We start from the raw sequence: 57,394 nt of genomic DNA on the forward strand, positions 1-57,394 counted from the left end.
CGGCAGCGTCAGATGTGTATAAGAGACAGGACGTAGGCGAGGCCGGTGGAGATGTCATCTTTGCGCTGCGCCAAGCCATTCACGAACTGGGACAGCTTGTCCAGACCGTCGGAGAACTCTCGGTCGCGGACGGCAAACGTGTGCAACACGGTATTCAAGTTCGTGATGAGCTGGGTGATGAGCTCGCTGCGCCCGGCCAAAGTCGAAGTCAGCATTGAGGTCTGGGCCAGTACCGAAGCGACGGTTCCGCCTTGACCCTGAAATATGCGAAGCAATTGGCCGGACAGAGCGTTGACCTGATCGGGGTCCAACGCCCGAAACAACGGCCGGAACCCGCCGATCAGCGCATCGATGTCCAGCGCTGGGGACGTCCGCGTCAACGGGATCGTCGCACCCGGCGGCAGCCGGCGCGCGCCCGGCCCTTCTTCCAGGGCCAGGTAACGATCGCCGATCAGGTTCTCGTAGCGCACAGCGACTTTGGTCCCCTCGGTGAGGCGCACGCCTTTGTCCACCGAGAAACCGATGGTGACGGTGCCGTCGCGCTGCAAGTGCAGGTCACCGACCTTGCCGACCTCAACCCCCGCGATGCGCACGAAGTTGCCGGACTTCAGGCCGGAGATGTTCGTGAAGACCGCCTGGTAGCCGGTGCGGTCCTCGAATCGAAACTGGCCGAAGACGGCGACCAGCGTGAACGTGAACACCGCACACACCGCGGTGAAAGCCGCGATGCGCACGATGATGGCGGACAACTTTCGTCTTTTCACGGCGGCGGTTGTCCCCCACGGTAGAAGTAGCGCGGCGCTTCCGGTGGGTTCTTGGTGGTCGGGAACCAGTTCGCCCACCACGGATTACCGGTGGCCATGTTGGTACGGATCTCGTTCGGGGCGGCGCCCCAGCCGGTGTCGGTCACCAGCGCACGCACCGGGAAGTTCGCACTCGGGTCGGGCAGCGACCCACAGCTCGGCTTGCCCCCCGGGCCGCCGGTGGCATTGGTTTTCGGCAGGTGTTTGGGGTACCGGTACGGATCGTCACCGAACAGCAGCCCGGCGTCCAAGATCACCGAATAGCCGTTGCCGCCCAACGCGTCTCGACCCCCGTGGTCCACGTACCACTGCGAGCCCTGGAACAAGCAGGTGAACGTCGGCGAGTATTTGTTCAGCAGCGCCGTGGTCGGGTCGAGCAGGTTGATCGACCGGACGATGTTGGATTCGTTCCTGCCGATGACGTTGATGCCGGTCTGGCTCAAACCGACCGCCGACAACAACAGCGTGTCAAGCGACCGTTGGTTTTCGGTCAGGGTGTTGCTGGTCGTCGCCGCCGAGTCCAGGATCGACAAAATATTCTGGGCGGCGTCGGAATAGATCGCCGTCGTCTTGCCGAACAGCCTCCAGTCCTTGTCGATGGTGTCCATGCGGGGATTGACGGTCAGCAACACGTCGTTCGCCCCGCTGATTGCCTGGCCGAGCCGTTCGCCCTTGCCGCGCAACGCTTCCGAGAAGGCGGACAAAATCGCGTTCAGCTTCGCCGGGTCGATCGCATGGACCACCGACTGGAGATTCTCGAAAACGGTGTTGACCTCGACCGTCACGTTGCGGGAGTGCAACACCGCGCCGGGCTTGAGCGGGGTCGCGCTGGGGTGTTCGGGCACGATCAGGTCGACGTATTTCGACCCGAACGCCGTGGTGGATTTGATTTCGGCCTCGAGGTTGCTCGGCAGGTATTTGAACGGGCCGGGCTGCATCTTCAGCTGTAGCTCAGCCGCTTTCACATTGGTGCCGATCGACGCCACCTGGCCGACCTGCACCCCGCGCAGCTTGACCTTGGCGCCCTGCTCCATCACGAGCCCGGCGCGGTCTGACACGAGCGTCAGCGGGATCGACTCCTGGAATTTTCCCGAGAACGCCCCCGCGGTCAATGCGATGATCGCCGCCACAAGGATGAACAGAGTAGGCGCCCACCAGATCGGGTCGATTCTGCTGCGGCGGACCCTGTTGCTTTGCCCCGGTCCACTCTCCCTGTGATTGCTCATGCCGTCATCCCGACAGGTTGAAGTTGCCGGACTGTCCGTAGACGGACAGCGAAATCGCCAGGCAGACAAAGGCCGTGACGATCATCGATGACCGCACCGAACGCCCGACAGCCTCCCCCACCCCGGCGGGACCACCTGTCGCGGTGAAACCGTAATACGTGTGGACCACCATCACGCCCGTCGCCATGGTCAGAGCCGCCAGAAACGACCAGAACAAGTCGGTGGGACGCAAAAACGTGGAGAAGTAGTGCTCGTACACCCCGCGCGACTGGCCATAGGTGTAAATCGTCAGGAACTTGGCCGCGATGAACGACATCAGCACCGCGACGGCGTATAGCGGGATGACGACCAGGATCCCGGCGATGATCCGTGTCGATGACAGATACGTGATCGCGCGGATGCCCATCACCTCCAACGCGTCGATCTCCTCGTTGATCCTCATGGCCCCCAGTTGGGCCGTCGCGCCGGCACCGATCGTGGCTGCCAGTGCCAGGCCGGCGGTGCACGGCGCGATCATCCGAACATTCAAAAAGGCCGACAGAAATCCGGTCAGCGCCTCGACCCCGACGTTGGACAGCGTGTCGTAACCCTGGACCGCGACCAGGGCGCCGGTGGTCAGGGTCAGGAAGCCGATGATGCCTACGGTCCCCCCTATCACCGCCAAAGCGCCTGTGCCCATTCCCATCTCGGCGATCAGCCGAAGCAGCTCGTTCGGATAGCGGCGCACCGCATCGGCGATGTTGACCAGGGATTGCCCGTAAAACGCCGTCTGTTCACCGAGCTTGCGGGCGTAATCGGTCACCCGCGGGCCAAGGCTGATGATCCACGACGGTTCCCCCGCTGCGTCGGTCACTTCGCGGTGACCTTCACGCCGAGCGCGGTGAGCACGATGTTGATGAAAAAGAGTGCCATGAAAGAAAAGACCACGGTCTCGTTGACGGCATTACCGACACCGGTGGGACCGCCGCCCACCGACAGGCCCTTGTAGCAAGCGATCAGGCCCGCCGACAACCCGAACAGCGTGGCCTTGATCAGCGACGTCACTACCTGCGGAAGCCCCGTAACAAGGGTCATTCCTGCGACGAAAGCGCCGGGGGTGACGTGCTGAACGAAGACCACGAAAACGTAGCTTCCCGTCAGCCCGGTGACCGCAACCACCGAGTACAGCAGGACCGCGACGAAAGTGGCGGCGATGATGCGCGGAACCACCAGGGCCTGAATCGGATCGACGCCGATCACCTTCATCGCGTCGATTTCCTCCCGGATGGTGCGGGCGCCCAGGTCTGCGCACATCGCGGTCGACCCGGCACCGGAGACGACCATCGCGGTGACGACGGGGCCGACCTGCGTCACCGACGCCAGACCCGCGCCCGCACCGGACAGATCACCGGCGCCGATCTCGACCAACAGGATGTTCAGGACAAACACGATGAGGACCGTGTACGGGATCGACAACATGATCGTCGGAACGATGGACACCCGTGCGACGAACCAGATCTGCTCCAGCAACTCCCGCCACGCCCACGGACCCCGCACCGCGGCGATCAGCGCTCGGGCGCTGAGTAGGAAGAACTCGCCCAGAGCATTCATGGGCTTCGCGATGGTGGAGCCGTTCACAAGGCTCGCTCCGCCCGACCGCCGTTCATATGGCCCAATCCCGTGTTCCATTCTCGTAATGCAATTAATGCGCCGGTAATTAACCGGCGCAAAAGCCGCGGATGTTTTTACACGCCGACTGCGATGTCAGTTTGCCGCGCATAGACCACGCCAGGAATTTACGGGCACGGCTATGCGCGCGTAAGAGTTGCAATCAACACGAAGAAATATGGCCAGCACCGAGTGAGGCTTGGCGGGAGTTCATGCCGTCGTCGATCATCACGGCATGCCATGACGTGAATAACCCCTGGTTAGGGCCCGATCCTGCGGCCGCACGGCGACCGGGGCCAGAGCGCGGGGTGGTTCGCGGGAGGGGCACGAAGGCGGCCGGACCAGCATGCGGCCAATGTCACATGCGTCGGCGAGCCCTCAGCTGGCGGGGTCGAAGAATGGCGACTCGTCGCTTGCCGAGTTTTCCATCGCAAACCTGGATGAGCGTTCACGGCCACCGTCCCGTTCGGCTATCGCCGCCACCGACACAGTCGGCGAGGGCCGGTATTCGAAGCAAGGGTTACGGTCAGGGTGAGCCTAAAAGGACCACCTGCGAGAGCATTTCCACCCGGATACGCTTGCGAGGTGACTGATCGCCCGTCCTCGTATCTGGTGCTGGCATCCCAACGCAGCGGCAGCACGCTGTTGGTCGAATCGCTGCGCGCGACCGGCGTCGCCGGCGAGCCGCAGGAGTTCTTTCAATACCTGCCGGCCACCAGCCAGGCCCCACAGCCGCGCGAATGGTTCGCCGGGGTGGAGGACGAATCGATCCTGAGCCTGCTCGACCCGCTTGATGCCGGGACGCCTGACCTCGCGCCGCCGGAGATTTGGCGGGACTACATCCGCACGGTCGGGAGGACACCGAACGGCATTTGGGGCGGCAAGCTGATGTGGAACCAGACTCCGCTGTTGCTTGATCGCGCAAAGAATCTGCCGAATCAAAGCGGTGACGGTCTGCGGGCCGCGATCCGCGACGTGGTGGGCGAGGAACCGCTCTTCATCTATGTCCACCGGCCCGACGTGATCTCGCAGGCGGTCTCGTTCTGGCGAGCGGTGCAGACGCGGGTGTGGCGCGGCCGGCCGGACCCGGTCCGCGACGCGCGCGCCACCTATCACGCCGGCGCCATCGCCCACGTCGTCACCATGTTGCGCGCCCAGGACGAGGCCTGGCGGAATTGGTTCGCCGAAGAGGACGTCAAGCCGATGGACATCCCCTATCCGGTCTTGTGGCGCAACCTGACTCAGGTGGTGGCCGCCATCCTGGAGGCCTTGGGACTCGACCCGCAACTGGCTCCCGAGCCGGTGCTCGAACGCCAAGCGGACCAGCGCTCCGATGACTGGGTGGGCCGGTACCGTGCGGATGCCGAAAAGCACGGCCTGCCAACCTGACCGCGACCGCGCGCCTAAATTCAGGGCGAGCCAATCACTTGGTGGCCGCGCCCCGAGACACCATCATTCGCAAAGGATGTGGCGCCCATGGCCGCCGCAGAGGACTGAGGAGCAAGCAGCATGGGTGACGCGAGTGATGGACACGATGAAAGGCCGCAATCACCGGGCTGGCCGGCGCGGCTCGGTTCGATATCGGTGGACTGGTGGGCGACCGCGGTGGCCGGCGTGATCGTCGCGCTGGCCGTGGCCAACCTGCTTCCGAAGATCCCGTGGTGACCGCATGAGCACCGTTCGCGTCGAACCCGACGAAACGTCGACCGAGGCCACATTCACCAGCGCACGTCCGCTCGACTATGTGCCGGGCATCCTGCTGTTGATCGGCGTCGGGGTGCTGGGCAAGTACGCCCAGATCTGGTGGAACACGCTGGCCAAGCACCACCACTGGACGGTGCCCGACATCGAATACGTGTTGTGGGCCATCGTGATTGGGTTGCTCATCACCAACACCGTCGGCCTGCACCCGATATTCCGGCCCGGCGTGCAGACCTACGAATTCTGGCTCAAGGTCGGGATCGTTGCGCTCGGTTCGCGGTTCGTCCTCGGTGACATCGCGAAACTCGGCGGCATCAGCCTGGTGCAGATCCTGGTCGACATGACGATCGCGGGGACGATCATCATCGTCGCGGCGCGCGCGTTCGGGTTGTCGGGCAAGCTCGGCTCGCTGCTGGCGATCGGGACGTCCATCTGCGGGGTGTCGGCCATTGTGGCGGCCAAGGGCGCGATCCGGGCCCGCAACGCCGATGTCAGCTACGCGATCGCGGCGATCCTGGCGCTGGGCGCGGTCTCGCTGTTCGCGTTGCCGCCGTTAGGACACGCGATCGGGCTCACCGATCACGAATTCGGCTTGTGGGCCGGGCTTTCGGTGGACAACACGGCCGAAACCACGGCCACCGGCTACCTGTATTCCGACCACGCCGGCAAGATCGCGGTGCTGGTGAAGTCGACCCGTAACGCGCTGATCGGGTTCGTCGTCCTGGGCTTCGCCCTCTATTGGGCCGCGCGTGGGCAGGCCGACGAGATCGCGCCCGGGGCCAAGGCCAAGGCCGCGTTCGTCTGGCAGAAGTTTCCGAAGTTCGTGCTCGGCTTCCTCGTGGTCTCCGCGATCGCGACCGCGGGCTGGCTGACCAAGGGCCAAACCGCCAACCTCGCCAACGTGTCGAAATGGGCGTTCCTACTGACTTTTGCCGGTGTGGGACTCAACACCGACATCCGCCAGATCGCGCGCTCCGGATGGCGACCGCTGGTGGTCGCCATCATCGGGCTCACGGTCGTCGCCGCGGTCTCGCTGGGCATCGTGTTGCTGACGTCGCGCGTGCTGGGTTGGTACACGGGCACTTAGCCGCGGGCCTGGGCCGTCAGCCGACGTTGGTGCCACCCTCGGCGATCCGGCGCACCGCCGCGAGGAAGACGTCGATCTCCTCGAACGTGTTGTAGAAAGCGAACGACGGGCGAACCGTGGCCTCCAACCCCAGTCGCCGCAGCGCGGGCTGCGCGCAGTGATGGCCGGCGCGCACCGCGATGCCCTCGGCGTTGAGCGCCTTGCCCACTTCGAGCGGATCGTGCCCGGCCAGCACGAAGGACAGCACACTGGCCTTCTCGGTTGCGGTACCCACCAACCGGACACCCGCGATGTCGGCCAGGCGCGGCGTTGCGTACTCCAGCAACGCGTGCTCGTAGGCCGCAATCCGTTCGATCCCCAATCGCTGCACGTACCGCAGCGCCTCGGTGAGCCCGACGGCGTCGGCGATGTTGCCGGTGCCGGCCTCGAACTTGGTGGGCGGCCCCTGATACAGCGAGCGTTCGATCGTCACGTCGGCGATCATGTGGCCGCCGCCCTGCCACGGCGGCGTTTCGGTCAGCGCCTCCTCGGTGCCGTAGAGCGCCCCGATACCGGTCGGACCGTAGATCTTGTGCCCGGAGAACACCAGGAAGTCGGCGCCGAGCTCGGAAACATCAACCGGCACATGCTGAATCGACTGAGCCGCGTCGATGAGCACCCGCGCGCCATAGCGATGCCCGAGCTCCACGATCTTGTCCACCGGGACCACCGTGCCCAACGCGTTGGACACCTGGCTGGCGGCCACCAGCTTCGTCCTGGGGCCGAGCAGTTCCTCGAATTCGCTCAGCAGCAGGTTGCCCGCGTCGTCGATCGGCGCAACCTTCAGGATCGCGCCCGTTTTCTGCGAAATGAGTTGCCAGGGAACGATGTTGGCGTGGTGCTCCAGGTGGGTGATGACGATCTCGTCGCCGGGTTGCAGATGCTTGCCGCCCCACGCATGCGCCACCAGGTTGATCGCCTCGGTGGTGCCCCGCACGAAGACAATGTTCTCGGAACTTGGCGCGCCGATGAATTCGGCCACGGTGTCACGGGCTTCCTCGTAGGCGTCGGTAGCCCTGGCCGCCAATTCGTGTGCGGCGCGGTGAATGTTGGAGTTCTCGTGCGCGTAAAAGTGTGACAGCCGGTCGATCACCACCTGCGGCTTCTGGGTGGTCGCCGCGTTGTCGAACCAGATCAGCGGCTTTCCGTTGACGACCTCCTTGAGGATCGGGAAGTCCGCCCGGATCGCGTTGACGTCGAACACCTCGTGCTCGTCGGGCAGCCGCGGCACCGCGTCGGCAACGCTGAGGAACGAGTAATTGTGTTCGTCGCCGGTCGGTGCGGGCGGCGCGGCGGGCACGGCGAGCTCCGACCAGCGAAGGTCGGGCACCGGCGGCGCCTGTGATCCCCAGGTCGGCACCGCGTACGGCGGGGCGGCGGGCACCCCGAGTCCGCCGAAGTCGCCCGACGCGGCGGTCGTGTCCGGCACACCACCCCGAGGCGCGACCGGAACGGTCTGCGGCGGGGCGTCGGGCTCCGGTGACGCAGGACCCGGCAGGTAGATGTCGGTGACACCCAGCGCCGGTATCGGGGCCGAATACACGTCGACCGCCGCGACGGCCGCCCGTCCGGCCGACGTCGCCGCCGTGGCGTCCGGCACGCCGCCGCGCGGGGCGACGGGCACCCCCTGCGGCGGCGTTTCGGGCTCGGGCGATGTCGGGGCCGGAACGTACACGTCGGTCAAACCCAGCGCCGGAATCGGCGCCGGATACACGTCGGCGGTGCCGGCGACCGCCTGCCCGGCCGACGTCGCGGCCGTGGCGTCGGGCACGCTGCCGCGCGGGGCCGGCGGCGCCGACTGCGGTGGGCCGTCGGGACCCGGCCGGATGCTGGCCGCGTACAGCTGGGTGGCCAACGCGGCGAGTTCCGCGGCGCTGATGGGCAGGTCGCTTTCGGCGTCTACCGCGCGGTACTCACTTGTACTCATGGAACTGGTCCACGGCGACGTCGTCGAGCACGGCGAGCGCGTCGTCGGTGAGCACGGCCAGGGACGAGTAGAGGGTGACCAAGTAGGTCGCGATCGCCGACTGGTTGATGCCGGTGAACCGCACCGACAGCCCCGGCGCCTGCTCGCCGACCAGGCCCGGCTGGAACAGGCCGACCACGCCCTGGCGCTCCTCGCCGGTTCGCACCAGGATGAACTTGGTCTTGCCGTCTTCCACCGGCACCTTGTCCGACGGGATGAGCGGGATGCCGCGCCAGGTGATGAACTGCGCACCGAACAGGCTGACCACCGGCGGCGGCACGCCGCGGTAGGTGGCCTCGCGGCCGAACGCGGCGATTCCCAGCGGATGGGTCAAAAAGAAGCTGGGCGTCTTCCACACCTTGGTGATCAGCGCGTCCAGGTCGTCGGGCGCCGGAGCGCCGGCCAGCGTCTGGATGGTCTGCTCCGGAGTCGCCTGGGCCAGCAGCCCGTACTCGGGGCTGTTGACCAACTCGAACTCCTGGCGCTCCTTGATGGTCTCGATGGTCAGCCGCAGCTGCTGGGCGATCTGGTCATGGGGACTCGAATACAGGTCGGAGACCCGAGTGTGGATGTCGACAAGGGTCGAGATGCTGCGCAGCGTGTATTCGCGTGGGCTGGTCTCGTAGTCGACGTAGGTCTCCGGCAGCGGCTCTTCGGTGCCCGCGCCCGCTTCGGCCTTGATCGCGACCCCTTCTGGGTTGACCACCCGGTTCACCCGGTACAGGCCCGCTTCCACCGGCACCCAGCTGAGCAGGTGCAGCAACCAGCGGGGCGTGATCGTGGAAAGCTGCGGGACGGTCTTCGTCGCGTTGGCCAGCTGTCTAGCTGCGAGATCGCCGAGTGCCTGAGACTCGCTTTGAGCCGACGTCATCGTGGTCCTTCCGTGCTCGATCGAATGCTGCAGCGTAGTGCGGCAGGTCCATGATCACCCGCCGTGACCGGCTTCGCGCGCCGAGCCTAGGAGACTCTCGGGGCGGCGCAAAGCATTACTCCCGTGCTGAGTTAAAGGGCCGTAAAGCGCCCGCAATCTGACAGTGATCTTTGTCTGGGCCTATAGTGGGGCCCATGCAACAGGCCGTTCAGCCGCGCTTCGTTCCTTCGCGCATTGCCGCCTGCTGTTGTTGTCGCTGTTGTTGATTTCCTGACGCTTTTTTGACGCAGTAGAAATCCCGCGCTCTCCCGCCGGTGGATGGGCCTTCCCACCCCGCGGTCGCCAGGCGCGCGTTCGCCAACCGGAAACTTTGTAGGAAGAACGACCAGCCATGACAGTGATGTCCCTATCCACCCGCGCCTCCGCGGCGGTTCAGACCCGTCACCGGGTCCTCGTCCGGCCCGCGACGGAAGTCGCGCGGATGACGCGCTACCGCGGCGGCACGTACTCCCACACCGTGGACACGATCGTGTTCGCCGACGGTAGCTCCGCCCGAACCGACCTCATCAGGGTCAATCCCAACCTGCACGCGTATTCATTGGACTTCTTCGGCATCGCCCCACATGAGCCGTCCCGGTACCGCCTGGACAGCTGGTCGGCGCTGCCCCACCTGCGCAGCCGCGACCACGAAGCCGAGGTCGATTGGATCCTGCGCAACTCCTTCCCGATGCGCACGACCGCCGAACTGAGCGAAAGCCTGCGCGCCGCGGGCAACCCGCTGGGCCGGGCCCATATCGGCGAACACGAGGCGATTGCCGCCACCCAGGCCGCGATTTGGCATTTCACCAACGGTTTGGCCCTGGACACCCGGCCGCTGAACGTTCCCGTCAAGGTGCGCCGAGCGGGCGGACGCGTGATCACCTTCGAATTCGACGGCGAACCGCAACTGGGCGGGTACTCGGTATGGGTGGCGTCGGACGCCGCCGTCGGACTGAAACTGCAGAAGTCCGCCGACGGCATTGCCTGGCAAGACATTTCGCGTTCCCAGCTGACGGTGGACGCGGGCAAGGGTCGCCACCGGCGCACGCTCGGGGTGGGTAGCACCGTTTCGGCCAGCAGCCACGGCAGCGGGGGTCGTGGGTATCGCCATTACCGATTGATCGCGACGACCGACGCGACCAATCCGACCATCGACCATGTTCGCTTCTGGCTGACCGGTGCCCGCCACTACCGCAATGCCGATCGAATTGTGCACCTCTACAATTATCTGATCACTGGGGCGCGCAAAGCCTTGCGCGATACGGTGGAACCACAACTAGTCGATACCGACGCAACCGCCAATTCGGAGCTCATAGGACCGTTTCAAGTGCCAATCCCGTTGACGCTCAATGTTGGTGACGGACACACACTCGTCGACTCCGACGGTGAGACGGTCGTCGGCGCTGTGCAGGCGGGCACGGACTTTTACCTGCGGCCCGCACCGGGTACGTCCACCACGACAGTCACCGCGACAACACCGGACAGCCTCACCGGGCGGGTGCTGACCGGAGTCGCAGTGGAGGGAGCGGCACATCGATTCACCCCCATCGCGCTGACCGTACCCACAGCCGTGGCCATCGAATACGACATCAGCTGGCCGACCGACGAGTCATGTACCGACATCGCCTGAGGAAGACAGATGAGCATCGCAGATAACGTCACACAACTGATCGGGAACACGCCGCTGGTGCGGCTGAACCGGGTCACCGAGGGGGCGGTCGCCGACGTCGTCGCCAAGCTGGAGTTCTTCAACCCCGCGAACAGCGTGAAGGACCGCATCGGGGTCGCCATGCTGGACGCGGCCGAGCAGGCGGGCCTGATCAAGCCCGACACGATCATCCTGGAACCGACGAGCGGAAACACCGGCATCGCGCTGGCGATGGTGTGCGCCGCCCGCGGCTATCACTGCGTGCTGACCATGCCGGACACGATGAGTAAAGAACGCCGAATGTTGTTGCGCGCGTTCGGCGCCGAGATCGTGCTGACGCCGGGCGCCGAAGGCATGGCCGGGGCCATCGCGAAGGCCGAAGAGCTCGCCAAGAGCGACCAACGGTATTTCATCCCGCAACAGTTCGAGAACCCGGCGAACCCCGCGATCCACCGCAAAACCACCGCCGAGGAGGTGTGGCGGGACACCGACGGCAAGATCGACTTCTTCGTCTCCGGGGTGGGGACCGGAGGGACGCTCACCGGCGTCGCCCAGGTCATCAAGGAACGCAAGCCGTCGGCGCGTTTTGTGGCCGTGGAGCCCGCCGCGTCACCGGTCCTGTCCGGCGGTCAGAAGGGTCCGCACCCGATTCAGGGCATCGGCGCCGGATTCGTCCCGCCGGTGCTCGAGATGGACCTGGTAGACGAGGTCATCACGGTCGGCAACGAGGAATCGCTCGACATGGCCCGTCGGTTGGCCCGGGAGGAGGGGCTGCTGGTCGGCATCTCCTCGGGCGCGGCCGTCGTCGCGGCGCTGCAGGTGGCCCGCCGTCCCGAGAACGCCGGCAAGCTCGTCGTGGTGGTGCTGCCCAGCTTCGGTGAGCGCTATCTGAGCACGCCGCTCTTCGCCGACCTGGCGGATTAGTCATGCTCGCCGCCATCCGACGTGACATCCGGGCCGCCAGGGAGCGCGACCCGGCCCGACCGACCACGCTGCAGGTGATCTTCGCGTATCCGGGCGTGCACGCCATCTGGGGCCACCGAATCAACCACTGGCTCTGGAATCGCGGCGCCAGGCTGGCCGCGCGGACGTTCGCCGAGCTGCTCCGCATCCTGACCGGAGTCGAGATCCACCCGGGCGCGGTATTGGGCCCCGGCCTGTTCATCGACCACGCGACCGGCGTGGTCATCGGCGAGACGGCCGAAGTGGGCGAGGACGTGACCATCTACCACGGGGTCACCCTCGGCGGCAGCGGCAGCGAAACCGGCAAACGCCACCCGACGATCGGCGACCGGGTGATCATCGGCGCCGGCGCCAAGGTGCTTGGCGCGATCAAGATCGGCGACGACAGCCGGATCGGCGCCAACGCCGTCGTCGTCAAAGAGGTTCCGTCAAGCGCCGTCGTCATCGGGGTGCCCGGACAGGTCATCAGCCGCCACGGGCGAAGCAGCCCCGACGACTCGATGATGCCCGACCTGGTGGGCGTCAGCCTCCAGTCGCTCCTCACCCGGGTGGCCAGGCTGGAGGCGGCTAACGACGGACAAGAGTCCGAAAGTGTCATCCGGCCACCGGAAGCCGGGGTATGGCACGGCGAAGACTTCTCCATCTGAGGTCCACGTGAGCACCCTTGTCATCGCCGGAACGGCGCTATTCGCGGCGCTGGGTGCCGCCACAGCTGCGGGCGCGATATTCAATCGACGCTCCGGGGTGTTGCGCGAGACCAATTCCGATTCCCAACAGGACACGTCGGACCTGGGGTTGGCGCAGACGGGGCCAACCGTGGTGCACTTCAGCGCCGCCTGGTGTGGCCCATGCGCGTCGGTGCGCCGCGTGGTCGACCAAGTCTGCGCCGATCTGCCCGACGTGTCGCACGTGGAGATCGACATCGACGCCAACCCCGTGGCCGCCAAGCGGCTGTCGGTGTTGTCGCTGCCGACGACGCTGATCTTCGACGCTCAGGGCCGTCAGCGGTACCGGACCGCCGGGGTGCCGAAGGTCGGCGACCTGCGCGCCGCGTTGCAGCCGCTGTTGGCCTAGCCTCGAATCATCAAGGTCTCGAACGACTTTCCACCCGCCAACTCGGCGAAGTATTACTCACGGTGAGCTTAATGCGGTAATGGAATGCGTTGTCGCCTCGGGCGTTGCACAGTGGGTTAGCAACGAATCGGAAGGCGCGCGATGACCGAGCTGCACCTGGCCGTTGGGCTGGACGGCTACGGCTGGCATCCGCACGCGTGGCGATACGCGTTCGCACACGGTGCGGCCGTGGGCGAACACCTCGGCGGCCGGTACTGGGCCGCCCTGGCCGCCGTCGCGGAGCGGGGCCTGCTCGACTTCCTGACCATCGACGACTCATTCGACGTTCAGCCGGGCCGGCGACCCGAGATATCGCCGCGGCGGCTGGCGGGCCGCGCGGACGCCGTGCTGGTGGCCGCGCGCATCGCGCCGGTCACCACTCACATCGGCCTGGTGCCGGTCGCGACGGTGACCCACACCGAACCCTTCCACGTGTCGAAAGCGATTGCGACACTGGACCACATCTCGCACGGTCGGGCGGGCTGGCAGGTGCGGATCAGCGCGACCGCGCACGAGGCCGCGCTCGTCGGTCGGCGGTCCGGCATGCAGACCGAGGAGCTCTTCGACGAGGCCGCCGACGCCGTGGAGGTCGCGCGGCGGCTCTGGGACAGCTGGGAGGACGACGCGGTCATCCGTGACGCGGCCACCGGGCGCTACATCGACCGGGACAAGTTGCACTACATCGACTTCGCCGGCGAACACTTCTCGGTCAGGGGCCCGTCAATCACCCCGCGGCCACCGCAGGGCCAGCCGGTGGTGCTGGCGCTGGCGCACGCGCCGCGGGTCTATGAGTTCGCCGCCACCAGTGCCGACATCGTCGCGGTCACCCCGCGCGACCGCGACTCCCTGCGCGCGATCCTGCGTGACGTCACCGAAGCGCAACGCGCCGCCGGCCGGACGCTGAAGGTGTACGCCGACCTGGTCGTCTCGCTGGTCGAGCACCCCCTGACACCCCCGGCGGCCATCTCCTCCGACGCACACGTGTTCGCCGGCAGCGCAAGCGATTTAGCCGAACTGTTGCTTGCCTGGCACGACGCGGGAGTCGACGGGATAAGGCTACGGCCCGCAGTCAACGCGATCGACCTGCCCGCGATCGCCGACGAACTCGTGCCATTGCTGCAGCGCGCCGGGGTGTTCCGCACCGGCTACCGCGACGGCGAAACGCTGCGCGAGCGCCTCGAATTGGCTCCCGCGCCCAACCGCTATGCGGCGGTGGCGCGATGACCGTCACCCCGCTCTCCATCCTCGACCTGTCCCCGATCAGCGCCGGGTGCGACGCGGCGACGGCGCTGCGGAACACCATCGACCTCGCGCAGCACGCCGAACGATGGGGTTACCAGCGCTACTGGCTCGCCGAGCATCACTTCGTCGCGGTGGCCAGCTCGGCGCCGGCCGTGCTGATCGGCCAGATCGCAGCCGCCACCGACCGCATCCGGGTGGGGTCCGCGGCGGTGCAGATCGGCCACACCACGCCGATCGCCGTGGTCGAAAGCTTCGGCGTGCTCGACGCGCTCTATCCCGGCCGCATCGACATGGGCCTGGGCCGATCCGGGCAGCGGCGCAGGGAGGCCGTCGCATCGCCGGAGCCGACAACCTCGTCTGCGCCCCCGCCGTGGCGAGACGTCGACGGCATCGTCATCCCCGCGCCGTTCGACCCGACTGCGCTGATGAAGAGCGACCGGATGCGGGCACAGGCCTCGGTGCTCGCCCAGCCCTGCGCGCAAGCCGCCGACTTCGCCGAGCAGATCGACGCCATCGAAGCGCTACTCGACGGCACCTACACCGTCGACGGCCACGAATTGCACGCCGTCCCAGGCGAACACGGGCAACTGACGCCGTGGATCTTCGGCAGCACCCGCGGGCAGAGCGCGGAGGTCGCCGGCGCGCGCGGGCTGCCGTTCGTGGCGAGCTACCACATCACCCCGGGCACCGCGCTCGGCGCGATCGCCGCCTACCGCGACGCGTTCCGGCCGTCCGCCCGGCTGGCCGAGCCGTACGTGGTGGTCTCCGCCGACGTCGTCGTCGCCGAGGACAGCGCCACCGCGCGTCACCTCGCGTCAAGCTATGGGCACTGGGTCTACTCCATCCGAAGCGGGCAGGGCGCCATCCCCTACCCCGATCCCGACCTCTGCGAACCCCTCACCAACGACGAACTCGGACTGGTGGCCGACCGCACCGCAACGCAATTCGTCGGCAATCCGGACGAGGTCGCCGATCGGCTGGAGCTGCTGCGTAGGGTGACCGGCGCCGACGAACTCGTGATCACGTCGGTCACGCACCGGCACACCGACCGGCTGCGCTCACACGAGCTGATCGCCAAGCGCTGGGGGCTGACCGGATGAGCGCACGAACAGTCAAGCGCCGCAAGCAGATAATTCTCGGCGCGCACTTCCCCGGGGTCAACAACACCACCGTGTGGTCCGACCCCGACGCCGGCAGCCAGATCGCGTTCGAATCGTTCGTACACCTCGCCCGGACCGCGGAGCGAGGGCTGTTCGACTTCTTCTTCCTGGCCGAGGGCCTGCGGCTGCGCGAACATCGCGGCAGGATTCACGACCTCGACGTGGTGGGCAGGCCCGACACGTTCACGGTCCTGGCCGCGCTCGCCGCGGTCACCGAACGGCTGGGCCTGGCCGGAACCATCAACACCACGTTCAACGAACCTTACGAAGTGGCAAGGCAATTCGCCACGCTGGACCACCTCTCCGACGGCCGGGCGGCCTGGAACATGGTCACCTCGTCCGACGCATTCACCGGAGAGAACTTCCGGCGCGGCGGGTTCCTCGACCACGCCGATCGGTACAAGCGGGCCGAGGAATTCATCACCGTCGCACGGAGATTCTGGGACGGCTGGGCACCCGATGCCGTGCTCGCCGACGTCGACGCGGGCGTCTATGCCGATCCCGCCCGGATCCACACCGTCGAACACCGCGGCGCGCAGTTCGACATCCGCGGCGTGGCGTCGCTGCCCGCCGGCCCTCAGGGCCATCCGCTGCTGCTGCAGGCCGGCGATTCCAGCGATGGCCGCGATTTCGGCGCCCGGCATGCCGATGCCCTGTTCACGTTGCACGGATCGCTCGAGGCCGGACAGCGCTATTACGCCGACGTGAAGAGCCGCGCCGCCGCCCATGGGCGCGACCCCGACCAACTCAAGGTCCTGCCGGGTGCGACGTTCGCGCTCGGCGACACCCCGCAAGAGGCGGAGGACCACGCCCGTCACATCCGCGAGCAACAGGTGAGCGGCCCGACCGCGATCGCGTTCCTGGAGCAGGTCTGGGGCGTCGACCTGTCCGGCTACGATCCCGACGGGCCGCTGCCCGACACCGACCCCGTCGAGAATCCGCACATCACCCGGGGCCGCGTCCGCCACGGCGACCCGAAGGCGGTCGCCGCCGCGTGGCGCGCCCGCGCGCAGGCCGAGAACATGTCGATCCGCCAGCTGATCATCGAGGTGACGAGCCGTCAGCAGTTCGTCGGGACGCCGGCGCAAGTCGCCGACGAGATCGATCGGCATGTGCAGGAGGATGCCTGCGACGGGTTCATCTTGGTGCCGCACCTGACGCCACGCGGCCTCGACGAGTTCGTCGACAAAGTGGTGCCGCTGTTGCAGGAACGCGGCAGCTTCCGCACCGAATACCACGGCGCGACGCTGCGGGAACACCTGGGTTTGTCGCCGGTTCCCGGGTGGTCGGGCCGAAGCACGGGTGTCGCTGTCGGCGACTGACGACCCGGCCCGACTTCCGACCTTCTTCGAGATGCGGTCACCGCGATCGACGCTACGGTTGGCCTAACGCGCCACGCCACGGACGGAGATTGTCGATGAGCGACGCCCACGCACCACGGATTCCGCCCGCACTGGCCGCGCCGAGCCTGAACCGGGGGGTGGGCTTCACGCACGAGCAGCGGCGGCGGCTGGGGTTGACCGGGCGACTGCCGTCCGCGGTGCTCACGCTCGACCAACAGGCCGACCGGGTTTGGCGGCAATTGCAAAGCCTGGCAACCGATCTGGGCCGCAACCTGCTGCTGGAGCAGCTGCATTACCGCCATGAGCTGCTGTACTACAAGGTGCTGGAAGACCATCTGCCCGAACTGATGCCGGTGGTCTACACGCCCACGGTCGGCGAGGCCATTCAGCGGTTCTCCGACGAATACCGCGGACAGCGGGGGCTCTTCCTGAGCATCGACGAGCCCGACGAAATCGAGCCGGCCTTCGCGACTTTCGGGCTGGAACCCGACGACGTCGACCTGATCGTGTGCACCGACGCGGAAGCGATCCTGGGCATCGGCGACTGGGGCGTGGGCGGCATCCAGATCGCGGTGGGCAAGCTGGCGCTCTACACCGCCGGCGGCGGCATCGACCCGCGCCGCTGCATCGCGGTCTCCCTCGACGTCGGGACCAATAACGAACAGCTGCTTCAGGATCCGTTCTACCTGGGCAACCGGCACGCCCGTCGCACCGGCCAGGAATACGACGACTTCGTCAACCGGTACATCGAGACCGCGCACCGGCTGTTTCCGCAAGCGATCCTGCACTTCGAGGACTTCGGCCCGCTCAACGCGCGCCGGCTCCTGCACGCCTACGGCGAGAAGTACTGCGTGTTCAACGACGACATCCAGGGCACCGGCGCGGTGGTCGTCGCGGCGGTGTACGGCGGCTGCCATCTCACCGGTGTGCCGATGCGCGACCAACGGGTGGTTGTCTTCGGGGCAGGGACCGCCGGGATCGGGGTGGCCGACCAGATTCGCGACGCGATGGTGTCCGACGGCGCCACCCCCGAGCAGGCCAGCGCGCAGATCTGGCCGATCGACCGGCAGGGCCTGCTATTCGACGACATGGCGGACCTGCGCGATTTCCAGGCGCCCTACGCGAAGAACCGCAGCCGGTTGGGCATCGGCGCCGGGGACCGGGTGGGATTGGTCGACACCATCAAGCTGGCTTCCCCCACCGTCCTGCTGGGCGCTTCGACCGCGTTCGGCGCCTTCACCGAGAAGGTCGTGCAGGCCATGACCGCGTCCTGTGTGCGCCCGATGATCTTCCCGCTGTCCAATCCGACCTCGCGCATGGAGGCCATGCCGGCCGACCTGCTGCAATGGTCCGACGGCAAGGCGCTGATCACCACCGGCACCCCGGTCGCGCCGGTCGAATTCGACGGCATCGCCTACACGATCGGCCAGGCCAACAACGTGCTGGTTTTCCCGGGAATCGGGCTGGGCATCATCGTCGCGGGGGCGCGGCTGCTGACCAAGGGCATGTTGCAGGCGGCGGCCAAAGCCGTTGTGCGACAAGCTAATCCGTCGGCCCCCGGGGATTCCCTGCTGCCGGACGTCAAGGATCTGCGGGCCATCTCGACCGCGGTCGCCGAGGCCGTGTATCACGCGGCCGTGGCCGACGGGGTGGCCACCCGCACGCACGCCGACGCCCGCCAGGCCGTCCTGGACGCTGTATGGACTCCGGTCTACGACTAGCGGCTCGTCGAGGCTGTAATACCGGCTCGGTGCCGAGAACTTGCTCCCCCGCCTGGACTCGAACCAGGAACCTATCGGTTAACAGCCGAACGCTCTGCCAATTGAGCTACAGGGGATCAACACAATCGCGGGACGACTCTAGCGTACTGGCATTACCGCACCCAACTGGACGGGAGGCGCCTCTGGCCGCTGATCTAAGCCGATCGGACGCGCACGCACCCGGCCGGGTGAGGCAGGATGGAACGGTCGCTAGTCGGGAGGAACGTTTTGATCCGGTATGTCGTGGTGCTTGGACTGGGGTACGTGCTGGGCTCGAAGGCCGGGCGTCGCCGATACGAGCAGCTCGTCGGCACGTATCGCGCGCTGACCAGCAGCCCGGTGGCCAAGTCGGTGATCGAAGGGGGCCGCCGCAAGATCGCGAACCGGATCTCCCCGGACGCCGGGTTCGTCACCGTCGCCGAGCTCGACGACCAAACGGCCATCTTGGAGCGCGACGCCCAGCGACCGGCCGACGAGGCCCTCACATCGTCAGATCGTCGCCGCTAGCCTGCTCGAGCAGGCTGCGCCGGTAGGCCTCCATCGCGACCAGGTCACCGAATAGCGCGTGGTACTCGTCGCCCTGGTCGATCGGCGACATGCGCTGCAGCTTGGACTTCACCTCGGCGATCTGGCGGCCCATCCACACCTCCTGCAGGCGGGCCAGCACGCCCGCGATGTAGCGCGGCAGCTTTTCGTCGTCGACCGCGACGGCCTCCACCCCGAGCTCGCTGATCAGCCCCGCGGTCAGCTCCGAGGTGGCCCGCTGGCGCACCGCGTCGATCCACTGCGCCCCGGTGACGCCGCTCGACGTGCCGCCCGCGGCCTCGATCGCCCCGCGCACGGCGGCGTAACCGGGGTGGGTGAAGCTTTCGACCGTCAGCGTGTCGAACACCGGCCCGGCCAGGGCCGGGTACTGCAGCGCCGACTTGAGCGCCTCGCGCTGCGGCCACAGGGTCGGGTCCCGCGGGTCCGGGCGCGTCGCGGCGGGTTGGGCCGCGGCCGCGGGCCCAGAAACCCGCCCACCCCCGCGGAGGTCCGCCGAGACTCGGGGTTTCTTGGCCTCCTCGCGCACTCGCCCGATGACCTGGGCCACGTCGTCCCAGCCGACCCAGCCGGCGAGCTGGCGGGCGTACTCGTCGCGCAGCGTTGGGTCTTTGATCTGGCCGACCATCGGCACGCAGCGGCGCAGCGCCGCGACCCGGCCCTCGGCGCTGTCCAGGTCCATCTCGGCGATCGCGGTGCGTATCGCGAACTCGAACAACGGCGTGCGCCGGGCCACCAGGTCGCGCAGCGCGCCGTCGCCGGATTTCAGCCGCAGGTCGCAGGGGTCCATGCCGTCCGGTGCCACCGCGACGAACGACTGCCCCGCCAGGTTCTGCTCGCCGCCGAAGGCCTTGAGCGCGGCCGCGCGCCCGGCCGCATCACCGTCGAACACGTAGATCAGCTCGCCGCGAAAGAAGCTGTCGTCCATCATCAGCCGGCGCAGCATGCCCAGATGCTCGTCGCCGAACGCGGTGCCGCACGACGCCACGGCGGTGGTGACCCCGGCCAGATGCATCGCCATCACGTCGGTGTAGCCCTCGACCACGACCGCCTGATGGCCCTTGGCGATGTCGCGTTTGGCCAGATCGATGCCGAACATCACCGACGACTTCTTGTACAGCAGCGTCTCGGGCGTGTTGATGTACTTGGCTTCCATCGGGTCGTCGTCGAACAGCCGGCGGGCGCCGAACCCGATGACCTCGCCGGCCGCAGTGCGGATGGGCCACAGCAGCCGCCGGTGAAAGCGGTCGATCGGGCCGCGCCGCCCCTGCCGCGACAACCCGGCCGCTTCCAGCTCCTTGAACTCAAAACCCTTGCGTACCAAGTGTTTCGTCAGCGAGTCCCATCCGGACGGTGCGAAGCCGCAGCCGAAACGGCGGGCCGCCTCGGCGTCGAAGTTGCGTTCCGTCAGGTATTGCCGGGCCGGCGCGGCCTCGCCGGATTCCAGGGCCGCGGCGTAGAACTCCGCGGCGGCCGCGTTGGCCGCGACGAGCCGGCTGCGGCTCCCGCGATCGCGTTGCACGCTGGTCGCCGGGCCGGTGTAGCTGATGGTGTGGCCGATCCGGTCGGCGAGCAGCTCGACGGCCTCCACGAAGCTGACGTGCTCGATCTTCTGGATGAACGCGTAGACGTCGCCGCCTTCGCCGCAGCCGAAGCAATGGAAGTGGCCATGGTTGGGGCGGACGTGAAACGACGGCGACTTCTCGTCGTGAAACGGGCACAGGCCCTTGAGCGAATCGGCGCCGGCGCGCCGCAATTGGACGTAATCGCCCACCACTTCCTCGATGCGGACCCGCTCGCGGATGGCGGCGATGTCCCGATCGGGGATCCGGCCCCGGCCCCTGGGCCGGGCGTCGTCATCCGCGCGCGGGGCGCGCCCCCACGAACCTGCCGGGCTGGACATCGGCTCAGTCTAGAGCGCCGACCGGGCCGGCTAACCGGTTCCGATGACCCCGCATGCCACCCGTTCCATCGCGTGGTCGGTGTTCTCGGCGCCGTGCAGCATCAGGGCCGTCTTGTTGCCGCCCAGCAACTCGTCCCGATTGAACGCGTCGGTGGTGGTGACCAGGTAGGCCGAACCGTCCGACCGCACCTCCAGCGAGGTCAGGTCGCCGCTTTCCGGCTTGCCGGTGTGCCCGGGGGCCTGGTAGTGACCGCCGGCGGACAGGAAGTTTCCGGGCGGGCCGCCGGTCGGGGCGACCGAATTGGGCTCGCACTTGCCGATCTCGTGGACGTGCAGGCCGTGGAATCCGGGCGTCAGGATGCCACCGGCGACCGTCTTGACGGTGACGGTGACGTACCCTCCGGTGAAGTCGAACGTCGCCGTGGCGGCGGTCCGCCCGTCCGGCGTCTTCAGTTGGGCACTGAGCGATTCGCCGTTGGGCGCGGGTGTCGTCGTCTCGCCCGACGACGACGGTGCGGCGCTCTTCACCGGAGGGGTGGTGCCGGGCTGGTTGCTCGCGTGCTGAGGTGAGCTACAGGCGGTGATGGCGACGACGGGAAGCCCCACCGCGAGGGTGGCGATACCGCGGAATTTGGTCATGCCGGGCAGCCTATCCCGCGACGGCGACGACACCGTCGCGGGATGACGCGCCGCTAACCGGCCGCTTGGCCCGCGTCGATTCGTTCCAGCCGACCCTCGGTGTAGGAGGCGATCTGGTCGACGATGACCCGCAGCCGGGCGCGGTCGTCGGCCGCGGTGATGAACGCCGCGGCGAAGACGGGATCGAGCGTCCGTGGCGCCCCCGAGTACAGCGACCGCGCCACCCGGTGGATCCGTTCGCGCTGCCTGGCTTGGGTGTCGAGGTGCCGCGGATCGGACATGATGAATTGCAGCGCAAGGATTTTCAGCAGGGCGACCTCCGCGCGCACCAGGTCGGGCACCAGCAGGTCGGCCCGGTAGCGCACCAGCGGACCGGGACCGGCCGCCGCGCGGGTGGTGGCGATGGCGGCCGAGGCGAATCTGCCCACCAGTTCGCTCGTGAGTCGCTTCAACGCCACCGACGCCGCCAGCGTCGCGTCGTACTTGCCGACCGCGGCCACCACCGGCAGGGCCGAGAGCCGCTCCGCCGCCGCCATGAAGTCGTCGGCGCTGACCCGGGAGAATTCGCTCTCGCCCAACTTGGCCAGCGCGGCCGCCTCGTCCTTGTCGGCGAGCACGCGCAGATCGATGCGCTGCGAGACGACGCCGTCCTCGACGTCGTGAACCGAATAGGCGATATCGTCGGCCCAGTCCATCACCTGCGCTTCCAGGCACATCCGCCCCCCCGGCGCGCGCGCGCGAACCCAGGCCGCCGGCTCGCGGTCCTCGTCGTAGAACCCGAACTTGCGTCGCCCATCACCTCTCGGCCACGGATACTTGGTGACCGCGTCCAGGGACGCGCGGGTCAGGTTCAGCCCGGCGCTATTGCCTTGCCCGTCAAGCACTTTGGGCTCGAGACTGGTCAGGATGCGGAAGTTTTGCGCGTTTCCCTCGAAGCCGCCGTAGTCGGCGGCGAACTCGTCCAGGGCGCGCTCGCCGTTGTGCCCGTAGGGCGGATGGCCGATGTCGTGGGCCAGGCCGGCCAGCTCGACCAGGTCGAGGTCGCAGCCCAACCCGACCGCCATCCCCCGCCCGATCTGCGCGACCTCCAGCGAGTGCGTCAGCCGGGTGCGCGGGGTGTCGCCTTCCCGGGGACCCACGACCTGGGTCTTGTCGGCCAGCCGGCGCAGCGCGGCGCTATGCAACACGCGGGCCCGGTCCCGGGCGAAGTCGGTGCGATGTTGGCCTTCGGTACCCGGCAGACCCGCAGTCTTCGGCGCCTCGCCTACCCGCCGTTGCCGGTCGAAGTCGTCGTAAGGGTCTTGCCGATTCGTGGTCACCGACGCACAGTCTGCCAGGGAATGCCGGGCGGGGGATCGCTGCGCCGCACGGCTATTTGCCCGTATCCCCGCCGGGCTAAATTGGCGTCATGCGCACTGCCCGCCCGCTGAGCGTGGTCGCGACGATCCTCGCGATCGCGTTAGGCGGGGGGCTGCTGGTCGCGCCCGCGGCCGGCGCGCAGCCCCCGTTCCGGCTGGCCGACTACGTCACCGACAACGCGGGCGTGCTCTCGGACTCCGGCCGCTCGGCGGTGACGTCGGCCGTCGGCAGGCTGTATACGGATCGGCACGTCCGGCTGTGGGTGGTCTACATCGACACGTTTTCCGGCCAGGACCCGGTGAGCTGGGCGCAGGCCACGATGCGCTCGAGCGATCTGGGCGACTACGACGCCCTGCTGGCCGTCGCCACCACCAGCCGGGCATACGCCTTCCTGGTGCCGACCACCGTCAAGAGCGTCAGCGCCCGCCAGGTCGATGACTTGCGACGCAACAAGATCGAACCGGCCTTGCACAACGGCGACTGGAGCGGCGCCGCGGTTGCCGCGGCCAACGGGCTCAACAGGTCGCCGGGCTCGTCGGGCCGGGTGGTCCTGCTGGTGACGCTGGCGCTCATTGTCGGCCCGCTGGCGGCCCTGCTGTTGGTGATGCGCTATCGCCGCCGGCGGCGACGCGCGGCCGCCCTGGCCGCGGCCCGACGGGTCGACCCCACCGACTCCCAAGCGCTGGCGGGCGTGCCGCTGGAGGCCCTTGACGATCTGTCCCGCGCGCTGGTGGTGGACGTCGACAATGCCGTGCGAACCAGCTCGAACGAGCTCGACCTGGCCGTCGCCGAGTTCGGTGAGGAGCGAACCCAACCGTTCACCCAGGCCCTGGGCAACGCCAAAGCCGCTCTGTCCCAAGCGTTCACGGTGCGACAACAGCTGGACGACAGCACGCCCGAGACACCCGGGCAGCGTCGCGAATTGCTCACCCGGGTGGTCGTGTCGGCGGCGCGCGCCGACCGCGAACTGGAATCGCAGACCGAGGCGTTCGAGAACCTGCGCGACCTGGTGATCAACGCCGGATCGCGGCTCGACGGGCTCACGCAGGCCTACGTGGAGCTCACCACCCGCATCGGCCCGTCAGAACAGCGGCTGGCCGAGTTGCACGGCCAATTCGACGCGGCCGCACTGACTTCGGTGTCCGGCAATGTGACGGCCGCCAAGGAGCGGCTTGCGTTCGCCGACCGCAACATCGGCACCGCCCGGGAGTTGGCCGCCGAAGCCGTCGGCGGCCGCCAGGCCGGCTTGGTCGATGCGGTCCGCGCCGCCGAGTCCGCGCTCGGGCAGGCGCGCGCCTTGCTCGACTCGGTGGACAACGCGGCCACCGACATCCAGCACGCGATCGACCGCCTGCCGTCGGCCATGGCCGACATTCAGGCGGACATCCAGCGCGCGGGCGAGCTGCTGCAGAAGGGGCAGACCACCGCTCACACCGGCGATCTGCTGACGGCGCGCGATGCGGCCGCCCGCGCCGTCGACGGGGCCCGCGCCGGGGCCGCCACCGACCCGCTCGGCGCATTCGCCCAGTTGACCAAGGCCGATGCCGACCTCGGCGAGCTGCTGGTCACGTTGGCCCAGGAGCGGGCCAGTGCCGAGCAGCTGCAGCGGAAGATCGAGCAGGCGTTGTTCACAGCCGAGTCCCGGGTGCGGGCGGTGTCCGATTACATCGACACGCGCCGGGGCAGCATCGGCCCCGAAGCTCGCACCCGGCTCGCCGAAGCCGACCGGCACCTGCACGCCGCGCGGGACAAGAGGGCGACGAACCCGACCGAAGCGATCGCCCACGCCAACGCGGCGTCGACGCTGGCCGCCCAGGCGCAGACGCTGGCCAATGCCGACGTCCAATCCGCTCAGCGCGCCTACACCCGCGGCGGGAGCAGCGACATCGGCGCGATGCTGGGCGGCATCATCATCGGCAACGTGCTCAGCGGCGGGATGCGGGGTGGATTCGGCGGCTGGAGCCCGACGTCGTTCGGCGGCTCGTCCGGCGGCGGCTTGATGGGTGGCGGCGGGCGATTCTGAGCGGCTCGCGGTCAGCCGGCGGCCGGTGAATGCGGTATCACGCCTCCGCTGCGCGGCATGTTGATGCGGGGTTCGGCTTCGCCTTCCCACCGCTTCCATTCGGTCCACTCGGTGAATTGACTGGCGTCCGCGACGACGGCGGCGGGGGCCGTGGCGTCAACGGGGGCTTCGGCGGCGTCCTCGCTCACTTCCGGCTTCGGGGCCCAGTGGTCGTAGTCGTCCGGCGGCACGGCCACACCCCAATTGAGAGGAACCGACAGGCCACCGAGCATCCCCGACTCACCCCTAACCGCCGACACCGAGTCGTCGGGTAACGGCGGACTAAGAGGCAAAAGCATGTTGCCCCCTTCCACAGCCGAATCTTCGGATGCTGTGGCCGAACCAATTAACACCAAGCAGCCACATCGTAAGCCAAACTTCAGACAAATACCCCAAAAACGGGGATTTGCTTTTCGCAAAGCGGACGGCCACGACGCGGGCCGGAACTGCGACGAAACGGCCACGCCGACCGCGCGGGTCGGGCTGGCCCTACCCGCGCCTCCCCCGCGGCACCACTTTGGGCCGCGCCTGGACCACGTGCGGGTTCTCGCCGCCGCGGCGGCCCCTCGCATCGGTCTTGCCGTCCTCGGTCCCCCGCCCGTCCATCGCCATGGGCATCGCCGGTGTCGTACCGCTGCCGGACGCGGACGATCCCCCGGTGGCCCCCGTCGCGAAGGGGGTCGGCAGCTGGCCGCCGAGCGCCGGCACCGCCAGGCTCGTCAGCACCGCCGGCACCGGCATGGACCCCTGCCAGGTCGGCGGCACCGTGATCGCCCCCACGAACCGCGCGGTGCCCAACCCGGCCGTCGCCACGCCCAGCCCGCCCAGCGTCTGCAGGCTGTGGGCGCCGCCCGCCGTGGCCTGCGCGCCTCCCGTGGCGGCGACGGTGGTGACACCGGCCATCGCCGGGGCCGCGGCCGGCGCGACGCCGTGGGCCAGCGCCATCATCGGCGACATCAGGGCGCTGGCCGGGTACATCCCGATCTGCGCCACCGTGGTCATCGTCGTCACCGGCATCGACGTCAGCAGCGAGGTCACCGACGACAGCAGGGGCGAGAACGCCCCCAGCACCGACTGCAGCTGCGAAATGAACGCGCCGCCCACACCCCCCAGCAGCTGGGACACGATCTCCAGCGGCGCCGTGATCAACCCCGCCAAGCCGCTCAGGCCGGCCGGCGGGACGCTGAACGCCGGCAGCGTCGTCGCCACCGTCTGCGCGCTGACGTGGTAGCCCACCATGGCGGCCACGTCCTGGGCCCACATCTCCATGTACTCGAGTTCGGTCGCCGCGATCGCCGGGGTGTTCTGCCCCAAGATGTTCGTCGCGATCAGGGTGAGCAACCGGATGCGGTTCTCCAGCACGGCCGGAGGGGGCACCGTCGCCAGGAACGCCGCCTCATACGACGACGCCGCCAGCCGCGCCTGCACGGCCGAGATCTCGGCCTGCCCCGCCGCCGAAATCAACCACTGCAGATAGGGCGTGGCCGCCGCCACCATCGCCATGGACGACGGGCCCATCCACGGACCAGCGGCCAGTGTTGTCACCACGGACTCAAAGGACGCGGCGGCCGCCGACAAATCCGCGCCCAGAGCGTCCCAGGCCGCGGCCGCCGTCAACAACGTGCTGGGGCCCGCGCCGCCATACATCAGCGCAGAGTTGATCTCGGGGGGGAATAACAGAAAAGCTGGAATCATCACATCCCCAACTCACCGACCGAGTCAACGGCTCCTACACCCACACGAACCGACACCCACCCCCGAGCGACTAGACACGTGAGTAAAACATTCGTTTAACGAGCCTAAAGCCAATCGGCCGCCCAGCAACGGTTTTTTATCAAACGTTTAATACGTCGGCGCGGCGGCCGCAAAGCCGCCCGCGCCGATGGACCGGACGGGCGTCCGGAATGCGCCAACCGGGTGGTCAGCAGCCCTTGAGTCGCGCGGCCAGATAATCGGACACGGCGTTCATCGCCACCCGTTCCTGGGTCATGTCGTCGCGCTGGCGCACCGTGACGGCGTTGTCTTCCAGCGAATCGAAGTCCACCGTCACGCAGAACGGCGTCCCCACCTCATCCTGGCGGCGGTAGCGCCGGCCGATCGCGCCGGCGTCGTCGAAATCGATGTTCCAGTATTTGCGCAATTCGGCGGCCAGGTCGCGGGCCTTCGGGCTCAGGTCGGCGTGCCGGGACAGCGGCAGCACCGCGGCCTTGACCGGCGCCAGCCGCGGGTCCAACCGGAGCAGCGTGCGCTTCTCCATCACGCCCTTGGCGTTGGGGGCCTGGTCCTCGGTGTAGGCGTCGATCAGAAACGCCATGAACGACCGGGTAAGGCCGGCCGCGGGTTCGATGACGTACGGGATGTAGCGCGTGTCGGTGACCTGGTCGTAGTACGACAGGTCGGCGCCGGAATGCTTTGCGTGCGTGGATAAGTCGAAGTCGGTTCGGTTGGCCACGCCTTCCAGCTCGCCCCACGGGTTGCCGGCGAAGCCGAACTTGTACTCGATGTCGACGGTGCGGTCGGAGTAGTGCGAAAGCTTGTCCGCCGGATGTTCGAAGAGCCGCAGATTCTGCGGATCGATACCGAGATCGACGTACCACTGATGGCGGGTGTCGATCCAATATTGGTGCCATTCCTTCGCGGTCGACGGCTCCACGAAGAACTCCATTTCCATCTGCTCGAACTCGCGGGTCCGGAAAATGAAGTTGCCCGGCGTGATCTCGTTGCGAAAACTCTTGCCGATCTGGCCGATACCGAACGGCGGCTTCTTGCGGGCCGTCGTCACCACGTTGGCAAAGTTGACGAAGATGCCCTGCGCGGTCTCCGGGCGCAGGTAATGCAGCCCCTCCTCGGTCTCGATCGGGCCGAGGTAGGTCTTGAGCATCATGTTGAACTCGCGCGGCTCCGTCCATTGGCCGGGCTCGCCGGTGTCCGGGTCGCGGATGTCGGCCAGCCCGTTGGGCGGCGGGTGCCCGTGCTTGGCCTCGTACGCCTCGATGAGGTGGTCGGCGCGGTAGCGCTTGTGGGTAATCAGCGACTCGACCAGGGGATCGTGGAAGACCTCGACGTGGCCGGAGGCCACCCACACCTGGCGCGGCAGGATGATCGACGAATCGATCCCCACCACGTCGTCGCGGCCGGTGACCACCGCGCGCCACCACTGCCGCTTGATGTTCTCCTTAAGCTCCACTCCCAGCGGGCCGTAGTCCCACGCCGACCGGGTGCCGCCGTAGATCTCGCCCGAGGGAAAGACGAAGCCGCGCCGTTTGGCCAGGTTGACTACGGTGTCGATGACGGACGCCACGGGGCGGTGCACTCCCTTTCCGGGTTTGGGCGGTTACGCGCGGGGAGCAGACCGCCGCGCACAGAGCAACAGTCATGGTAACGATCGGCGCCGCGGTCTTTGACATGCGTCATCATGCATGTGACAGTGGAGGTCGGTCGATCGCGTTTCCTCACCGCGGGCCGTCCCCGACTACCTGGCACTTTTCGAGGTGATGACTCTCTCCCATGGCGACGTCCCCCTGCATCCCGATCGCGCCGACGAGCTGGGATCGGCCATGAGCGTGGTGGCCCACGAGCACGGCGACGCCGGTCCCGGCGCCCTGGCCGACTACCCGGTCCCGCCGCCACGGGAAATCCTGGCCGCCGCCGGCGAGCTGCTGCGCGCGCTGGCCGCGCCGGTGCGGATCGCCATCGTGCTGCAGCTGCGGGAGTCGCACCGCTGCGTGCACGAGCTGGTCGACGCGCTGGGCGTGCCGCAGCCGCTGGTCAGCCAGCATCTGAAGATCCTCAAGGCCGCCGGGGTGGTCGCCGGGGAGCGCTCGGGCCGCGAGGTGCTGTACCGGCTGGCCGACCACCACCTGGCGCACATCGTCGTGGACGCCGTCGCGCACGCCGGCGAGGACACCGCGTGACGCGCGCCGGCGACGATGCAGAACGACGTGCTGCCGAGGAGCGGCGCCAATGACGGGCGCCAGCGTCCGGTCGACCCGTCAGCGGGCCGCGATTTCCACCTTGATGGACACCCTCGACGACTTCCGCTCGGCGCAAGAGTTGCACGACGAGTTGCGCCGCCGCGGCGAGAACATCGGGCTGACCACCGTCTACCGGACGCTGCAGTCGATGGCGGCGGCGGGAATGGTCGACACGCTGCGCACCGACACCGGCGAGTCGGTGTACCGCAGGTGCTCCGAGCACCATCATCACCACCTGGTCTGCCGCGTCTGCGGGTCCACCATCGAGGTCGGCGACCACGAGGTCGAGGCGTGGGCGGCGCAGGTCGCCGCCAAACACGGCTACTCCGACGTCAGCCACACCATCGAAATATTCGGCACGTGTTCGCAGTGCGGGGCCTAGGCTGACCCGAGCCGAATCCGGCCCCGGAAAACGTTTCGAAAAAACTGTCCACCACGCGTGCGCCGCGTGCTCCTACCCATGAGTGGCCCCCGGGCCGAGACGACATCTCAAGGGAAGTGAGCACACGATGCGCAAGGACACGGTGTCCCACCTGCGACCGGTACGCGAGGTCGAGCCCCCGGCACTGCAGTTCCGGACGATCCACGGCTACCGCCGGGCCTTCCGGGTCGCGGGGTCCGGACCGGCCCTGCTGCTCATCCATGGCGTCGGCTGCAACTCGAAATCATGGGACCCCGTGCACGCCAAGCTTGCTCAGCGGTTCACGGTCATCGCACCGGACCTGCTGGGTCACGGCGAGTCCGACAAACCCCACGCCGACTACTCCTTGCCGGCCTTCGCCAACGGCATGCGCGACCTGCTCGCCGTGCTTGGGATCGACCGGGTCACCCTCGTCGGGCATTCGTTCGGTGGCGGGGTGGCCATGCAATTCGCCTACCAGTACCCGGAGTTGGTCGAACGCATCGTGCTGGTGAGCGCCGGTGGCGTCTCGAAGGACGTGAGCCCGGCGTTGCGGTTGGCGGCGATGCCGCTGGGCGCCGAGGCGCTGGGCGTGCTGCGCGCGCCGGGCGTGCTGCCCGCGGTGCGGGGCTTCGGCCGCGCCGTGCGGACCGTGCTGGGTCCCACCAGGTTCGGGCGCGACGCTGCCGACGTCGTGGAAATGCTCGAGGGTTTCACGGACCCCGCCGGGCTGGCGGCGTTCGCGCGCACCCTGCGGTCGGTAGTCGACGCGCGCGGTCAATACGTCACCATGCTGGACCGCAGCTATCTCATGCAAGACGTTCCGGTGCAGATCATTTGGGGAGAAGACGACGTGATCATCCCGGTGGACCACGCCCGGACGGCCCACGCGGCGATCGCCGGTTCGCGGATGGAAATCTTCGAGGACTCCGGGCACATGCCGTTCCACGACCATCCGGATCGCTTCGTCGAGGTCGTCGAACGATTCGTCGACTCGACCCGACCGGCCGACTACAACCTGGACCTGATGCAGTCGCTGCTGCGCACCGGAGGTCGCGACGACGTTGTCCCCCGTACGGAAGTCGTCGGCGCGATCGAATCTGCGGTGTCCTAGAGCCCTAACCCGTCAGCGCGCTGCGGACACCGGCGCCGGAATCCAGCACCAACAGGATCAGGGTGCGCAGGGCGTCGTCGGTCAGGCCGGCGCCGGGGAAGTTGTAGCGCAGTATCACGTCCGCGCTTTTGGCCGCGCCCTTGCCCGAATTGCGTTGCACGGCCTTGTCATTGACTTTCTCGACGAGCGTGACGCTGCCGAAGTTGCTGTCGCGGGCCTGCTTGACGACCTGGTCGCTGATCTTCTTGGTCAGCGGCAGATCCCACGCCAAGACCTGGGTGAGCGACACCAGGTCGAGGTCTTCGGCGATGTTCACCACCCGCAGCGACGCGATGGTCCCGGCGTGGCGCACCGTCAGCGCCCCGTCGGCTTCCTCGTCGACAGATAGCACCTCGGCGAGCGCCGACGCCAGCCTCTCCTGCAGTGACGGCATAGCATCCTCCCCGTGAGGACCCGTTGCGCCCGGCTCCGCCGCGCTTCCAGTCCCCACTAAGCGCTCCCGAATCTCCTGTTGCGCGAGGCGTATTCCTCGCAGGCGGCCCACAAGTCGCGGCGGTCGTAGTCCGGCCACAGCTTGTCCTGAAAGATGAATTCGGCGTACGCGGCCTGCCACAGCATGAAGTTGCTGGACCGCTGCTCCCCCGAGCTTCGCAGGAAGAGGTCCACGTCCGGGATGTCGGGCCGCTGCAGGTGCGCTGCCACCGTCGCCTCGGTGATGCGCTCCGGGTTCAGCCGGCCGGCGGCGGCCAAGCGTGCGATTTCTTTTGCGGCTTCAGCGATTTCGGCGCGACCCCCGTAGTTGACGCAATAGTTGACGGTGATGACGTCGTTGTCCTTCGTCATCTCTTCCGCGATCGCCAACTCGTTGATCACGCTGCGCCACAGCCGTGGACGCGAGCCCACCCAGCGGATCTTCACCCCGATGGTCTTGAGATTCACCCGGCGCATGCGCACCACGTCACGGTTGAAGCCCATGAGGAAGCGCACTTCCTCGGGGGAACGCTTCCAGTTTTCGGTCGAGAAGGCGTAGAGGCTGAGCCACTTGATCCCGATTTCTATTGCACCACAAACGATGTCAATGACGACCGCTTCGCCCGCCTTATGGCCGTCGGTACGGGTCAATCCACGTTGGGTAGCCCAGCGGCCGTTGCCGTCCATCACGATCGCCACATGATTGGGCAATCGATCCGCCGGGATCCGGGGTGCGGCCGCCTTCGAGGTGTGCTGTGGTGGCCGGCTCGGGCCGCCGCCTTCAGACGGCGGCAACTCGGGGAACACCACCGGCCAAGTCGACTTTTCGGGGAAGACCGGGTAATCGTCGGGCGCCGGGGGCAGTTGCGGGAAGTCGGTCGACTTGAGCTTGCGCTCAGCTTTAGCCACAGTCCAACTGCTCCATCACCGCAGCGCGCCGTTCGGCGACGGCGCGGTCGACGTGATAGGTCCGTTCCACCAGTGGCAGCGTTTTGAGCTGCCGCTCCAGATGCCATTGCAGGTGCGCGGCGACCAGGCCGCTGACGTAGCTGCGGTGCGATTGCGGGGTCTGCTCGGCGAAGTCCCAATCGCCGTCGTGCAACGCGGACATCAGATCCAGCACGCCCGGCGGCGGCGTCGTCGAACCGGCCGGGCGGCAGTGGGCGCAGACGCTGCCCCCGGCGCCGACATGAAACGCCCGATGCGGCCCCGGGGTGGCGCACCGGGCGCACTCGGTCAGCGCCGGAGCCCAGCCGGCGATGCCCATGGCGCGCAGCAGATAGGCGTCCAGCAGCAGGTCCCGGGACCGCCGGCCGTCGGCCACCGCCCGTAACGCGCTCACCGTGAGCCGGTGCAGGGCCGGGGCGGGGGCCCGTTCCTCCCCCGCGAGGCGTTCGGCGGTTTCCAGCATCGCGCACCCACAGGTGTAGCGGCCGTAGTCGCAGACGATGTCGGTGGCGAACGCGTCGATCGAGACCACCTGGGTGACGATGTCGAGATTGCGGCCGGGATGCAGTTGCGCGTCGATGTGCGCGAACGGCTCCAGCCGCGCGCCGAATTTGCTGCGGGTGCGACGCACGCCCTTGGCCACCGCCCGAACCAGCCCGTGATCGCGGGTCAACAGGGTGACGATCCGGTCGGCCTCGCCGAGCTTGTGCTGGCGCAACACCACAGCCCGGTCTCGATACAGCCGCATCACCATAGTTTTGCACCCCACCGCGACAATGCTGGTATCCGCGCCGATTAGTCTCGTACCCCGTGATTGGCGCTCCCGAGTCAGGTCCTGGGTCCGTTTTCGGGCCCGGTGGCCAGCGCCTGCCCACACTGACTGACCTGCTTTATCAGCTGGCCAACCGGTCCGTGACTTCCGTCACACTGGTGCGCCGGTCCCTGCACGCCATCCACGCGAGCCAGCCGACGTTGAACGCCTTCCGCGTGGTGCTCACCGAGTCGGCGCTGGCCGACGCGGCGGCGGCCGACCGGCGGCGGGCGGCCGGCGACACCGCGCCGCTGCTCGGCATCCCGATCGCGGTCAAGGACGACGTCGACGTTGCTGGCGTGCCGACCGCGTTCGGCACCGAGGGATATGTCGCGCCCGCCGCCCACGACGCCGAGGTGGTTCGCCGCCTGAAGGCCGCGGGCGCGGTGATCGTCGGCAAGACCAACACCTGCGAACTGGGTCAGTGGCCGTTCACCAGCGGACCCGGCTTCGGGCATACCCGCAATCCCTGGTCGCGCCGGCATACCCCGGGCGGTTCGTCGGGGGGCAGCGCGGCGGCGGTCGCCGCGGGGCTGGTCACCGCGGCGATCGGATCCGACGGCGCCGGCAGCGTCCGCATCCCCGCCGCGTGGACGCACCTGGTGGGCATCAAGCCACAGCGCGGCCGCATCTCGACCTGGCCCCTGCCCGAGGCGTTCAACGGCATCACGGTCAACGGCGTGCTGGCCCGCACGGTCGCCGACGCGGCGTTGGTGCTCGACGCGGCGTCCGGCAACGTCGAGGGCGACCGGCACAAACCGCCCCCGATCACCGCGTCCGACTACGTCGGCATCGCCCCGGGCCCGTTGAACATCGCCCTGTCCACCCGGTTCCCCTACACCGGCTTCCGCCCCAAGCTGCATCCCGAGATCCTGTCCGCCACCCGGGCGGTGGCCAAACAGCTCGAGTTGCTGGGCCACACCGTGGTGCCGGGCAATCCCGACTACGGCCTGCGGCTGTCGTGGGACTTCCTGGCCCGGTCCACAGCCGGCCTGCGGGATTGGGAGGAACGGCTGGGCGACGGGGTGATCTGGGACCCCCGCACGCTGGCCAACCTGCGCACCGGCCACGTGCTGGGTCAGGCGATCCTGCGCACCGCGCGCCGGCACGAGGCCGCCGTCCAGCGCCGCGTGGGTTCCATCTTCGACATCGTCGACGTCGTCCTCGCCCCGACCACCGCGCAGCCGCCGCCGCCGGCGCGCGCGTTCGACCGGTTGAGCAGCTTTGGCACCGATCGGGCGATGATCGCCGCGTGCCCCCTGACGTTTCCGTGGAACGTGCTCGGCTGGCCGTCGATCAACGTGCCGGCCGGCTTCACTTCCGAGGGATTGCCGATCGGCGTGCAGTTGATGGGTCCGGCCAACAGCGAGGGCATGCTGATCTCGCTCGCGGCCGAACTGGAGGCGGTGTGCGGGTGGTCGACCAAGCAGCCGACGATGTGGTGGAACACCGAAACGGCGGCGCCGCCGGTGGCCGGCACACCGCCGTCGCGGCGGTGAAATCACCGCTCGGTCGACTTCGGTTGCGCGACTTGACGTTTGTCGATGCGGGCGGTGCGCGCCCACGGGTTGCTCGAGGTCAGCGAGGACGTCGCATAGCCGGTGGCAACGCGGGTACCCCTTCGTCATGGACCAATCTGAGGCTCCACTGTTGGATGCGCTGGTCGACTACCGCGACAAGCGCCGCTACGGGTTCACCCCACCGGGTCACCGCCAGGGCCGCGGCGCCGACGACCGGGTCCTGGCCGTTTTGGGCCGCGAACCGTTTCTGGACGACGTGCTGGCCAGCGGCGGGCTGGACGACCGCAAAACCAGCCACGAATACCTCAAGCACGCCGAGGATCTGATGGCCGAGGCCGTGGGCGCCGACATCGCCTGGTTCTCCACCTGCGGCAGCTCGCTGTCGGTGAAGGCGGCGATGATGGCGGTGGCCGGCGGCGACGGCAGCCTGCTGGTCGGCCGGGACAGCCACAAGTCGATCGTGGCGGGGCTCATTTTCTCGGGCGTGCAACCCCGTTGGATCACCCCCCGCTGGGACGCCGAGCATCATTTCTCGCACCCGCCGTCGCCGGAGCAGGTGGAAGAGGCCTGGGCAAAGCACCCGGACGCCGCCGGTGCGCTCATCGTCAGCCCCAGCCCGTACGGCACGTGCGCCGACATCGCCGGGATCGCGAAGGTCTGCCATGCGCGCGGCAAGCCGTTGATCATCGACGAGGCGTGGGGGGCGCACCTGCCGTTCCACCAGGACCTGCCGACCTGGGCGATGGACGCCGATGCGGACGTCTGCGTGGTCAGCGTCCACAAGATGGGGGCCGGTTTCGAGCAAGGCTCCGTGTTTCACGTGCAGGGCGACCGGATCGACCAGGACCGCCTCTCGGCGTGCGCCGACCTGCTGATGACCACCAGCCCCAGCGTCCTGGTGTATGCCGCCATGGACGGGTGGCGGCGGCAAATGGTGCAGCACGGGCACCAATTGCTGGGCGATGCACTGGATCTCGCGCGCCGGCTGCGCGCGGACATCGAAGGCATTCCGGACGTGCAGGTGCTCGACGACGAATTGCTCGGCGTGCAGGCCTCGCACGACTTGGACCGACTGCAAGTGTTGATGGACGTCTCCGCGACGGGCACCTCCGGTTACCAGGCCCACGACTGGCTGCGCGAGCACGCGCACATCGACACCGGGATGAGCGACCATCGCCGGATCCTGGCGACCCTGTCCATGGCCGACAATGCGGACAGCGCCGGCCGGCTCACCGAGGCACTGGGGGCCTGGCGCAAGGCCGCCGACAACTTCGACCCTCCGCCGCCCATCGACCTGCCCTCCCCCGAAGAGCTTCAGCTCGAGACGGTTTGCCTGCCGCGCGACGCGTTCTTCGGCCGTGTCGAGGCGGTGCCCACCGACCAGGCGGCGGGCCGCGTCGCCGCCGAGCAATGCACGCCGTATCCGCCGGGCATCCCGGCCGTCGTGCCCGGTGAGCGGCTGAACGACGCGGTGCTGGATTACCTTTGCAGCGGTGTGCGTGCGGGCATGAACGTCCCCGATGCGGCGGATCCGTCGCTGGGGACAATCCGCGTGGTGGCCTAGCGGCGGCCGGCCACGCACAATTCAGAAGCCAAGCCGACCAAGCTGTTTGGGGTCGCTCTGCCAGTTCTTGGCGACCTTGACGCGCAGGTCGAGGTACACCTTGGTGCCGAGCAGCTTCTCGATCTGGCCGCGCGCCGCGGTGCCCACCTGCCGCAGCCGCGCGCCGCCCTTGCCGATCACGATGCCCTTCTGGCTGTCGCGCTCGACGTAAAGCAGTGCGTGCACGTCGATCAGGTCGTCGCGGTCCTCGCGCGGGTTGACCTCGTCGATCACCACCGCCAACGAATGGGGCAATTCGTCGCGAACACCCTCCAGGGCGGCCTCGCGGATGAGCTCCGCCATCAGCACTTCCTCGGGTTCGTCGGTCAACTCGCCGTCGGGGTAGTACGCCGGGCCGGGGGGCAGCGCCGCGGCGAGGACGTCGATCAGCACATCCACCTGCGCCCCGGTGGCCGCGGACACCGGGACGATCTCGGCGTCGCCGCCGAGCAGTTCACTGACCGCGACCAGTTGCGCGGCCACCCGGTCCCTGGGCACCTTGTCGATCTTGGTGACGATACCCACGACCGTCGTTTTCGTTGCGGTCGAACGGATTTGGTCGACGATCCACCGGTCGCCGGGGCCGATCGCCTCGTCGGCCGGAATGCACAACCCGATGACGTCGACCTCGGTGTAGGTGTCGCGCACCAAGTCGTTGAGCCGCTTGCCCAACAGGGTGCGCGGCCGGTGCAGGCCAGGGGTGTCGACCAGGATGATCTGAAAGTCCTCCCGGTGCACGATGCCGCGAATGGTGTGACGGGTGGTCTGCGGGCGCGTCGAGGTGATCGCCACCTTGGTGCCGACGAGCGCGTTGGTCAGCGTCGACTTGCCGGTGTTCGGCCGGCCCACCAAACACACGAAGCCGGAACGGAATTCGCTTTCCTGCGTCATTGCGCCTTGCCGTCGGAACCGTTGGACTCGGGCTCGGCCGGGCTCAACAGGACGGTGCCGATCCGCACCCGGCCCCGATGGTCGGCCCCCCCTTCGGCCTGCAGCCGCAACCCGTGCGAGACCACCTCCGCCCCGGGCAGCGGGACCCGGCCGAGTTCCAGCGCGAGCAGCCCGCCGACGGTATCGACGTCGAGGTCGTCGTCGAATTCCACGTCGTACAGCTCGCAGAGGTCTTCGATGGGCAACCGCGCCGACACGCGGAAGCGCTTGTCGCCCAGGTCTTCTACCGGCGCGGTCTCCGCCTCGTCGTACTCGTCGGCGATCTCGCCGACGATCTCCTCCAGCACGTCTTCGATGCTGACCAGTCCGGCGATCGCCCCGTACTCGTCGACGAGGAGGGCCATGTGGTTGCGGTCGCGCTGCATTTCGCGCAGCAGCGTGTCCAGCGGCTTGGAGTCCGGCACGAACACCGCCGGGCGCATCACCTGCGCCACGGTGATGCCCCGCCCCCGGTCGCCCGACAGGAAGCTCTGCTGGACAAGGTCTTTCAGGTACACCACGCCGACGATGTCGTCGACGTTCTCCCCGATCACCGGGATGCGGGAGTGCCCGCTGCGCACCGCGAGGTTCAACGCCTGGCTGGCGAGCTTGTCGCTCTCGATCCAGATCATCTCGGTGCGCGGCACCATCACCTCGCGGGCCGGGGTGTCACCAAGCTCGAAAACGGACTCGATCATCCGGCGTTCGTCGGCGGCGACCACGCCGCGCTGCTGCGCCAGGTCGACCACCTCGCGCAGCTCGATCTCGGACGCGAACGGCCCGTTGCGCAAACCGCGGCCGGGCGTCAGCGCATTACCCAGGACCACCAGCAACCGGCTGAGGGGCATCAACAACCACGAGATGAGCCGCAGCGGAAGGGCCGTCGTCAACGAGATGGAGTAGGCGTGCTGACGGCCGAGGGTGCGCGGGCCGACCCCGATGACGACGAAGCTGACGACCACCATGATCGCCGCGGCGCCGAACAGCCCCCAGGTCAGGCCGAAGTTGTCGTACAGGAAGAGCACCAGCAGCACGGTCGCGGTGATTTCGCAGGTGATCCGCAGCAGCACAACGAGGTTGATGTAGCGCGGCCGCTCGGCCATCACCTCGGAGAGCGAGACGGCGCCGGGCCGCTCCTCGCGCACCAGCTCCTGGACCCGGGCCAGCGACACCGTGCTGATTGCGGCGTCGATCGCCGCGAACAGCCCGCCGAGGGCGATCAGCGCCATCGCGCCGAGCAGCCACGAGAGGCCGGTCAATTGCCGGAAGACCTTGACTTGACGACGGGCTCCTCAGCGTCGTCGTCGCTCCGTTTCCGGTTGAGCGCCCAGGCGCCGAGGCCCACCACGACCCCCAACGCCCCGAAGCCCAACGCCGAGGGCCACCAGCTCGGGGCCGGCTGGGTGGGTTCCTCGTGCGGGCGGACGGCCAGCACCACCAGGAAGCTGCCGTCGTCGGTCGGACCGGCGTGGGGCAGCGACTGGGTCATGGTCACCCGGATCTGGGCGTTGCCGCTCGCCGAGTCGTTGACCTGGCCCCAGGCCATCGTGGTGTCGTCGAGCAGGAAGACGTCCTGGCCGCCGCCGGGCTGGCTTTCGTCGCGGCCCACCACAGCAACGTGGCCGACCTCCAACGTCTGGTTGACGGCGGGGATGCCGACCAAGACGTTCGGGTACACCTTCGGGGGCTCCGGCGGCTTGTAGTCCGGCGGCGGGGGCCCGTTGAAGCCCTCCGGCGGCACCGAACCCCCGCCGTAGAAGCTGCCCGCTGCCACCCAGCTGTCGCCGACCGCGGTGAAGGGGACGACCCCGACGGTGGCCGCATCGAGCACGATGCGGGCGCCGGCCGGCACGTAGGCCTCCCGGTCGGCGCCGTTGTAGGAGTAGCGGAACGTCATCCCCTGGTTCAGCGGGTTGAAGATGGCCGGACGGCGATAGGCGTCGTCGTAGTCGACGTAGTCCCAGTGCCGCGGCCGGACCAGCCGCTGGTTGTCGACCTTGAGGACGTCGACGTTCTCCCGGTGGACGCTGACGACGTTCTGCACCCGCTCGTTGAAGTCGACCTGCTTCGGCGGCTTCGGGGGGTCGGCGGGATTGACCCGCGTCGGCGGGGCGGCCTTGGCCGCGGCGACCGCCTGCGGCGGCACGTCGAGACCCCGCGGCGGCGCCACCACCGCGACGTTGCGCGGCGCGTCGGGACCCGCCGGGCTGATCGTCGGAACGGCGTTGCCGGGCGGCAGGTTTGGCGGAACGAGCGGCCGGGCCGGCACCGGGACCGGGTTCGGCGGTTCGTACGACGGAATCGCCGGAATCTGCACCGGCACCTCGCTCGGGCTGGGTTCAGCGCGGCGGGGCGGCGCGGCCTGCGAGCACACGTTGGAGGTGTGGTACTGCGCCACCAGGTACTGGCACCACTGGCAGCTGGTGGGGTTCGACCCGGGGCCGGCGCACGGGGCCGCCTGTGCCACCCCGATCGTGGCGGCCACCGCCGAAATAGGGGCGAGGGCAATGGCGGCCGCGGTCGCGATCCCTAACGCGTTGCGTGGCTTCAATTGTCGAAATACCTCGACTTGTCCAGCAGTCGGCGATCCCGTTCCTGCTGGCGATCCTGGTGGTAGGCCTCGACCTGCTCGGCGACCCATTCCTCGAGCAATCGGCCCTGGAGCGCGAACATCTCCTTTTCCTCGTCCGGCTCGCCGTGGTCGTAGCCCAGCAGGTGCAGCACGCCGTGGATCGTCAACAGCGCCAACTCGTGGCCCAGGCTGTGGCCCGCCGCGTCGGCCTGGCCGGCGGCGAATTCCGGGCACAGCACGATGTCGCCCAGCATCGACGGGCCCGGCTCCGGCGCGTCGGGCCGGCCCCCCGGCTCGAGCTCGTCCATCGGGAAGCTCATCACGTCCGTCGGGCCGGGCAGGTCCATCCAGCGCATGTGCAGGTCGGCCATCGCGGCGGTGTCCAGCAGCACCATCGACAGTTCGGCGGCCGGGTTCACGTCCATCTTGGCGATGACAAACCTTGCGACGCTGATCAATTCGGTTTCGGACACGTCGATGCCCGACTCGTTGGATACCTCGATGCTCATGAGACGCTCACGAAACGGTCACCGGCGCCCGCGGGAGCCCGAGGCCCGACGGGCCGCCCGGTTCATCAGGCCGGGCTCCTCGAATTTCGCGTAGGCGTCCACGATTTCGGACACCAGCCGGTGGCGCACCACGTCCACGCTCGTCAGCTCCGCGATGTGGATGTCCTCGACGCTGTCGAGGATCTCGATCGCCGACCGCAGGCCCGACCTGGCGCCGCCCGGAAGGTCCACCTGCGTGATGTCGCCGGTGATGACCATTTTCGACCCGAAGCCGAGCCGGGTGAGGAACATCTTCATCTGCTCGGCGGTGGTGTTCTGCGCCTCGTCGAGCACGATGAAGGCCGAATTGAGGGTGCGGCCGCGCATATAGGCCAGCGGCGCCACCTCGATGACCCCGGCGGACATCAGCTTCGGGATCAGTTCGGGATCCATCATGTCGTAGAGCGCGTCATAGAGCGGCCGCAGATACGGGTCGATCTTCTCGCTCAGCGTGCCCGGCAGAAAGCCAAGCCGCTCACCGGCTTCCACCGCCGGCCGGGTCAGGATGATGCGGTTCACCTGTTTGGTCTGCAGCGCGCTGACCGCCTTGGCCATCGCCAGGTACGTCTTGCCGGTGCCGGCCGGGCCCACCCCGAAGACGATGGTGTTGGCGTCGATCGCGTCGACGTAACGCTTCTGGTTGAGCGTCTTGGGCCGGATCGTCTTTCCCCGCCGCGACAGGATGTCGAGGGTGAGCACCTCGGCCGGCGACTCGTTGTCGGTGCCGGTCAGCATCGCGACGCTGTGGCGCACCACCTCGGGCGTCAGCGGCTGACCGTTGGCGACGATCGCGACCAGCTCGGAGATCGCCCGCTCGGCGAGCGCGACGTCGGCCGGTTCGCCCGAGACGGTCACGGCGTTGCCACGCACGTGCAGGTCGGCGTTCAGGCTGCGTTCCAGGGCGCGAAGGTTTTCGTCTGCCGAGCCCAACAAGCCGACGACGACATCGGGCGGAACATCGATGCTGCTGCGTACTTGGGCGTTGGCCTGGAGGCCTCCGGCTGCGTCAACAGCGCTGGTCTCGCGGGGCGTCACGTGGCTCTCGATGCCTGCTTTCTCGGCTTGTCGGTGGTTTGCTCGGCTGCCTAAGTCTACGCCGGGGTCCTCGGTTGGTCAGCTTCCTCACCGCCGTCGCTTGCGCCGAGCGCCCGGATCAACCGGTCGATGACGGCGCCGGCTTCCCGGCGTGCCGTTGCGTGATCTTCGGCCCTCGCCACGTAGAGGGTGGCCTCGCGCATCGCGCCGAGCATGGTCAGCGCGGTCGCCTCGATCGGCTGCGGCGGGATGCGGCCGGTCTCGATCGCGCCGGAAAGCAGCGCCCGCACCAACCCGAGGTTGTAGCGATTGCCGATCTCGGTCCACCGCGTCCAACCGAGCACCGCAGGGGCGTCCACCAGCGCGATGCGCTGGATTTCGGGATCGGAACAGGCGTCCAGCCAGTAGGCGGCGCCCAACCGCATCACCTCGGTGGGGTCGGTTTCGCCGGACGCCGCGATCGCCTCGCCCATGCGGGTGGCAACCTCCGCCTCGACCTGCTCGAACACGGTCGCGAACAGCTCGGTCTTGTCGGCGAAGTGGTGATAGAGCGCGCCGCGGGTCACGCCCGCCGCGCGCACGATCGCCTCGAGCGCCACCTCCGAGAAACCCTGGGCAGCGAACAACGGCCGCGCCGCCGAGACCAGCGCCTCCCGCGTTTCCGCGGAGCGCTCCGCCTGGGTCCGCCGTTCGTCGGTCAAGCGATTGCCTTTCATACATACTGTATGTAGGTTCATACATACCGTATGAATCTCGCTCTGAAGATAGCAGCGGGACGGCCGAATCCAAGGAAGGGACACGGTTGACGATGAACTCTGCGATACAGGCCGTCGAGGCGGACCGCGAGGCGCTGCTGGCGATCCTTCGTTCGTTGGACGACTCCGACTGGGCGCAGGCCAGTGGCTGCCCGGGATGGTCGGTGCGCGACGTCGTGTCCCACATGGCATGCAGTTTCTGGCTGGCGGTCGACCCGTCGCACCTGCCCGATCCGAAGGGCCTGCCGGCGGAGCGCGCGGCGGACCTGTACGTCGAATCGCGTCGCGGCATGACGTCGCGGGAGATTGTGGACGACTACGAATCCGTCAGCTCGAAGGGCCTCGAGGTCCTCGCGGCCGCGGCGGATCAGGACTTCGAGGTGCCACTCGGCGATGTCGGGACGTATCCGGCATCGGAGATCCCGGCGGCGTTCGCCTTCGAGCACTACGTCCACATCAGATACGACCTGCTGCAGCCGGACGGCCCGCTGCGGGTGGAACCCCCCGCTTCGGATGCGTTGCGGCTGGAACCGACGGTGGACTGGATCGAGGCGGCGTTGCCCCAACAGAACGCCGGCCTCCTGGGGCGCTTGGGCGGCGCGGTGGAGATCCGCCTCACCGACGGTTGCGATCGGACGCTGTCCATCGGCACCGGCGACGCTACAGCCCAAATCGCCTCGGCCGCAGACGCATTCGTGCGATGGGTCACCCAGCGCGGAACGTGGGAAGCCCTCGGGGTGCAAGCGCACGGAGACCGGGCAAACCTCGAGATCGCGCGCCAGCTAAGCGTTTTCTGAGGCGGCGTCGCCGACACCGCCGTCCAAGCCGGCAGCGTCCCATCGGGGCGTGAGCGCGCCGATCGCGCCCAACGCCACCGCGGCCGCGGTCGACGTCCGCAACACCTGGGGGCCGAGGCGCACGGGGACCGCGCCGGCGTCGGTCAACGCGGCGACCTCCTCCGGCGCCATGCCGCCCTCCGGGCCGACCACCAGCCACAGCGAATCAGCTTGCGCGACATGGGAATCCGCGAGCCGACCGGGGGCCGATTCGTGCAGGGCCAGCACCACCGAACCGCCGGCCACAGCCTCGCGGACCCGCCGCGTCAGCTCGGCGGTGGACAGCACGCCGTCGACCGCCGGGATGTGCGCCCGGCGCGACTGCCGGGCCGCCGACCGGGCGACGGCGCGCCACCGGCGCAGGCCCTTGTCCACGCGACCGCCCTGCCAATTCGCCACACACCGGGCCGCCTGCCAGGCAACGAACGCGTCGGCGCCCGCCTCGGTGGCCAATTCGATGGCCAGCTCCGAGCGATCCGATTTGGGCAGCGCCTGCACCACCGTCACCGCCGGGCGACCGGACGCGACGCTCCACCGCTGAAGCACCCGGGCGCGCAGGCCGTCGCGGCCCGCGTGCTCGACGTCGCAATGCGCCAGGCCGCCGGCGCCGTCGCCGAGGACCAGCTGCTCACCGGGCCGGATCCGCCGCACGGTCGCCGCGTGAAACCCCTCGTCGCCGTCGACGACGGCCAACTCGCCGACATCGGGCAGCGCGTCGACGTAGAACAGGGTGGCGACCATCGGGGTGGCTCGGCGAACCGAGAAGGCTAGCGCCCGGTGAAGGTTTCGCGCAGCCGGCTGAACAGGCCGCCGCCGGCGTGGGTCGAGCGGACCTCGGGAACGTCGCGGCTGCGCCGGTTCTTGAGCTCACGCAGCAGTTCGGTGTCGTGGTGGTCCAGCCGGGTGGGCACCAACACCTCGACGTGGACGTGCAGATCGCCCCGGGTGCCCGACCGCAGGTGGGGCATCCCGTGGCCGCGCAACGTGATGACCGAATTCGGTTGCGTGCCAGGCGGAATAGTGATCTCGCTGATGCCGTCCAGGATGGCGTCGATGGTCACGGTGGCGCCCAGCGCCGCGTCGACCATGGGGACCGACACCGTGCAGTGCAGATCGTCGCCTTCGCGGACGAAGACGTCGTGGGCCTGCTCGTGCACCTCGACGTACAGGTCGCCGGCCGGCCCTCCCCCGGGCCCGACCTCGCCCTGGGCGGCGAGCCGCACCCGCATGCCGTCGCCGACACCGGCGGGGATCTTGACGCTGATCTCGCGGCGGGCGCGGACCCGGCCGTCGCCCATGCACTGGTGGCACGGGTCGGGGATGACCGTTCCGACGCCGCGGCAGGTGGGGCAGGGCCGCGAGGTCATCACCTGGCCCAGCAGGGACCGCTGCACCGTCTGCACCTCGCCGCGCCCGCCGCACGTGTCGCACGGGACCGGCACGGAGTCGCCGTTGGTGCCCTTGCCCTGGCAGCGGTCGCACAGCACCGCGGTGTCGACGGTGACCTGCTTGGTGACCCCGGTCGCGCACTCTTCGAGGTCGAGCCGCATCCGCAGCAGCGAGTCGGAGCCCGGCCGGACCCGGCCGATGGGGCCGCGCGAGGTCGCCCCGCCGCTGAAGCCGCCACCGAAGAAGGCCTCGAACACGTCGCCCAGGCCGCCGAAGCCGCCCCCGAAGCCGCCGCCCGCCGCGGCGGCGCTTTCCATCGGATCGCCGCCCAGGTCGACGATGCGCCGCTTCTCGGGGTCGCTCAGCACCTCGTAGGCGACGCTGATCTCCTTGAACTTCGCCTGCGCGCCCTCATCGGGGTTGACGTCGGGATGCAGCTCGCGCGCCAGCTTGCGGTACGCGCGCTTGATGTCCGCATCGCTGGCGTTTCTGCTCACGCCGAGCAGCCCGTAATAGTCGCGTGCCACGCCTGACTCTCCTAAACCTGGTCCTTATCCCGCGCCTGCGCATACCGCGGGTGCGCGTTCATCGAGCACCCAGGACTTCGCCGATATATAGGGCAACCGCGGCGACGCTGGCGATAGTTCCCGGATAGTCCATCCGGGTGGGCCCCAGCACACCCATTCCGCCGAACACGGTGTCGGAGGTGCCGTAGGCGGTGGTCACCATCGAGGTGCCGGCCATTTGCTCGGCGGCCGTCTCATGGCCGATGCGCACCGTCACCTTACCGGCTTCCTGCTGGGCCGCCAGCAACCGCAGCACCACCACCTGCTCCTCGAGCGCTTCCAGGATCGAGCGCAACGAGCCGCCGAAATCGGCGGCGTTGCGGGTCAGGTTGGCGGTCCCGCCCATCAGCAAGCGTTCTTCGGTGTGTTCCACCAGCTGCTCCAGCAAGACCGTCGCCGAGCGGCCGACGGCGTCGCCCAGGCCGTCGGGGGCGCGCAGGTTCCCGGCCAGGTCGGCCACCGCGATCGAGGCCGCCGACAGCTTCTTGCCCACCAGCGCCTGGCCCAGCATCTCGCGGAGCTGGGCCAGCTGGTGGTCGTCGATGACGTCGCCGAGTTCGACGATGCGCTGGTCCACCCGACCGGTGTCGGTGATGACCACCATCAGCAGCCGGGCCGGGGTCAGCGCGATCACTTCCAGATGGCGCACGGTAGACGAGGTCAGCGTCGGGTACTGCACCACGGCCACCTGCCGGGTCAGCTGGGCCAGTAGGCGGACCGCCCGGCGCAGCACGTCGTCCAGGTCGACGCCGGATTCCAGGAAGCTCAGGATCGCGCTGCGCTCGGCCGCGGACAGCGGCTTGACGTCGTGCAGGCGGTCCACGAACTCGCGGTAACCCTTCTCGGTGGGCACGCGCCCGGAGCTGGTGTGCGGCTGGGTGATGTAGCCCTCGGCCTCCAGCACCGCCATGTCGTTGCGGACGGTCGCCGACGAGACGCCCAAGTTATGACGCTCCACCAGCGTCTTGGAACCGATGGGTTCCTTCGTGGCAACGAAATCGGCGACGATGGCACGCAGCACCTCGAAGCGACGTTCGTCGGCACTTCCCACTCGTGGTCACCTCCCTGCAGCGCCCTGACCGGGTTCATTTTACGGGTCGCAAACCGTGCTGACCGTGACCAGCGGCCGCTTGCCGGGGCGGGCGGTCGCGGCCGCCGTCGGCATTACCGGCGGCTTGGACGCCGGCGGCGCTTCTTGCGGCTAGCCTGTCCAGCATGAACCGGTCGGGTCATAGCAACGCGTCGGGGAAGATCGCGCAATGATTTTCAAGGGCGTGCGCGACGGCAAGCCGTATCCCGAGCACGGGCTGTCCTACCGGGACTGGTCCCAGATTCCGCCGCAGCAGATCCGGCTCGACGAACTGGTCACCACGACGACGGTGCTCGCGCTCGATCGTCTGCTGTCGGAGGACTCCACCTTCTACGGCGACCTCTTCCCGCACGCGGTGCGGTGGAAGGGCGTCACCTACCTCGAGGACGGGCTGCACCGGGCGGTCCGGGCGGCGCTGCGAAACCGCACCGTGCTGCACGCCCGGGTGTTCGACATGGACATGGCGCCCGGGCCGCCGCGGTAGCCGGTCACGTTTGCCGGGCGCGGGGTGTCGACTCAGTGAGGACGTTGGTTCACACCGCAACTTGCTAGGAGGTCGCCATGTCCCGGTTGCAAGGGGTCTCCGACCGCGACGCCGGTCTGGGCGCCAAGATCGCCTTCTTCTTCACCAAGCGCAAGCTGGCCCAGATGACCGGCCTCGAAACGGCCGGGATGCTGGAACCGCTGCGCATGTACGCGCACATCCCCCGGCTGCTCAACGCCTACGGCAAGCTCGAACAGGCCGAGTCCAAGCTGGACGTGCTCAGCCCGCGCCACCGCGCGCTCGCGGAGCTCAAGGCGGCGACGACGGTGCGCTGCGAGTACTGCATCGACCTCGGTTCGCAGATCGCCCGCCAGTGGGGCATGACCGACGAGGAACTGCTCGCACTGGCCGACTATCGAAGCGCCGCATGCTTTTCCGAGCTCGACAAGCTGATCCTCGAATACGCCACCGCGGTCAGCCGCACCCCCGTCGAGGTCAGCGACGAGCTATTCGACGCGCTGCGTGCGCATTTCGACACCGCCCAACTCGTCGGGCTCACCCACGTCATCACGCTGGGCAACCTGCGCGCCCGCTTCAACCTCGCGCTCGGCATCGGTTCGTCCGGCTTCTCCGGCAACCAGGTCTGCGCCCTGCCCGACGCGGGCGCCACATGAGCTTGGACGCGTCGATCACCACGCGGTTCGAGGCGGCGCGGCCGCAGCTGGGCGCGATCGCCTACCGCATGCTGGGTTCGATCGACGACGCCCAGGACGCCGTGCAGGAAGCGTGGCTGCGGCTCAGCGGCAGCGGCGCCGACGGCATCGCCAACCTGGACGCCTGGCTGACGACCGTGGTGGCCCGCATCTGCCTGAACATGTTGCGCGACCGCCGGGCCCACGCGGGCGAGGGGCTGGGCGTCGCGCTGCCGGACCCGATCGTGGACGCCGAGGGCGAATTCGACCCCGAGCACCGCGCGATGCTGGCCGACGCGGTCGGGCTGGCGTTGTTCGTCGTGCTGGACACCCTGCCGCCCGAGCAGCGGCTGGCGTTCGTGCTGCACGACGTCTTCGCGGTGCCGTTCGACCAGATCGCCCCGATCGTCGGCCGGACGCCGGAGGCCACCCGCAAGCTGGCCAGCCGGGCCCGCCGGCGCATCGAGGAGGCCGATCCGGCCCCCGACGGCGACGTGGCCGCCCAGCGGGAGGCCGTCGACGCGTTCTTCGCGGCGGGCCGCAGCGGCGACTTCGACCGCCTGGTGGCGGTGCTGCATCCCGACGTGGTGCTGCGCGGCGACTTCGGCCGCGGCACCGCCGGTTTCCGCACCCAGGGCGCGTCCGCGGTGGCGCGGCTGGCCCGCGCCTACGCGGGTCCCGATCGCGAGGTGCGCGCCGCGACGGTCAACGGGGCGGCCGGCGCGGTCATCTTCGTCGACGGGCGGGCGACGGCGATCATGGGCTTCGTGGTGCGCGACGGCCTGGTCGCCTCGATCGACGTGCTGGCCGACCCCGTCCGCGTCGCCCGATCAGACCTGCGCGCGCTGCGCGCCGATCACTGACCGGCGGCCTGCAGCAGCTCCATCGCCGACGCCCGGGACAGCACCCAGCCGCCCTGGTTGACGAATGTGACGTTCTGCGTGACCGGCGACGTCAGCTTCGGACCGGAGACCGCGACGTCGGCGGTGGCCGAGCCGGCCGCGGCCGGCTGGATGTTCGTGACGTCGAACGACAACGGCAGGTCGCCGTTCTTGGCCGCCTTCTGCAGCTTCTTGTCGGCCACGTGCGCCTCGATGCCGCTGATGCCACCCTGAACCAGGTTGCTCTTGCTGGCGAACGAGACGCTCGGGTCGGCCAGGCTGTTCAGCACGCCGGTCAGCTGGTCGGCCGTCGGAACGTCGGCGGCCGGGGCCGGGTCCTGCGGCAACGGCGCGCCGACCGCGCTCAACCGCACCTGGTCCATCGGCGTCGCGACGGAAGCCAGCCCCGCGGCCGCACCCCCGATGACGACGAACGCTGCCACGCTGGTGGCGAGCAACTTGACGGTCTTCATGGTTCCCCCTTCGACGGGCGCGAGCCTGAACCGGATCCACACATTTGGTGCGGTGTCAGCGCGCCTGCTACTCCTGTTGTTTCGCGTCTCGGCACGGCCACGTTACGACCGCGCCTTAGGAAGACAACATGCACAACCTGTGCGCCGGCTGTGTGGCCGCCCAGAATACCGGCCGCCTAGTTGGTGGCCGTCGCCGCCTGGATCAGGGCGATCGCGGCGTCGTGCTGCAGGATCCAGTTGCCGCCCTGGTTGACGAACACCAGGTGCTTTTGCACCGGGCCGGCGAACTTTGGTCCCGAGATGGCGACGTCGGCCTGGGCCAGGTTCGGGCCGGCCGGCGCGATGTTCGTCACAGCGAACGTCTCCGGGAAGTTGCCGTTGCGGTAGGCCTTTCGCAGATCGTGGTCGGCCACGTGGCCCTCGTCGGGGCTGATGCCGTTTTCCACCAGGTTGTTCTTGGTCGTATACGAGACGCCCGGGTCGGTGGCCTGGTTGCACAGGGTCGACAGCTGCTCCGGCGTCGGCAGGGCGCCGGGGGCCGGGGGCGGCGGCGGGTCCTGCGGCAACGGCGCGCCGAGCGCGGCCAGTTGCACCTGATCCATCGGTGCGGCGACGAAAGCGCCACCGGCGGCTCCCCCTACGACGGCGAACGCCGCCACGCCGGTGGCAAGAGTTTTAACGGTCCTCACGGTTCCCCCTTCGATACGCGCGCACCATGTCGAGAAGTCAGTGATCTTGTCCCCCACACGGTTCCGCGTGACCACGGTGTAGTTGGTGTAAGTGTGCACGGTGTCGCCGGCGATTGCGTCTCGGGCCGGTCACGTTACGGCGGCGCTACGGCTACGCCGCGTCAGCGGCGCTTGATCGATTCCTGGAGGCTCTTGGGCCGGATGTCGGTCCAGTTCTTCTCGATGTACTCCAGGCACTCCTCGCGGCTGGCCTCGCCGTGCACCACCCGCCACCCCGCCGGCTTGTCGGCGAAGCTCGGCCACAGGCTGTGCTGGTCCTCGTCGTTGACGAGGACGAAGAAGGTGCCGTTCTCGTCATCGAAGGGGTTGATGCTCATCGCGTCTCCTTGTCGTGTGCTTGGGCGCCCCCATTAAGCCCCCAGTGGTTCCTAGTACCCGGTCGGACAGCAATCCCAAGCAGCTGAGGTTCGGAAACCCCGGCCCCTGCGTCAGCCCGGACAGGTTGGGCAGGAACAGCTTGGGCCTGACGTCGCTGACCGCCAGGTCGTAGCCGATCGCTTCCTGCAGGCTATCGGCCGTCAGCGGGCCGCCCAGGCCGAGCTCCAGCAGGTCGAGCACGTCCTGGCCGAACAACGACGTGAACCACAGCGCGTCGGCCCCCGAGCCGTCGATGACCAGATCGAAACCGTGCACCGTCTCGAGGTTCTCGCTGCCGCGGTTGGTGGACAGGGTGAGCCGGATCTGCCCGTCGCGGCCCACGGCGTGGGCCACCCGGCCCCGCAGGTGCCGGATGCGGTCGTCGGCCAGCAGGGCTTCCTGCACGTTGGCCGAGAACACGCCGCGGTCGGTGCGGGCGAGCGCGTCGCGGCGTTCGGCCAGCGTCAGGGCGGTCCAGTCGGTGGGGTCGGAGAACAGCGAGTTCTCGAAGAAGCTCTCCCCCCGGGTGAACAGCGTCACCTGCGGCGAGATGACGGTGATGGTCGAAACCCGATGCCGGAACAGCTCATTGAGCATCGACGCCGCCGTCTCACCGCCGCCGATGACGGCCACCCGTTCGGCGGTGATCCGGTCGTGGCCCGCGGCGCGGTCCCAGAACTGGGCGATCGACAGCATGCGCGGATTGCCGGGCAGCAGCGACTTCTCGGCCTGGCCGGGCCCGGTGATCATCAGGGCGTCGGCCGCCACGCTGGTCTCGTGGGTGTGCAGCGCCCACTTCTCGCCGTTGACGGCCAGCCGCTCCACCTCGCCGCGCACCACGTCGAGGCCCACCTGGTCGGCCACCCAACCCAGGTACTGGCTCCATTTGCGATGGGTGGGCGCCGGCCGGCCGCGGTCGATCCATTCGGCGAACGACGCCGTGGCGATCAGGTAGGACTGCCAGCTGTAGCGGGTCATCCGTTCGTCGAGTTCGGCGTTGCGGCGCGGGACCAGCGCCGAGCGGTAGGGAAATCCCACGTCCTTCTCCGGGCTGGTGCCCAGCCGGTGCGCCCCGTCGGTCCAACCGCCGCTTGCCTGCCAGTTGGCCGCGACGCCGATGCGTTCGACCGCGATCACCTCGGGGGCGTCGACGCCCATGTCGCGCAGCACGGACGCCTTGGCGGCGACGGCCACCGCCTTGGCGCCCGCGCCCAGGATCGCAAGTGTGCTCATGTCACCATCTCCCGCAGCGATTCGATCCAAAGGTGTTGCAGTTCGGCCAGATCGGCCTCGCCGAGGATGTCGGGCAGCGCGCGCCACTGCGCGGCCAGCACCCGCTGGCCGTCGAACGTCAGCATGGCCGCCACGATGGTGAGCTCGTGGCGCACCGCCAGCTCCGGCTCCGGTTGCGGCGACACCCCGGCGAGCAGTTCACGTTCCAGCGTCAGCGCGGCGCCGCCGCCGGCGTGGGCGGCGCCGAGGTAGTTCAGCAAAAGTTGCGGCGCCGGCAACGGGGCGAGGCGTTCGGCGGTGTCGGTGCGAAGGTAGCGCAGCAACCCGTAGTCCAGCCCGTCACCCGGGATGGCCGCCAGCTGCTCGCCCACGGCTCGCGGGTCGGCCGAGCGCACCCGTATCGGGTAGATGGAACTCAGCAGCCCGACGGTGTCACCGGTGTCGATGCCGTGCGCGCCCGACCCGTCGACCAGAGCGTCTGCGCGCCCGTGTGTTTCGAGCGCCAGCAGGGGCGGCGGCGTGGCCTGGTTGCGGGAGTGCCGCCACCGCGTCACCGTCGCCGCGGTGGCGGCGATCAGCAGGTGCGGCAACGGCAGCCCGGAGTCCAGCAGCCGGCGGGTGATGTCGGCATCGGTGGCGATCATCCGGACGGTCAGATCGCGGGCGCGGTCACGGGCCGGATCGACCCGTCGCGCGCCGAGGTCCGGGTCGTCGCCGTCGGACTGGGCGGCCCAGAATTGCACCGTGTCCAGCCCGCGGGCGCGCTCGACGAGCGCACCGGCCCAGCGCCGGTAGCTGGTGTGCTCGCGGATCGGTGCCGGCGAGCGGCCGGCGGCCAAAGCCGTTAGGGCGGCGTCCAATTCGCCGAGGACTACCCGCCACGACGCCGGATCCATCGCGAGCACGTGGGCGGTCAGCAGCAGGACGCTTCGCCCGGTCGCCGGGCGGAGCCACGTCGCGGCCAGCAGCGCTCCGCGCTGCGGGTCGAGGCGGTCCACGGCCCGCGCGACGTGTTCGGGCACCGCCGCGTGCAGGTCATCCGTCACGGCCACCTCGGTGAGGATCTCGGCGGGTTGCGCCGGGACCAGGGTCATCGCGGCGCGGTCCAGTCGCGTGCACAGCATCTCGTGCCCGTCCACGATGCCGGCGAGCGCGGTGTCGAGCTGCTCGCGGCTGACGTCGGCGGGCAGCCGGATGGCTTCGGTCTGCGCCAGCCGCCGCGGCTCGCCGTGCTCGTAAAGCCAACGGCCGTTGGGCAGCACCGGCATGGGCTCGGCGCTGCGCTCGACATCGCTTGTGGCGATGAGGGTTTCGGCATCGATGGCCCCCGCCAGCTCCCGGATGTTGGCGCACTCGAGGATGAGCCGGGCGCGCAGGGCGATCCCCCGCGCCCGGGCCGCCTGCACCACCGACAGGGCCACGATGCTGTCCAGGCCCAGCTGCAGGAAATCGGCGGCCACGTCGATTCGCGGCTGAGCCAGCAGCTCCGAAAGCAGTTCGGCCAGCGCGGCTTCGGTGGGAGTCTCGGGTTCGGCGCCGCCGGTATCCGCCTCGGCGACGTCGAACGCGCTCAGCGCGGCCTCGTCCAGCTTTCCGTTGACGGTCAGCGGGATTTCGTCGACCGCGACGATGCGCTGCGGGATCATGTAGCGCGGCAACCGCGATGCCAGCATGCCGCGCAGTTGCGCCGCCGACGGCGGGTGCGGCGCGGCGTCGGACGCGACCACGTAGGCGGTCAGCCGCGCGCCCGAGGGCCCGCGGCGCACCAGCACGCCCGCGCGCCGCACGCCGGGGTGTGATTCGAGCGCGGCCGCGATCTCGCCCGGTTCGACGCGGTAACCGCGGATCTTCACCTGGGCGTCCGCGCGCCCCACGTACTGCAGCGAACCGTCCGGGCCGCGACGTACCAAATCGCCTGTGCGGTACATCCGTTCACCGGGCGCGAAGGGGTCGGCGGTGAAGCGGTGGCCGGTCTCCGCGGGACGGCCGAGATACCCGCGGGCCAGCTGGGCGCCGGCCAGATACAGCTCGCCGGTGGCGCCGAACGGCACGGGACGCAGCGCGGAGTCCAGCACGTAACCGCGGGTGTGCTGGGTCGGCCGCCCGATCGACGGCTCGTCGTGCTCCGGGATCGCGGCGACGATGGCCTCAACGGTGGTTTCGGTGGGCCCGTAGCAGTTGTAGGCCGTCATCCCCGCGCGTGCGCACTCGGCGCGGATCAGCTCCCACGCCAGTTTGGCGAGCGCTTCCCCACCCAGCGCCAGCACGGCGAGCGGAACGGTGCTGAGCAAACCGCATGCGGCGAGCTGGGCAAACATCGACGGGGTGGTGTCGATCATGTCGATGCCGTGCTCGGCGATCGTCGCGACCAGCGCCTCGGCGTCGGTCTGGGTGTGTTCGTCCATGATGTGCACAGCGTGGCCGTCGAGCAGCGCGACCAGCGGCTGCCAGGCGGCGTCGAACGCGAACGACCATGCGTGCGCGACACGCAGTGGCCGGCCCAGTCGGGCGGCCGCCGGTCGCAGCACGGCGGCCAGGTGGTCGTCGGCGTAGGCGCCCACCGCCGCGTGAGTTCCGATGACGCCCTTGGGTTCTCCCGTCGTCCCCGACGTGAAGACGACGTACGCCGCCTGCCCGGGTGCCACGCCGGCCGGGCGAAAGTCGCCGTCGGCGGGTTCGCCGGTCGCCAGCCAGTCGTCGTCGATCACGATCGACGCGCCGGTCTGCCGCAGGATGGAGTCCACCCGTTGCGGAGGCGTCGCGGGTTCCATCGGGACGCACGCGCCGCCGGCTTTGAGCACGGCGAGCATCGCGGCAACGTACTGCGGGCCGCGGGAAAGCCGAATGCCGACCGGGGTTTCGGCCCGCACGCCGTGTCGGGCGAGCCGGGCGGCCAGCCCGTCGCTGCGGGCATCCAGCTCGCGGTAGCTCAGCGTGCCACCGGCCCAGCTGACCGCCGGGCGGTCCGGGGTCCTGCGGGCGACTTCGGCGAATCGGGCGTGGATCCCGACGGGCGGCGCCGGGAGCGCTCCGGCCGCGCGCGGCGGGACGACCTCGTCCTGGAAGAGGACGCTGACGTCGCGCAGCGGGCGCTCCCAGTCGCGCAGCAGGCGCTCGGCCGTGGTCAGGACCCGCCGCCCGAAGGCGGCCGCGGGGGTGGCGCCCAGCGCACCCTCGATGACCTCGATGAGCACCACCAGTTCGCCGGCTTCCATGTGGGCGGCGATGGTGATCGGGAAGTGCGACAACGTTTGCAGCGCGGAGGGCCGGAAAGTCGCACCGGCGGCGGTCAATTCGGTTCCGGCCGTCAGCCCGTCCAGCGGGAAGTTCTCGTAAACCAGCAGGGTGTCGAACATCTCGCCGACCCCGCCCAGCGCCCGCAGCTGCGCATGCCCGAGGTAACCGTGTTCGCGCAACAGCGCGGCGCTGCGCTGCACCGCCCGGCATTGTTCACCGGCCGCCGCGGCGGGGTCGAGCCGCACCCGCAGGGGGACGGTGTTGATGAAGAGGCCGATCATGGTCTCCACGCCGGACAGTTCGGGCGGCCTGCCGGATACCGTGACCCCGAAAACCACGTCGTGGGTGTCGGTCAACCGGGACAACACCACCGCCCACGCCATCTGCATCAGGGTGTTGACGGTGATGCCGCGGGACCGGCTCTCCTCGACCAACCGCGCGGTATCCTCGGCGGGCATCCGCAGTTCGGTGGTCCGGGGCAGCCCGGACCGCCCGCCCTCGCTGGAGCCGAGCGCGGCGGACAGCAGGGTGGGGCCGGGCAGGCCCGCCAGGTGCTGACACCAGATCTGTTGACTGGCCTGCGGATCCCGGCTCGACAACCAGCCGATGTAGTCGCGGTACGGCCGCGGGGCGGCCCGCAGCGCCGCCACGTCGCCGCCCGCCTGATACAACGTCATCATCTCGTTCACGAACACCGGCAACGACCAGCCGTCGATCACGATGTGATGAGCGGTGAGCACCAATCGCCATCGCGCATCGGGCAATTCGATGAGCAGGAAGCGGATGGCCGGCCCGCGTTCCAGGTCGAACGGCCGTCGGCGTTCGCCGGCCTCGAGCGCCCGCACATCCTCGGGCGCGGCGGCGACCGTGCGCCAGGGCAGGTCGACCCTCGACGGCACGATCTGCACGGGGCGTGCGATGCCCCGGCTGAAGAAGCTGGCCCGCAGGTTGGGGTGGCGCGCCAACATCTTTGCCGCGCAATCCCGTAACAGCGCGACGTCGAGCGCGCCGGAAACATCGGCGGCCATGCCGATCACGTACGGGTCGTCGGCCTCCCCGTCGCGGAATTCGGCGAGCGTGGTCAGCGAGTACAAGCCCTCTTGCAGCGGGCTCAGCGCCATCACGTCCTCGATGTCGGGCGCGACATCTTCGGTCGTCGTCATGGCGTCCCGTCCCGCGACGACGACCACAGCTGCGTCACGGCCGCCAAATCGTCGGCCGACAGCCAGGACGCGGTCATCGGCGCGAAGCGGGTGTCGGTCGGCTCGTCGAACGAACCCGCGTCAATGTCCTCGTCGCCTAGGGCGTCGACGGCCGCGGCCAGCTGCCGCACGGTCGGGTTCTCGAAGATCATCCGGGGGCTGATCGCCAGTCCGGCGGCCCGCGCCCGCGCGGCCAGCTGAACCGACAGGATGCTGTCGCCGCCGAGGGCGAAGAAGTCGTCGGACCGCCCCACCTCGGGAGTCGAGAGCAACTCGGCGAACACCTTGGCCAGCGCCCGTTCGGTGTCGGTGCGCGACGGTTCGGCCTGCCCACCGGTGCTGACCGCCGGCCGTGGCAGCCCGGGCCGGTTCAGCTTGCCGGACTCCGTCTTGGGCAGCGCGTCGAGCACGGTCAGCGACGAGGGCATCATGTAGCCGGGCAGCAGGGTGGCGATCGCGGCGCGCACCTCGGCCGCGAACGCCGCCTTATCACCGTCGTCGACGACGGGACGTTGGGGCACAACGTATCCCGCCAGGGAGGTGCCGCCGTGCACCTCCCAGGTGCGCGCCGCCGCGGCGGCGACGCCGTCAGCCCCCGCCAGCGCGGCCTCCACCTCGGCCAGCTCGACGCGGAAACCGCGCACCTGCACCTGGTGGTCGGAGCGCCCGACGAACTCGAGCAGGCCGTCCTCGGTCCACCGGGCCAGGTCGCCGCTGCGATACAGGCGCGAACCGGGCCGGCGGGCATACGGATTGGCCACGAACCGGGATGCGGTCAGCGCCGGCCGCCGCCAGTACCCCCGGGCCAGCTGGTCGCCCGCGTAATACAGCTCGCCCACCACTCCGACGGGAACCGGCCGCAAGCCGTCGTCGAGCAGGTAGGCGTCCGCACCCGGAACGGGCCTGCCGACAAGCGGATTCGGCGGCGCGAGCCGCCCGCGGGACACCGCACCGGAGGTTTCGGTCGAACCGATGTTGTTCAACAGCTCGACGTCGGCACCGGCGCACACCGACACCAGCCGCCGCAGCAGCGAGGCGCTCACCGGCTCCCCGCCGCACACCAGCCGGGACAGCGCTCGCAGCGCCTCGGGCCGGCTGTCGACCAGCGCCGAGACCAGGCTCGGCACGGCGGTCACCTGGGCGACCGAATGCCGGATCATCAAGTCCCCGAGGGCTTCCGGGTCACGGTGTTCGGCGTCGTCGGCGAGGATCATGGTGGCGCCGGCCGCCAATCCGGCCAGCATCTCCATCCCGCCCTCGAGGAACGTGATCGAGGCCTGGGCCAATCGGACGTCGTCGGTCCGCGGCGGGTAGTGCCGCAGCTGCCAGTCCAGCCGGGCGGCCATCGACCGATGGGTGCCGACCGCCCCCTTCGGCTTGCCGGTGGAGCCCGACGTGAAGACCAGGTACATCGGGTCGTCCGGGTGCGGCAGCGGCAGCCCGGCCGCCCGGGGATCGACTTCCCCGTTCTCGATCGCGGCCCGCACCCGCGGGTCGTCCAGTGAGATGACGGCGACGCCGGCGACGTCGGGCATGTCGTCGAGCGCTTCGGCCGTGGCCAGCACCACCGGCGGCGCGACGTCGTCAAGCATGAACTGCTTGCGCGCCGGCGGGTAGCCGGGGTCGATGGGGAAGTAACCGGCGCCGGCCTTCATGATGGCGACCAGCGCCACCACGAGGTCGATGCTCCGCCGAGTCGAGAGCCCGACCAGCGTCCCGGGCCCCACGCCGTGGCCTGCGAGCAGGGCCGCCAGGTTGTCCGAACGGCGGTGCAGCGCAGGGTAATCGATGCGCTCACCGCCGCATCGCACCGCGATCCGGTCGGGCCCCAGGCTTCGGCTGGGCCGCAGCAATTCTCCGATGGTGCGCGGCCGGTCGTGCGGCGGCAACTCGCCCCGGCTCCAGTCCTGCAGCATGCGCCGCCGGTCTTCGGCGCCGATCAGCTGCACGTCCTGCAACGTCTGATCCACGTCGGTGGCAAACTCGGTGACCACCCGGGTCAGCCAGCCGGCCAGGCGCTCGATGGTGGTCCTACTGTAGAGCTCGGTGCGGAAGATCAGGTTGCCGTTGTAGCCGATGCCCGCCGAGGTACCGGTGCCGTCGGTGCCGAAGAAGTTGACGCTGAGATCCGCGTGCGCCATGTCGAACACGGGGTCGAGCGAGGTGCACACGGTGTCCTGCCCGCCGTCGGGGGCCTGCTCGATCACTCGCGTGGCGGGCAGGTGGTCGCGGACGTGCACTACGACCTGGAACAGCGGATTGCGCGACAGCGAGCGCACCGGGCTGACGCTGTCGACCACCCGGTCGAAGGGCAGATCCTGGTGCGCGTAGGCGGCCAGCGCCGTCTCGCGGGCGCGGGTCAGCAGTTCACGCAGGGTCGGGTTACCGGTGAGGTCGTTGCGCAACACCA

General features: G+C 68.9%; 51 protein-coding genes, 1 tRNA gene and 1 pseudogene (1 of these 53 cut by a window edge). 22 read left to right on the forward strand and 31 right to left on the reverse strand.

The window, feature by feature from the left end:
* Window positions 1-29: 29 nt before the first annotated feature.
* The 4 genes and pseudogenes from WU80_RS06945 to WU80_RS06960 all read right to left on the reverse strand — a co-directional run.
* Window positions 30-764, reverse strand: a pseudogene (locus WU80_RS06945) (MCE family protein); the annotation flags it as partial.
* Entirely contained in the window at window positions 761-2,029 is a 1,269-nt protein-coding gene (locus WU80_RS06950) for an MCE family protein (protein WP_082459750.1), read from the reverse strand. The gene WU80_RS06950 and the pseudogene WU80_RS06945, both read right to left, overlap by 4 nt.
* Before the next feature lie 4 nt (window positions 2,030-2,033).
* The gene (locus WU80_RS06955; protein ID WP_055400732.1) at window positions 2,034-2,882 is read right to left on the reverse strand and encodes an ABC transporter permease; all 849 of its coding nucleotides are present in this window, start codon (window positions 2,880-2,882) and stop codon (window positions 2,034-2,036) included.
* Window positions 2,879-3,646, reverse strand: coding sequence for an ABC transporter permease (locus tag WU80_RS06960; protein WP_055400734.1), 768 nt, complete (start codon window positions 3,644-3,646; stop codon window positions 2,879-2,881). Before WU80_RS06960 ends, WU80_RS06955 begins: the two co-directional genes overlap by 4 nt.
* 615 nt (window positions 3,647-4,261) lie before the next feature.
* Between WU80_RS06960 and WU80_RS06965 the strand changes: the two genes are divergently transcribed.
* The 3 genes from WU80_RS06965 (at window position 4,262) to WU80_RS06970 (ending at window position 6,464) form a co-directional block, all read left to right on the forward strand.
* Window positions 4,262-5,065 (forward strand): Stf0 family sulfotransferase, encoded by an 804-nt coding sequence (locus WU80_RS06965; protein ID WP_055400736.1) that lies wholly within the window; start codon window positions 4,262-4,264, stop codon window positions 5,063-5,065.
* Between the two features lie 120 nt (window positions 5,066-5,185).
* Entirely contained in the window at window positions 5,186-5,341 is a 156-nt protein-coding gene (locus WU80_RS26085) for a hypothetical protein (RefSeq protein WP_197281126.1), read from the forward strand.
* A 4-nt stretch (window positions 5,342-5,345) separates the two neighbouring features.
* Entirely contained in the window at window positions 5,346-6,464 is a 1,119-nt protein-coding gene (locus WU80_RS06970; protein WP_055400738.1) for a YeiH family protein, read from the forward strand.
* Between the two features lie 16 nt (window positions 6,465-6,480).
* Here the strand turns inward: WU80_RS06970 and WU80_RS06975 are convergent, their stop codons facing one another.
* On the reverse strand, window positions 6,481-8,430 hold the full coding sequence (locus WU80_RS06975; protein ID WP_055400740.1) for a family 2A encapsulin nanocompartment cargo protein cysteine desulfurase: 1,950 nt from the start codon (window positions 8,428-8,430) through the stop codon (window positions 6,481-6,483).
* Window positions 8,417-9,340 carry a family 2A encapsulin nanocompartment shell protein gene (locus tag WU80_RS06980; protein WP_055400742.1) on the reverse strand — a complete coding sequence of 308 codons (924 nt, stop codon included), beginning with the start codon at window positions 9,338-9,340 and terminating at the stop codon, window positions 8,417-8,419. The genes WU80_RS06975 and WU80_RS06980 overlap by 14 nt, the downstream gene beginning before the upstream one ends.
* A 391-nt stretch (window positions 9,341-9,731) precedes the next feature.
* Here WU80_RS06980 and WU80_RS06985 point away from each other — a divergent pair, with 391 nt between their 5' ends.
* The 8 genes from WU80_RS06985 to WU80_RS07020 all read left to right on the forward strand — a co-directional run bounded on the left by WU80_RS06985 (window position 9,732) and on the right by WU80_RS07020 (window position 18,569).
* Window positions 9,732-11,009 carry a thioester domain-containing protein gene (locus tag WU80_RS06985; protein WP_055400744.1) on the forward strand — a complete coding sequence of 426 codons (1,278 nt, stop codon included), beginning with the start codon at window positions 9,732-9,734 and terminating at the stop codon, window positions 11,007-11,009.
* A 9-nt stretch (window positions 11,010-11,018) separates the two neighbouring features.
* A complete protein-coding gene (cysK, locus tag WU80_RS06990; RefSeq protein ID WP_055400746.1) occupies window positions 11,019-11,951 on the forward strand; it encodes a cysteine synthase A in 933 nt (310 codons plus the stop codon).
* Between the two features lie 2 nt (window positions 11,952-11,953).
* Window positions 11,954-12,637 (forward strand): serine O-acetyltransferase, encoded by a 684-nt coding sequence (gene cysE, locus WU80_RS06995; RefSeq protein WP_055400748.1) that lies wholly within the window; start codon window positions 11,954-11,956, stop codon window positions 12,635-12,637.
* Window positions 12,638-12,644: 7 nt separating this feature from the next.
* Window positions 12,645-13,064 (forward strand): thioredoxin family protein, encoded by a 420-nt coding sequence (locus tag WU80_RS07000; RefSeq protein ID WP_055400750.1) that lies wholly within the window; start codon window positions 12,645-12,647, stop codon window positions 13,062-13,064.
* A gap of 141 nt (window positions 13,065-13,205) precedes the next feature.
* Entirely contained in the window at window positions 13,206-14,327 is a 1,122-nt protein-coding gene (locus WU80_RS07005) for an LLM class flavin-dependent oxidoreductase (protein WP_055400752.1), read from the forward strand.
* Window positions 14,324-15,445, forward strand: coding sequence for an LLM class flavin-dependent oxidoreductase (locus WU80_RS07010; RefSeq protein WP_055400755.1), 1,122 nt, complete (start codon window positions 14,324-14,326; stop codon window positions 15,443-15,445). Before WU80_RS07005 ends, WU80_RS07010 begins: the two co-directional genes overlap by 4 nt.
* Window positions 15,442-16,827 (forward strand): NtaA/DmoA family FMN-dependent monooxygenase, encoded by a 1,386-nt coding sequence (locus tag WU80_RS07015; RefSeq protein ID WP_055400757.1) that lies wholly within the window; start codon window positions 15,442-15,444, stop codon window positions 16,825-16,827. The genes WU80_RS07010 and WU80_RS07015 overlap by 4 nt, the downstream gene beginning before the upstream one ends.
* A 95-nt stretch (window positions 16,828-16,922) precedes the next feature.
* A complete protein-coding gene (locus tag WU80_RS07020) occupies window positions 16,923-18,569 on the forward strand; it encodes an NAD-dependent malic enzyme (RefSeq protein WP_055400759.1) in 1,647 nt (548 codons plus the stop codon).
* 43 nt (window positions 18,570-18,612) lie between these two features.
* Here the strand turns inward: WU80_RS07020 and WU80_RS07025 are convergent.
* Window positions 18,613-18,685 (reverse strand) — tRNA-Asn (locus tag WU80_RS07025).
* A 151-nt stretch (window positions 18,686-18,836) separates the two neighbouring features.
* On the opposite strand from WU80_RS07025, the gene WU80_RS07030 reads away from it, so the two are divergent.
* Window positions 18,837-19,115, forward strand: a complete 279-nt coding sequence (locus WU80_RS07030; protein WP_055400761.1) for a hypothetical protein — start codon at window positions 18,837-18,839, stop codon at window positions 19,113-19,115.
* On the opposite strand, the gene dnaG is transcribed toward WU80_RS07030, so the two are convergent.
* Genes dnaG through WU80_RS07045 form a run of 3 tightly spaced genes read right to left on the reverse strand, consistent with a single transcriptional unit; the run spans window position 19,090 to window position 23,012 of the window.
* On the reverse strand, window positions 19,090-21,054 hold the full coding sequence (gene dnaG / locus WU80_RS07035) for a DNA primase (RefSeq protein WP_055400763.1): 1,965 nt from the start codon (window positions 21,052-21,054) through the stop codon (window positions 19,090-19,092). The genes WU80_RS07030 and dnaG overlap by 26 nt on opposite strands.
* 30 nt (window positions 21,055-21,084) lie before the next feature.
* Entirely contained in the window at window positions 21,085-21,693 is a 609-nt protein-coding gene (locus WU80_RS07040; RefSeq protein WP_082459751.1) for a superoxide dismutase family protein, read from the reverse strand.
* Window positions 21,694-21,746: 53 nt separating this feature from the next.
* Window positions 21,747-23,012, reverse strand: coding sequence for a deoxyguanosinetriphosphate triphosphohydrolase (locus tag WU80_RS07045; protein ID WP_055400765.1), 1,266 nt, complete (start codon window positions 23,010-23,012; stop codon window positions 21,747-21,749).
* Between the two features lie 89 nt (window positions 23,013-23,101).
* On the opposite strand from WU80_RS07045, the gene WU80_RS07050 reads away from it, so the two are divergent.
* On the forward strand, window positions 23,102-25,075 hold the full coding sequence (locus WU80_RS07050) for a TPM domain-containing protein (protein WP_055400767.1): 1,974 nt from the start codon (window positions 23,102-23,104) through the stop codon (window positions 25,073-25,075).
* 11 nt (window positions 25,076-25,086) lie between these two features.
* Here WU80_RS07050 and WU80_RS07055 read toward each other — a convergent pair whose 3' ends face one another.
* The 3 genes from WU80_RS07055 to WU80_RS07065 all read right to left on the reverse strand — a co-directional run bounded on the left by WU80_RS07055 (window position 25,087) and on the right by WU80_RS07065 (window position 28,427).
* On the reverse strand, window positions 25,087-25,347 hold the full coding sequence (locus WU80_RS07055) for a hypothetical protein (RefSeq protein ID WP_055400769.1): 261 nt from the start codon (window positions 25,345-25,347) through the stop codon (window positions 25,087-25,089).
* Window positions 25,348-25,603: 256 nt separating this feature from the next.
* Window positions 25,604-26,809: a PPE family protein gene (locus WU80_RS07060; protein ID WP_055400771.1), complete on the reverse strand. Its 1,206-nt coding sequence runs from the start codon at window positions 26,807-26,809 to the stop codon at window positions 25,604-25,606.
* Between the two features lie 226 nt (window positions 26,810-27,035).
* Complete coding sequence (locus tag WU80_RS07065; protein ID WP_055400773.1) at window positions 27,036-28,427, reverse strand: glycine--tRNA ligase; 1,392 nt, start codon at window positions 28,425-28,427, stop codon at window positions 27,036-27,038.
* A 244-nt stretch (window positions 28,428-28,671) separates the two neighbouring features.
* Here WU80_RS07065 and WU80_RS07070 point away from each other — a divergent pair, with 244 nt between their 5' ends.
* The 3 genes from WU80_RS07070 to WU80_RS07080 all read left to right on the forward strand — a co-directional run bounded on the left by WU80_RS07070 (window position 28,672) and on the right by WU80_RS07080 (window position 30,602).
* Window positions 28,672-29,028: a metalloregulator ArsR/SmtB family transcription factor gene (locus tag WU80_RS07070; protein WP_231633764.1), complete on the forward strand. Its 357-nt coding sequence runs from the start codon at window positions 28,672-28,674 to the stop codon at window positions 29,026-29,028.
* Window positions 29,029-29,077: 49 nt separating this feature from the next.
* Window positions 29,078-29,470, forward strand: a complete 393-nt coding sequence (locus WU80_RS07075; RefSeq protein ID WP_055400777.1) for a Fur family transcriptional regulator — start codon at window positions 29,078-29,080, stop codon at window positions 29,468-29,470.
* Between the two features lie 127 nt (window positions 29,471-29,597).
* Entirely contained in the window at window positions 29,598-30,602 is a 1,005-nt protein-coding gene (locus tag WU80_RS07080; protein ID WP_055400779.1) for an alpha/beta fold hydrolase, read from the forward strand.
* A 4-nt stretch (window positions 30,603-30,606) separates the two neighbouring features.
* Here the strand turns inward: WU80_RS07080 and WU80_RS07085 are convergent, their stop codons facing one another.
* From WU80_RS07085 to recO, 3 genes are read right to left on the reverse strand one after another with little or no spacing between them, the layout of a single operon-like run.
* Window positions 30,607-31,035, reverse strand: a complete 429-nt coding sequence (locus WU80_RS07085; RefSeq protein WP_055400781.1) for a hypothetical protein — start codon at window positions 31,033-31,035, stop codon at window positions 30,607-30,609.
* 56 nt (window positions 31,036-31,091) lie between these two features.
* A complete protein-coding gene (locus WU80_RS07090; RefSeq protein WP_055400783.1) occupies window positions 31,092-31,982 on the reverse strand; it encodes a decaprenyl diphosphate synthase in 891 nt (296 codons plus the stop codon).
* Entirely contained in the window at window positions 31,975-32,769 is a 795-nt protein-coding gene (gene recO / locus WU80_RS07095) for a DNA repair protein RecO (RefSeq protein WP_055400822.1), read from the reverse strand. The genes WU80_RS07090 and recO overlap by 8 nt, the downstream gene beginning before the upstream one ends.
* A 62-nt stretch (window positions 32,770-32,831) precedes the next feature.
* Here recO and WU80_RS07100 point away from each other — a divergent pair, with 62 nt between their 5' ends.
* Together WU80_RS07100 and WU80_RS07105 are read left to right on the forward strand one after the other, a co-directional pair.
* Window positions 32,832-34,331: an amidase gene (locus WU80_RS07100; RefSeq protein WP_055400784.1), complete on the forward strand. Its 1,500-nt coding sequence runs from the start codon at window positions 32,832-32,834 to the stop codon at window positions 34,329-34,331.
* Window positions 34,332-34,458: 127 nt separating this feature from the next.
* Window positions 34,459-35,916: an aminotransferase class I/II-fold pyridoxal phosphate-dependent enzyme gene (locus WU80_RS07105; RefSeq protein ID WP_055400786.1), complete on the forward strand. Its 1,458-nt coding sequence runs from the start codon at window positions 34,459-34,461 to the stop codon at window positions 35,914-35,916.
* A gap of 21 nt (window positions 35,917-35,937) precedes the next feature.
* On the opposite strand, the gene era is transcribed toward WU80_RS07105, so the two are convergent.
* Genes era through WU80_RS07135 form a run of 6 tightly spaced genes read right to left on the reverse strand, consistent with a single transcriptional unit; the run spans window position 35,938 to window position 41,741 of the window.
* Window positions 35,938-36,846, reverse strand: coding sequence for a GTPase Era (era, locus tag WU80_RS07110; protein ID WP_055400788.1), 909 nt, complete (start codon window positions 36,844-36,846; stop codon window positions 35,938-35,940).
* A complete protein-coding gene (locus tag WU80_RS07115; RefSeq protein ID WP_055400790.1) occupies window positions 36,843-38,144 on the reverse strand; it encodes a hemolysin family protein in 1,302 nt (433 codons plus the stop codon). The genes era and WU80_RS07115 overlap by 4 nt, the downstream gene beginning before the upstream one ends.
* Window positions 38,141-39,436: a hypothetical protein gene (locus WU80_RS07120; protein ID WP_055400792.1), complete on the reverse strand. Its 1,296-nt coding sequence runs from the start codon at window positions 39,434-39,436 to the stop codon at window positions 38,141-38,143. The genes WU80_RS07115 and WU80_RS07120 overlap by 4 nt, the downstream gene beginning before the upstream one ends.
* Window positions 39,433-39,966: an rRNA maturation RNase YbeY gene (gene ybeY / locus WU80_RS07125; RefSeq protein ID WP_055400794.1), complete on the reverse strand. Its 534-nt coding sequence runs from the start codon at window positions 39,964-39,966 to the stop codon at window positions 39,433-39,435. Before ybeY ends, WU80_RS07120 begins: the two co-directional genes overlap by 4 nt.
* 18 nt (window positions 39,967-39,984) lie before the next feature.
* Window positions 39,985-41,040, reverse strand: a complete 1,056-nt coding sequence (locus WU80_RS07130; protein ID WP_055400796.1) for a PhoH family protein — start codon at window positions 41,038-41,040, stop codon at window positions 39,985-39,987.
* A gap of 56 nt (window positions 41,041-41,096) precedes the next feature.
* Window positions 41,097-41,741 carry a TetR/AcrR family transcriptional regulator gene (locus WU80_RS07135; RefSeq protein ID WP_369808500.1) on the reverse strand — a complete coding sequence of 215 codons (645 nt, stop codon included), beginning with the start codon at window positions 41,739-41,741 and terminating at the stop codon, window positions 41,097-41,099.
* A gap of 107 nt (window positions 41,742-41,848) precedes the next feature.
* Between WU80_RS07135 and WU80_RS07140 the strand changes: the two genes are divergently transcribed.
* On the forward strand, window positions 41,849-42,592 hold the full coding sequence (locus WU80_RS07140) for a maleylpyruvate isomerase family mycothiol-dependent enzyme (protein WP_082459752.1): 744 nt from the start codon (window positions 41,849-41,851) through the stop codon (window positions 42,590-42,592).
* On the opposite strand, the gene WU80_RS07145 is transcribed toward WU80_RS07140, so the two are convergent.
* Genes WU80_RS07145 through hrcA form a run of 3 tightly spaced genes read right to left on the reverse strand, consistent with a single transcriptional unit; the run spans window position 42,578 to window position 45,637 of the window.
* A complete protein-coding gene (locus WU80_RS07145; protein WP_055400800.1) occupies window positions 42,578-43,372 on the reverse strand; it encodes a 16S rRNA (uracil(1498)-N(3))-methyltransferase in 795 nt (264 codons plus the stop codon). The genes WU80_RS07140 and WU80_RS07145 overlap by 15 nt on opposite strands.
* A 26-nt stretch (window positions 43,373-43,398) precedes the next feature.
* Window positions 43,399-44,547 carry a molecular chaperone DnaJ gene (dnaJ, locus tag WU80_RS07150; RefSeq protein ID WP_055400802.1) on the reverse strand — a complete coding sequence of 383 codons (1,149 nt, stop codon included), beginning with the start codon at window positions 44,545-44,547 and terminating at the stop codon, window positions 43,399-43,401.
* 58 nt (window positions 44,548-44,605) lie between these two features.
* A complete protein-coding gene (gene hrcA, locus WU80_RS07155) occupies window positions 44,606-45,637 on the reverse strand; it encodes a heat-inducible transcriptional repressor HrcA (protein WP_055400804.1) in 1,032 nt (343 codons plus the stop codon).
* Window positions 45,638-45,845: 208 nt separating this feature from the next.
* On the opposite strand from hrcA, the gene WU80_RS07160 reads away from it, so the two are divergent.
* From WU80_RS07160 to WU80_RS07170, 3 genes are all read left to right on the forward strand, one after another.
* Entirely contained in the window at window positions 45,846-46,160 is a 315-nt protein-coding gene (locus WU80_RS07160; RefSeq protein ID WP_046185708.1) for a type II toxin-antitoxin system VapB family antitoxin, read from the forward strand.
* A 77-nt stretch (window positions 46,161-46,237) separates the two neighbouring features.
* Complete coding sequence (locus WU80_RS07165; protein ID WP_055400806.1) at window positions 46,238-46,834, forward strand: carboxymuconolactone decarboxylase family protein; 597 nt, start codon at window positions 46,238-46,240, stop codon at window positions 46,832-46,834.
* Window positions 46,831-47,715 carry a sigma-70 family RNA polymerase sigma factor gene (locus tag WU80_RS07170; protein WP_055400808.1) on the forward strand — a complete coding sequence of 295 codons (885 nt, stop codon included), beginning with the start codon at window positions 46,831-46,833 and terminating at the stop codon, window positions 47,713-47,715. Before WU80_RS07165 ends, WU80_RS07170 begins: the two co-directional genes overlap by 4 nt.
* Here the strand turns inward: WU80_RS07170 and WU80_RS07175 are convergent.
* From WU80_RS07175 to WU80_RS07200, 6 genes are all read right to left on the reverse strand, one after another.
* Complete coding sequence (locus WU80_RS07175) at window positions 47,709-48,206, reverse strand: hypothetical protein (protein ID WP_055400810.1); 498 nt, start codon at window positions 48,204-48,206, stop codon at window positions 47,709-47,711. The two genes, WU80_RS07170 and WU80_RS07175, sit on opposite strands and share 7 nt — an antisense overlap.
* 176 nt (window positions 48,207-48,382) lie before the next feature.
* Window positions 48,383-48,895 carry a hypothetical protein gene (locus WU80_RS07180; RefSeq protein WP_055400826.1) on the reverse strand — a complete coding sequence of 171 codons (513 nt, stop codon included), beginning with the start codon at window positions 48,893-48,895 and terminating at the stop codon, window positions 48,383-48,385.
* 161 nt (window positions 48,896-49,056) lie between these two features.
* Entirely contained in the window at window positions 49,057-49,272 is a 216-nt protein-coding gene (locus WU80_RS07185) for an MbtH family protein (protein WP_055400812.1), read from the reverse strand.
* Window positions 49,250-50,545, reverse strand: coding sequence for an NADPH-dependent L-lysine N(6)-monooxygenase MbtG (gene mbtG, locus WU80_RS07190; RefSeq protein WP_055400814.1), 1,296 nt, complete (start codon window positions 50,543-50,545; stop codon window positions 49,250-49,252). The genes WU80_RS07185 and mbtG overlap by 23 nt, the downstream gene beginning before the upstream one ends.
* Entirely contained in the window at window positions 50,542-54,945 is a 4,404-nt protein-coding gene (locus tag WU80_RS07195; protein WP_055400829.1) for a non-ribosomal peptide synthetase, read from the reverse strand. The genes mbtG and WU80_RS07195 overlap by 4 nt, the downstream gene beginning before the upstream one ends.
* Window positions 54,942-57,394: the 3' portion of a non-ribosomal peptide synthetase gene (locus WU80_RS07200; RefSeq protein ID WP_055400816.1), read on the reverse strand. The gene runs 4,108 nt beyond the window's last position; 2,453 of the gene's 6,561 nt are visible here — the last part of the coding sequence; its start codon lies off the right edge, out of view — the gene reads right to left on this strand; its stop codon occupies window positions 54,942-54,944. The genes WU80_RS07195 and WU80_RS07200 overlap by 4 nt, the downstream gene beginning before the upstream one ends.

It is taken from the genome of Mycobacterium sp. UM_11 (assembly GCF_001414075.1).
In the GTDB taxonomy this organism is placed as follows: Bacteria; Actinomycetota; Actinomycetes; order Mycobacteriales; family Mycobacteriaceae; genus Mycobacterium.

What these genes read in the sequence shown, in the direction of transcription:
- WU80_RS06950 (WP_082459750.1), bottom strand. Translation starts at nt 2,029, where the DNA reads ATGAGCAATCACAGGGAGAGTGGACCGGGGCAAAGCAACAGGGTCCGC.
- WU80_RS26085 (WP_197281126.1), top strand. Translation starts at nt 5,186, where the DNA reads ATGGGTGACGCGAGTGATGGACACGATGAAAGGCCGCAATCACCGGGC.
- WU80_RS06970 (WP_055400738.1), top strand. Translation starts at nt 5,346, where the DNA reads ATGAGCACCGTTCGCGTCGAACCCGACGAAACGTCGACCGAGGCCACA.
- WU80_RS06975 (WP_055400740.1), bottom strand. Translation starts at nt 8,430, where the DNA reads ATGAGTACAAGTGAGTACCGCGCGGTAGACGCCGAAAGCGACCTGCCC.
- WU80_RS06980 (WP_055400742.1), bottom strand. Translation starts at nt 9,340, where the DNA reads ATGACGTCGGCTCAAAGCGAGTCTCAGGCACTCGGCGATCTCGCAGCT.
- WU80_RS06985 (WP_055400744.1), top strand. Translation starts at nt 9,732, where the DNA reads ATGACAGTGATGTCCCTATCCACCCGCGCCTCCGCGGCGGTTCAGACC.
- cysK (WP_055400746.1), top strand. Translation starts at nt 11,019, where the DNA reads ATGAGCATCGCAGATAACGTCACACAACTGATCGGGAACACGCCGCTG.
- cysE (WP_055400748.1), top strand. Translation starts at nt 11,954, where the DNA reads ATGCTCGCCGCCATCCGACGTGACATCCGGGCCGCCAGGGAGCGCGAC.
- WU80_RS07005 (WP_055400752.1), top strand. Translation starts at nt 13,206, where the DNA reads ATGACCGAGCTGCACCTGGCCGTTGGGCTGGACGGCTACGGCTGGCAT.
- WU80_RS07010 (WP_055400755.1), top strand. Translation starts at nt 14,324, where the DNA reads ATGACCGTCACCCCGCTCTCCATCCTCGACCTGTCCCCGATCAGCGCC.
- WU80_RS07015 (WP_055400757.1), top strand. Translation starts at nt 15,442, where the DNA reads ATGAGCGCACGAACAGTCAAGCGCCGCAAGCAGATAATTCTCGGCGCG.
- WU80_RS07020 (WP_055400759.1), top strand. Translation starts at nt 16,923, where the DNA reads ATGAGCGACGCCCACGCACCACGGATTCCGCCCGCACTGGCCGCGCCG.
- dnaG (WP_055400763.1), bottom strand. Translation starts at nt 21,054, where the DNA reads ATGTCCAGCCCGGCAGGTTCGTGGGGGCGCGCCCCGCGCGCGGATGAC.
- WU80_RS07040 (WP_082459751.1), bottom strand. Translation starts at nt 21,693, where the DNA reads ATGACCAAATTCCGCGGTATCGCCACCCTCGCGGTGGGGCTTCCCGTC.
- WU80_RS07050 (WP_055400767.1), top strand. Translation starts at nt 23,102, where the DNA reads ATGCGCACTGCCCGCCCGCTGAGCGTGGTCGCGACGATCCTCGCGATC.
- WU80_RS07055 (WP_055400769.1), bottom strand. Translation starts at nt 25,347, where the DNA reads ATGCTCGGTGGCCTGTCGGTTCCTCTCAATTGGGGTGTGGCCGTGCCG.
- WU80_RS07060 (WP_055400771.1), bottom strand. Translation starts at nt 26,809, where the DNA reads ATGATTCCAGCTTTTCTGTTATTCCCCCCCGAGATCAACTCTGCGCTG.
- WU80_RS07070 (WP_231633764.1), top strand. Translation starts at nt 28,672, where the DNA reads ATGAGCGTGGTGGCCCACGAGCACGGCGACGCCGGTCCCGGCGCCCTG.
- WU80_RS07075 (WP_055400777.1), top strand. Translation starts at nt 29,078, where the DNA reads ATGACGGGCGCCAGCGTCCGGTCGACCCGTCAGCGGGCCGCGATTTCC.
- WU80_RS07080 (WP_055400779.1), top strand. Translation starts at nt 29,598, where the DNA reads ATGCGCAAGGACACGGTGTCCCACCTGCGACCGGTACGCGAGGTCGAG.
- WU80_RS07085 (WP_055400781.1), bottom strand. Translation starts at nt 31,035, where the DNA reads ATGCCGTCACTGCAGGAGAGGCTGGCGTCGGCGCTCGCCGAGGTGCTA.
- recO (WP_055400822.1), bottom strand. Translation starts at nt 32,769, where the DNA reads ATGCGGCTGTATCGAGACCGGGCTGTGGTGTTGCGCCAGCACAAGCTC.
- WU80_RS07105 (WP_055400786.1), top strand. Translation starts at nt 34,459, where the DNA reads ATGGACCAATCTGAGGCTCCACTGTTGGATGCGCTGGTCGACTACCGC.
- era (WP_055400788.1), bottom strand. Translation starts at nt 36,846, where the DNA reads ATGACGCAGGAAAGCGAATTCCGTTCCGGCTTCGTGTGTTTGGTGGGC.
- ybeY (WP_055400794.1), bottom strand. Translation starts at nt 39,966, where the DNA reads ATGAGCATCGAGGTATCCAACGAGTCGGGCATCGACGTGTCCGAAACC.
- WU80_RS07140 (WP_082459752.1), top strand. Translation starts at nt 41,849, where the DNA reads ATGAACTCTGCGATACAGGCCGTCGAGGCGGACCGCGAGGCGCTGCTG.
- WU80_RS07145 (WP_055400800.1), bottom strand. Translation starts at nt 43,372, where the DNA reads ATGGTCGCCACCCTGTTCTACGTCGACGCGCTGCCCGATGTCGGCGAG.
- WU80_RS07160 (WP_046185708.1), top strand. Translation starts at nt 45,846, where the DNA reads ATGATTTTCAAGGGCGTGCGCGACGGCAAGCCGTATCCCGAGCACGGG.
- WU80_RS07165 (WP_055400806.1), top strand. Translation starts at nt 46,238, where the DNA reads ATGTCCCGGTTGCAAGGGGTCTCCGACCGCGACGCCGGTCTGGGCGCC.
- WU80_RS07170 (WP_055400808.1), top strand. Translation starts at nt 46,831, where the DNA reads ATGAGCTTGGACGCGTCGATCACCACGCGGTTCGAGGCGGCGCGGCCG.
- WU80_RS07175 (WP_055400810.1), bottom strand. Translation starts at nt 48,206, where the DNA reads ATGAAGACCGTCAAGTTGCTCGCCACCAGCGTGGCAGCGTTCGTCGTC.
- WU80_RS07185 (WP_055400812.1), bottom strand. Translation starts at nt 49,272, where the DNA reads ATGAGCATCAACCCCTTCGATGACGAGAACGGCACCTTCTTCGTCCTC.
- mbtG (WP_055400814.1), bottom strand. Translation starts at nt 50,545, where the DNA reads ATGAGCACACTTGCGATCCTGGGCGCGGGCGCCAAGGCGGTGGCCGTC.
- WU80_RS07195 (WP_055400829.1), bottom strand. Translation starts at nt 54,945, where the DNA reads ATGACGACGACCGAAGATGTCGCGCCCGACATCGAGGACGTGATGGCG.